The 47,484-nt window shown below is 66.3% G+C and carries 41 protein-coding genes, 2 pseudogenes and 1 riboswitch (1 of these 44 running past the window's edge); of the genes and pseudogenes, 25 read left to right on the top strand and 18 right to left on the bottom strand.

The genetic code is table 11. The annotated features are described in order from the left end of the window. Positions 1–94 precede the first annotated feature (94 nt). Entirely contained in the window at positions 95–1,624 is a 1,530-nt protein-coding gene (locus BN972_RS19890; RefSeq protein WP_080697120.1) for an SMP-30/gluconolactonase/LRE family protein, read from the bottom strand. A gap of 192 nt (positions 1,625–1,816) precedes the next feature. Between BN972_RS19890 and BN972_RS19885 the strand changes: the two genes are divergently transcribed. From BN972_RS19885 to BN972_RS19860, 6 genes are read left to right on the top strand one after another with little or no spacing between them, the layout of a single operon-like run. Then, a complete protein-coding gene (locus BN972_RS19885; protein ID WP_036361624.1) occupies positions 1,817–2,701 on the top strand; it encodes an SDR family NAD(P)-dependent oxidoreductase in 885 nt (294 codons plus the stop codon). Beyond that, on the top strand, positions 2,694–4,067 hold the full coding sequence (locus tag BN972_RS19880; RefSeq protein ID WP_036361622.1) for an aromatic ring-hydroxylating oxygenase subunit alpha: 1,374 nt from the start codon (positions 2,694–2,696) through the stop codon (positions 4,065–4,067). The genes BN972_RS19885 and BN972_RS19880 overlap by 8 nt, the downstream gene beginning before the upstream one ends. Then, complete coding sequence (locus BN972_RS19875) at positions 4,064–5,242, top strand: LLM class flavin-dependent oxidoreductase (RefSeq protein ID WP_036361620.1); 1,179 nt, start codon at positions 4,064–4,066, stop codon at positions 5,240–5,242. Before BN972_RS19880 ends, BN972_RS19875 begins: the two co-directional genes overlap by 4 nt. Then, entirely contained in the window at positions 5,239–7,080 is a 1,842-nt protein-coding gene (locus tag BN972_RS19870) for a flavin-containing monooxygenase (protein ID WP_036361619.1), read from the top strand. The genes BN972_RS19875 and BN972_RS19870 overlap by 4 nt, the downstream gene beginning before the upstream one ends. Beyond that, a complete protein-coding gene (locus BN972_RS19865; protein ID WP_036361618.1) occupies positions 7,077–8,012 on the top strand; it encodes an SDR family NAD(P)-dependent oxidoreductase in 936 nt (311 codons plus the stop codon). The genes BN972_RS19870 and BN972_RS19865 overlap by 4 nt, the downstream gene beginning before the upstream one ends. Continuing rightward, positions 8,005–9,168, top strand: coding sequence for a CaiB/BaiF CoA transferase family protein (locus tag BN972_RS19860; RefSeq protein ID WP_036361617.1), 1,164 nt, complete (start codon positions 8,005–8,007; stop codon positions 9,166–9,168). Before BN972_RS19865 ends, BN972_RS19860 begins: the two co-directional genes overlap by 8 nt. 1 nt (position 9,169) lies before the next feature. On the opposite strand, the gene BN972_RS19855 is transcribed toward BN972_RS19860, so the two are convergent. After that, positions 9,170–9,673: a hypothetical protein gene (locus BN972_RS19855; RefSeq protein ID WP_235192524.1), complete on the bottom strand. Its 504-nt coding sequence runs from the start codon at positions 9,671–9,673 to the stop codon at positions 9,170–9,172. 130 nt (positions 9,674–9,803) lie between these two features. On the opposite strand from BN972_RS19855, the gene BN972_RS19850 reads away from it, so the two are divergent. Further along, positions 9,804–10,577, top strand: coding sequence for an enoyl-CoA hydratase (locus BN972_RS19850; protein WP_036361615.1), 774 nt, complete (start codon positions 9,804–9,806; stop codon positions 10,575–10,577). A gap of 276 nt (positions 10,578–10,853) precedes the next feature. Beyond that, positions 10,854–12,857 (top strand): acyltransferase family protein, encoded by a 2,004-nt coding sequence (locus BN972_RS19845; RefSeq protein ID WP_036363459.1) that lies wholly within the window; start codon positions 10,854–10,856, stop codon positions 12,855–12,857. A 10-nt stretch (positions 12,858–12,867) separates the two neighbouring features. On the opposite strand, the gene BN972_RS19840 is transcribed toward BN972_RS19845, so the two are convergent. Then, positions 12,868–13,527, bottom strand: coding sequence for an O-methyltransferase (locus BN972_RS19840; protein WP_036363456.1), 660 nt, complete (start codon positions 13,525–13,527; stop codon positions 12,868–12,870). A 73-nt stretch (positions 13,528–13,600) separates the two neighbouring features. Continuing rightward, positions 13,601–13,774: riboswitch (M-box (ykoK) riboswitch) on the top strand. Between the two features lie 250 nt (positions 13,775–14,024). Here BN972_RS19840 and BN972_RS29300 point away from each other — a divergent pair. Next, a complete protein-coding gene (locus tag BN972_RS29300) occupies positions 14,025–14,210 on the top strand; it encodes a hypothetical protein (RefSeq protein WP_142277113.1) in 186 nt (61 codons plus the stop codon). Positions 14,211–14,214: 4 nt separating this feature from the next. Further along, the gene (locus tag BN972_RS19835) at positions 14,215–15,885 is read left to right on the top strand and encodes an NRAMP family divalent metal transporter (RefSeq protein WP_036361614.1); all 1,671 of its coding nucleotides are present in this window, start codon (positions 14,215–14,217) and stop codon (positions 15,883–15,885) included. A 15-nt stretch (positions 15,886–15,900) separates the two neighbouring features. On the opposite strand, the gene car is transcribed toward BN972_RS19835, so the two are convergent. Together car and BN972_RS19825 are read right to left on the bottom strand one after the other, a co-directional pair. Beyond that, positions 15,901–19,416, bottom strand: a complete 3,516-nt coding sequence (gene car / locus BN972_RS19830) for a carboxylic acid reductase (RefSeq protein WP_036361613.1) — start codon at positions 19,414–19,416, stop codon at positions 15,901–15,903. A gap of 107 nt (positions 19,417–19,523) precedes the next feature. Beyond that, positions 19,524–20,280 (bottom strand): annotated as a pseudogene (locus BN972_RS19825) (L,D-transpeptidase). A gap of 136 nt (positions 20,281–20,416) precedes the next feature. Here BN972_RS19825 and BN972_RS19820 point away from each other — a divergent pair. After that, positions 20,417–21,349, top strand: a complete 933-nt coding sequence (locus tag BN972_RS19820; RefSeq protein ID WP_036361612.1) for a LysR family transcriptional regulator — start codon at positions 20,417–20,419, stop codon at positions 21,347–21,349. Here the strand turns inward: BN972_RS19820 and oxc are convergent. Next, positions 21,333–23,027, bottom strand: coding sequence for an oxalyl-CoA decarboxylase (gene oxc, locus BN972_RS19815; protein ID WP_036361610.1), 1,695 nt, complete (start codon positions 23,025–23,027; stop codon positions 21,333–21,335). The two genes, BN972_RS19820 and oxc, sit on opposite strands and share 17 nt — an antisense overlap. 172 nt (positions 23,028–23,199) lie before the next feature. Here oxc and BN972_RS19810 point away from each other — a divergent pair, with 172 nt between their 5' ends. Next, positions 23,200–24,792, top strand: a complete 1,593-nt coding sequence (locus tag BN972_RS19810) for a FadD7 family fatty acid--CoA ligase (RefSeq protein ID WP_036361608.1) — start codon at positions 23,200–23,202, stop codon at positions 24,790–24,792. Here the strand turns inward: BN972_RS19810 and BN972_RS19805 are convergent. The 3 genes from BN972_RS19805 to BN972_RS19795 all read right to left on the bottom strand — a co-directional run bounded on the left by BN972_RS19805 (position 24,773) and on the right by BN972_RS19795 (position 28,000). Next, positions 24,773–25,258: a DUF2231 domain-containing protein gene (locus BN972_RS19805; RefSeq protein WP_036361606.1), complete on the bottom strand. Its 486-nt coding sequence runs from the start codon at positions 25,256–25,258 to the stop codon at positions 24,773–24,775. The two genes, BN972_RS19810 and BN972_RS19805, sit on opposite strands and share 20 nt — an antisense overlap. A gap of 6 nt (positions 25,259–25,264) precedes the next feature. After that, positions 25,265–27,433: an elongation factor G-like protein EF-G2 gene (locus BN972_RS19800; RefSeq protein ID WP_036361604.1), complete on the bottom strand. Its 2,169-nt coding sequence runs from the start codon at positions 27,431–27,433 to the stop codon at positions 25,265–25,267. A gap of 132 nt (positions 27,434–27,565) precedes the next feature. Beyond that, positions 27,566–28,000 (bottom strand): TIGR03668 family PPOX class F420-dependent oxidoreductase, encoded by a 435-nt coding sequence (locus tag BN972_RS19795; RefSeq protein WP_036361602.1) that lies wholly within the window; start codon positions 27,998–28,000, stop codon positions 27,566–27,568. 261 nt (positions 28,001–28,261) lie between these two features. Here BN972_RS19795 and BN972_RS19790 point away from each other — a divergent pair, with 261 nt between their 5' ends. From BN972_RS19790 to BN972_RS19775, 4 genes are all read left to right on the top strand, one after another. Then, entirely contained in the window at positions 28,262–29,314 is a 1,053-nt protein-coding gene (locus BN972_RS19790; protein ID WP_036361601.1) for a S1C family serine protease, read from the top strand. 120 nt (positions 29,315–29,434) lie between these two features. Further along, complete coding sequence (gene treS, locus BN972_RS19785) at positions 29,435–31,234, top strand: maltose alpha-D-glucosyltransferase (protein ID WP_036363453.1); 1,800 nt, start codon at positions 29,435–29,437, stop codon at positions 31,232–31,234. Next, positions 31,231–32,610 (top strand): maltokinase N-terminal cap-like domain-containing protein, encoded by a 1,380-nt coding sequence (locus BN972_RS19780; protein ID WP_036361598.1) that lies wholly within the window; start codon positions 31,231–31,233, stop codon positions 32,608–32,610. The genes treS and BN972_RS19780 overlap by 4 nt, the downstream gene beginning before the upstream one ends. A gap of 39 nt (positions 32,611–32,649) precedes the next feature. Next, the gene (locus BN972_RS19775) at positions 32,650–33,330 is read left to right on the top strand and encodes a YoaK family protein (RefSeq protein ID WP_099051189.1); all 681 of its coding nucleotides are present in this window, start codon (positions 32,650–32,652) and stop codon (positions 33,328–33,330) included. A gap of 128 nt (positions 33,331–33,458) precedes the next feature. Here BN972_RS19775 and ag85C read toward each other — a convergent pair whose 3' ends face one another. From ag85C to BN972_RS19750, 5 genes are all read right to left on the bottom strand, one after another. Then, entirely contained in the window at positions 33,459–34,493 is a 1,035-nt protein-coding gene (gene ag85C / locus BN972_RS19770; protein ID WP_036363451.1) for a diacylglycerol acyltransferase/mycolyltransferase Ag85C, read from the bottom strand. A gap of 184 nt (positions 34,494–34,677) precedes the next feature. Then, positions 34,678–35,505, bottom strand: a complete 828-nt coding sequence (locus BN972_RS19765; RefSeq protein WP_036361594.1) for an ABC transporter permease — start codon at positions 35,503–35,505, stop codon at positions 34,678–34,680. After that, positions 35,505–36,296, bottom strand: a complete 792-nt coding sequence (locus BN972_RS19760; RefSeq protein ID WP_036361592.1) for an ATP-binding cassette domain-containing protein — start codon at positions 36,294–36,296, stop codon at positions 35,505–35,507. Before BN972_RS19760 ends, BN972_RS19765 begins: the two co-directional genes overlap by 1 nt. Next, the gene (locus tag BN972_RS19755; protein WP_036361590.1) at positions 36,293–36,754 is read right to left on the bottom strand and encodes a MarR family winged helix-turn-helix transcriptional regulator; all 462 of its coding nucleotides are present in this window, start codon (positions 36,752–36,754) and stop codon (positions 36,293–36,295) included. Before BN972_RS19755 ends, BN972_RS19760 begins: the two co-directional genes overlap by 4 nt. A gap of 22 nt (positions 36,755–36,776) precedes the next feature. Next, the gene (locus BN972_RS19750; RefSeq protein ID WP_036361589.1) at positions 36,777–37,718 is read right to left on the bottom strand and encodes a GlxA family transcriptional regulator; all 942 of its coding nucleotides are present in this window, start codon (positions 37,716–37,718) and stop codon (positions 36,777–36,779) included. A 59-nt stretch (positions 37,719–37,777) separates the two neighbouring features. Here BN972_RS19750 and BN972_RS19745 point away from each other — a divergent pair, with 59 nt between their 5' ends. Then, positions 37,778–38,887: a lipocalin-like domain-containing protein gene (locus BN972_RS19745; protein WP_051545681.1), complete on the top strand. Its 1,110-nt coding sequence runs from the start codon at positions 37,778–37,780 to the stop codon at positions 38,885–38,887. On the opposite strand, the gene BN972_RS19740 is transcribed toward BN972_RS19745, so the two are convergent. Beyond that, positions 38,868–39,371 (bottom strand): metallophosphoesterase family protein, encoded by a 504-nt coding sequence (locus BN972_RS19740; RefSeq protein WP_036361587.1) that lies wholly within the window; start codon positions 39,369–39,371, stop codon positions 38,868–38,870. The genes BN972_RS19745 and BN972_RS19740 overlap by 20 nt on opposite strands. A 34-nt stretch (positions 39,372–39,405) precedes the next feature. Here BN972_RS19740 and BN972_RS19735 point away from each other — a divergent pair, with 34 nt between their 5' ends. After that, on the top strand, positions 39,406–39,861 hold the full coding sequence (locus BN972_RS19735) for a MaoC family dehydratase (protein ID WP_036361585.1): 456 nt from the start codon (positions 39,406–39,408) through the stop codon (positions 39,859–39,861). A 62-nt stretch (positions 39,862–39,923) separates the two neighbouring features. Here BN972_RS19735 and BN972_RS19730 read toward each other — a convergent pair. Beyond that, a pseudogene (locus BN972_RS19730) lies at positions 39,924–41,217 on the bottom strand (acyl-CoA dehydrogenase family protein). Positions 41,218–41,339: 122 nt separating this feature from the next. Between BN972_RS19730 and BN972_RS19725 the strand changes: the two are divergent. Beyond that, positions 41,340–41,783, top strand: coding sequence for a hypothetical protein (locus BN972_RS19725; RefSeq protein WP_036363445.1), 444 nt, complete (start codon positions 41,340–41,342; stop codon positions 41,781–41,783). Here BN972_RS19725 and BN972_RS19720 read toward each other — a convergent pair. Next, positions 41,758–42,462, bottom strand: a complete 705-nt coding sequence (locus tag BN972_RS19720) for a GAF and ANTAR domain-containing protein (protein ID WP_235192523.1) — start codon at positions 42,460–42,462, stop codon at positions 41,758–41,760. The two genes, BN972_RS19725 and BN972_RS19720, sit on opposite strands and share 26 nt — an antisense overlap. 173 nt (positions 42,463–42,635) lie before the next feature. Here BN972_RS19720 and BN972_RS19715 point away from each other — a divergent pair, with 173 nt between their 5' ends. The 3 genes from BN972_RS19715 (at position 42,636) to BN972_RS19705 (ending at position 44,335) form a co-directional block, all read left to right on the top strand. After that, positions 42,636–43,241 (top strand): GNAT family N-acetyltransferase, encoded by a 606-nt coding sequence (locus tag BN972_RS19715; RefSeq protein WP_036361583.1) that lies wholly within the window; start codon positions 42,636–42,638, stop codon positions 43,239–43,241. A 21-nt stretch (positions 43,242–43,262) separates the two neighbouring features. Next, on the top strand, positions 43,263–43,868 hold the full coding sequence (locus tag BN972_RS19710; protein WP_036361581.1) for a GNAT family N-acetyltransferase: 606 nt from the start codon (positions 43,263–43,265) through the stop codon (positions 43,866–43,868). Between the two features lie 110 nt (positions 43,869–43,978). Further along, positions 43,979–44,335, top strand: coding sequence for a hypothetical protein (locus BN972_RS19705; protein ID WP_036363439.1), 357 nt, complete (start codon positions 43,979–43,981; stop codon positions 44,333–44,335). On the opposite strand, the gene BN972_RS19700 is transcribed toward BN972_RS19705, so the two are convergent. Further along, entirely contained in the window at positions 44,336–45,034 is a 699-nt protein-coding gene (locus BN972_RS19700) for a TetR family transcriptional regulator (RefSeq protein ID WP_036361580.1), read from the bottom strand. Between the two features lie 69 nt (positions 45,035–45,103). Between BN972_RS19700 and BN972_RS19695 the strand changes: the two genes are divergently transcribed. The 3 genes from BN972_RS19695 to BN972_RS19685 form a co-directional block, all read left to right on the top strand. Continuing rightward, a complete protein-coding gene (locus BN972_RS19695; RefSeq protein ID WP_036361579.1) occupies positions 45,104–46,189 on the top strand; it encodes a flavin reductase family protein in 1,086 nt (361 codons plus the stop codon). Positions 46,190–46,227: 38 nt separating this feature from the next. Further along, the gene (locus tag BN972_RS19690; RefSeq protein WP_036361578.1) at positions 46,228–47,334 is read left to right on the top strand and encodes a fatty acid desaturase family protein; all 1,107 of its coding nucleotides are present in this window, start codon (positions 46,228–46,230) and stop codon (positions 47,332–47,334) included. Between the two features lie 111 nt (positions 47,335–47,445). After that, on the top strand, positions 47,446–47,484 hold the start of the coding sequence (locus tag BN972_RS19685; RefSeq protein ID WP_036363436.1) for an SRPBCC family protein. It continues 477 nt past the right edge of the window; only the first 39 of its 516 coding nucleotides appear in the window; it begins with the start codon at positions 47,446–47,448; its stop codon lies off the right edge, out of view.

Here is a 47,484-nt window from a genome sequence, read left to right as displayed (position 1 = left end):
CTACTATTACGTACGTAAGTTACTACGATAACGTGCGCGCCACCTGCAGGTAGCGGTGGTCGGCGACTTTGGTATCGGACAACGCGGTGGCCCTTCAGGATTCCCGGCGCAGGGCCAGGATGCTGCCGTCGGCATCGGCCGAGACGTACAGGGTGCCGTCGGGTCCGGCGGCGATACCCGCGAACGGTCCCTGCGGCCCGGAGAATGGGGGCATGCCCAGTAGCGGCTTGGGGTTGACGCCGGGCGGGGCGCCGACCGGCAGGTCCGTTGCGATGGTGCGCCGCGCTCCGCCGGCCAAGTCGACGGAGACGAGTTCCTTTGTGCCCGCGTCGACTACGTAGACCCGGCCGTCGAGCACGAGCAAACCCTGCGGCCGCTGCAGACCGTCGATCAGCGGGGCGTTCTCGCCCACCCGCACCACCCGTCCGGCACCGGCCTCGGAGACCAGGATCGACCCGTCCGGCGCGACCGCCACACCGACCGGCTCGATCAATCCCGTCGCCAGCACCTCCACACCCCCGGGGCCGATGCCCAGCACCCGCCCGACGCCCAGTTCGGCCACCACGAAGCGGTCCGGGCCGGCCACCGCAACACCATACAATTGGTCGAAACCTGTTGCCAGGAAATCGCTTTCGTTTGCCTCCGGCCGGTAGCGGGCCACCTCGCCGTTGGAGGTGGTGACGACGAATTCGTCCGGCCCGGTGCTGGCCACCCCGCGCAGGAAGCCGGGGTAGCCGGGACTGAACAGCATGCCGGCAGGACGCAGGGTGCCATCGGGGCCCAGCACATAGAAGTAGGTGCCATCCGCGACGTAGAGATTGCCGTCGGGTGCCACGGTCAGGTCCAGCGGCCAGTTCAGGCCGCCCGGCAGCACCGGCCGGGTGCTGCCGTCACCGAGGATCTCGGTGATCTCGCCGGTGAAGTTGGACACGAACAGCCGCTCCCCGACGAAGGTCAGATTGTCCAGCCCCGGGTTCAGATTGGCCAGCACGCTGCGCGCGCCGCTGCGCGGATCGATGCGCAGTACCTGACCGCTGTGCACCTGCGTCGAGACGATCTGGCCCGCGGCGTCGAACTTCACCGCGTCGGGGACCCCGAGATCAGCGGCGACGCACTCCGGTTCGCCGCCCTCGGGGTCGATACGCCAGATCTCGTTGGCGCCCATCACCGGGAAGTACAGCAGCCCGTCGGGACCCACCTCCATCGCGTTGGGCGACGGGACCTCGTCCAACAGAATCCGGGGTGCGGCGCCATTGCGATCCAGCTCGAGCAGCCGACCGCCCGCGCGGCATTCTCCGATGAACAACCGGCCCCGGTGCACCGTGATGCCGTTGGCCGAGGGGACGTCGTCACGCAGCACGCGGGTGCGGCCGCCCGGCTCGCGCACGCTGACCCGCCCGTCCATCACCTCGGTCGCATAGAGGTTGCCCGCCGCGTCGAACGCCACGTCGTCGGGGGCGATGATCTCGCCGCCCTTGGCGCTGACCGTGTCGAGCTGTCCCGTCTCGGGATCCAGCGCACTGATCTGGCTGCCGGTCACCTGTGCGATGTACACGCGCCCGTCCGGGCCGGTACGCAGACCGTTCGCCCCGAACAAGCGACTGGGCTCGGTGAGGCGGGTCATGGTCCAGCCTTCGGCGACGCCCGGTGGCCGTGCGGCGCGATAGCGAGCAGCCTTCACCGCTCGGACGATAGCAATCAAACTTTGTCCAGACAATAGCCAGCTAGAAACCGCGGACGGCCTTGACGTGCAGGCAACCGGTGGAGAATCATGCTCTCTAATGAATGCACGTCATTATCTTGTCCGGACAATTAAGTGACGCACGATTTCTTGGGACTGGCCGGGCGGGTCGTGGTGGTCGCCGGGGCCGCCGGGGGCGGAATCGGCACCACCGTCACGCGGACGGTTGCCCAGGCTGGGGCGACCGTCGTCGCGGTGAGCCGTGGCAAGGACAATCTCGAGGAGCACATGGGCCCGCTGATCGCCGAGGGACTGCCGGTGGTGCCGGTGGCGGCTGACGTGTCGACCGACGATGGCGTGAGCGCTGCGCTCGAGGTGGCATGCCGCGCCGACGGCGAGTTGTACGGTCTGGTCAACGTCGCGGGCGGGGCGGACCCGTCGACGTGGATGCCTTCGACCCGGGTGACGCGCAGCGACTGGCGCGACCTGTTCAGCCGCAACCTCGAAACGATGTTCTTCATGAGCCAGGCGGTGGCGGCGGAATTGAAGCGTCGCAAACGGCCCGGCTCGATCGTGTCGATCTCGTCGATCAGCGGGATGAACACCGCGCCGTTTCACATCGCCTACGGCACCGCCAAGGCCGCGATCGTGGCGGTAACCCGCACCATGGCCGCCGAGTTGGCGTGCGATGAGGGGGGTGCCATCCGGGTGAATGCCGTGGCTCCCGGCGTCACCGAGACGCCGGCGTCGCGCACCTATACCGACGACGATCCCGAGCGTGACCGTCGTGCCATCGCGATGGGACGGCGCGGACGACCCGACGAGGTGGCCGGTGCGATCCTGTTCCTGCTGTCGGACCTGTCGACTTACATCACCGGACAGACGTTGCTGGTCGACGGCGGTCTGAATCTGAAGTGGGGGCACCTGAGTGCCGACAACACATCGTTGTTCTTAAAGGATGAGTCCTTCCGCGCCGCGATACAGCGTTGGGAGCAGCAGGAGGAAGAAAGCGGTGACTGACGATTTGACCGCCCCGGTGACGATCGGGGTCGAGGCCTACATCTCCGAGGAATATGCCCGCGCCGAACGGGACAGGTTGTGGCGCAAGGTGTGGCAACAGGTCGGGCGCGTCGAAGACTTGCCCAAGGTGGGCAGCTACCTCACCTATGAAATTCTCGACGACTCGATCCTGGTGGTGCGCACCGGTTCCGACACCTTCGCGGCGCACCACAACGTCTGTGTGCACCGCGGCCGGCGTCTGGTGGACACCCCCGCGGGCGCCAAAAGCGCCTGTGGACACAAGAAGTCGTTCGTCTGCGGGTTTCACGGATGGACCTACGACCATGACGGGAATTGCATCCACATTCCCGAACGTGAGGACTGGCAGGGCGCACTGACTCCGGAGAACACCCACCTGACCAGCGTGCAGGTGGACACCTGGGGCGGCTGGATCTGGATCAACATGGACCCCGCCGCGGAGCCGTTGCGCGATTACCTGGAACCCGCCGCCACCATGCTCGACCCGTTCAACCTGGCGGACATGCGGTGCAAGTGGCGCAAATGGCTCCATTTCCAGTGCAATTGGAAGGTCGCGATGGAGGCCTTCAACGAGACATACCACGTCGCCACCACGCATCCGCAGTTCAACAAGTTCGGCAACTTCCGGGGCTGGGCCGCCGCCCACGGCAGGCACAGCAACATTGGCTACGACGCACCCAAGGACCTCGCCGAAACCAAGTCGAAGATCCGGCTCGGCACCGGGGCCGATGCGCGGGTGTCGACTGCCGAGATGCAGCTCTACACCTTGGAGGAAACCAACGCCACCACCACCCGGACGCTGGTGGATGCCGCGCTGCGGTTAGTCGACGAACTGCCCGAGGACGCGCCCGCGGACCAGGTACTCAGTCACTGGCTCAGCTCGGCGCGCCGGGATGATGAAGCGCGCGGGGTGATCTGGCCAACCATCGACCCCGAGCACCTGGCCAACAGCGGGACCGCCTGGCAGATCTTCCCGAACTTCCAGATCGGGCAGGGCCTGACCACCGCGCTGTGTTACAGCGCCCGCCCGCACGGCTACAACCCGGACCAATGCATCTTCGAAGCGTCGTGCTACGAGCTGTACCCGAAAGGTGAGGAACCGCGCACGGAGTGGGTGTACGCACCGCCCGATGACCCGAACTGGCGCAGTGTGCTGCCCCAGGACTTCTCCAATATGGCCGCGGTTCAGCAGGGCATGAAGTCACTGGGCTTCCGCGGCCCAAAGCCCAACCCCTACATGGAACGCAGCACCGCGAACCTGCACCGCAATCTGGCCGAGTACATGGGGACGGGAGCCCCGCGACAACTGGCTTCCGAATTGGAAAGAGAGACGGAGACACAACAATGAAGGTCAATCTCGGATTCGGAGCACACAACTCCAAGGACTGGGATCGGGTGCTCGCCGAAGACTTCAGCCGCCCGCCCGCGACACCGGACTGGGAATGCGTGCAGGGTACGCTGGCGATCGCTGACCTGGCCGAACCGCTCGGGTTCGACGGGGTCTGGATGCCCGAGCACTGCGGTACGCCATATGGCATGACGCCCAACCCGATTCAGGCGCTGAGCTACTTCGCCGGACGCACCGAACGGATCAGCCTAGGTACTTTTGTGGTGGTCGCACCCTGGTGGCACCCGGTCCGGCTGGCGCACCAGATCGCTTATCTTGACATCCTTTCCAACGGCCGCTACGACACCATCGGGATCGGCCGGGGTGTGTCGAAAGGTGAATTCGACGCCGTCGGCGTCCCCCGCGAAGAGAGCCGGCAACGGTTCAACGAGACCCTGGACATTCTGCAGCTGGCGTTCTCCGGCGAGCGGTTCTCCTACGATGGGGAGATCTTCAAGGTGCCGGAGATGTCCCTGCGTCCCGAACCCCGCAGCAGCGACCTGTTCTCCCGTATCTACAGCTCGTCCTCCACGGCAGAGTCGCTGGAGATCCTGTCCCGCCGCGGCATGGTGCCGCTGTTCGTGGGCAACAAGCCCATCGAGGACGCCGGACGAGAAGTGCAGAAGGTCAACACCTTCCGCCAGGAGGAAGGCCTACCGCCGTGCCAGCCGAAGAACGTGATGTTCATGTACTGCACGGCCGATCCCGAGGACGCGGCCAGGTCCGAAGAGTGGATCTGGACGGCCAACCGGGACGTCACGGTCCACTACGGCTTTGCGGACGCCTCGAACTTCAAAGGCGTCAAGGGATATGAGGCTTATGCGGCCCGGGAGGCAACGGCGACCGCGGTATTGGCGTCGTCGGTATCGGGAGAGACGAAAGGTCCGTCGAAAACACCGGGTTACCACGCCTCCAATCTGCTGATCGGCACACCGGAGGAAATCTTCACCCGCATCAAAGCGGCGCAGGAGGCCTGCTCGTTCTGTGAGCTGACGATCGTCCCCCAGTTCGGCACCATGCCCTACGAGGACGCGATGGCGAGCACGCGACTGTTCGCCGACGAGGTGTTGCCGGCCGTGCAGAAGATGGACGCGCCGCTGCATCCGGCGGCTCTCCCGGAGAACGCCCTGGCATGACCGGGATTTCCGACTGCCCACCGACGACGACGCCGGACGATATCGACATCGAGGCGCTGCGGGAGAAGTACCGCCTCGAACGCGAGAAGCGGCTGCGCCCAGAGGGTTCCAAACAGTACATTGAGCTGTCTGACGATTTCGCGGACTACTACGAGACGGACCCGCACTCACCGCCGTTGGTCCGTGATCCGATTTCGGCGGACATCGACGTCGCGGTTCTCGGCGGTGGCTTCGGCGGTCTGCTGTGTGCGGCCTACCTGAAGAAGGCCGGCGTCGAAGATGTCCGGATCATCGAGCTGGGCGGTGACTTCGGCGGTGTGTGGTACTGGAACCGCTATCCCGGGCTGCAGTGTGACAACGAATCATATTGCTATATACCGCTTCTGGAGGAGCTCAACTACATTCCGAGCAAGAAGTTCGCCGACGGGACCGAGATCTACGAGCACTGCCGGCGGATCGGGAAGCATTACGGTCTCTACGATTCGGCCATCTTCTCAACCCAGGTGCGGGCCCTGCACTGGAACGACGAGACCAAGCGGTGGCGGGTCAGCACCAACCGGGACGACGACATCCGGGCCCGGTTCGTGGTGATGGCATCCGGCCCGTTCCACCGGCCCAAGCTGCCGGGTATTCCGGGCATCAAGAATTTCCGCGGGCACAGCTTCCACTCGTCGCGCTGGGACTACGCCTACACCGGAGGCGACAGCAGCGGTGGCATGCACAAGCTGGCCGACAAGCGGGTCGCGGTGGTGGGCACCGGGGCGACGGCCGTGCAGATCGTCCCGTTCCTCGGGCGGGATGCCAAGCACCTTTACGTCTTTCAGCGCACGCCGTCCTCGGTGGGGGCGCGCAACAACAGGCCGACGGACCCCGAGTGGGTGAAGTCGCTCAAGCCGGGCTGGCAGAAGGAACGACAACGCAACTTCCACTCCTGGACGTTCGAGGGCATGGCACCCGGCCAGCCCGACTACGTGTGTGACTTCTGGACGGAACTCGGCCGAAACACCGCGGCCCGGGTTCTCGAGCTTGACGATCCCGCCTCGATGACCCCCGAGCAGTTCATGGCCATCAACGAAGAAGAGGACTACAAGCTGATGGAGCGGCTGCGGCGCCGCATCGAAAGCATCGTCGATGACCCGGTGACTGCCGAGGGGCTCAAGCCCTATTACCGATTCCTGTGCAAGCGCCCGTGCACCAACGACGACTATCTGCCCACCTTCAACCGGCCGAACGTCACGCTGGTCGACGTGTCCTCGACCAAGGGCATCGAGCGGGCGACCGAAAAGGGTCTGATCGCCAACGGCATTGAGTACGAACTCGATTGCATCATTTACGCCAGTGGCTTTGAGATCTCGACCGAGATCAGCCGCAGGTACTCTATTGACGCGATCGAGGGCCGCGGTGGCCGTTCGCTTTTCGACCACTGGCACGACGGGTACAAGACCCTGCACGGGATGACTAGCCGGGGCTTCCCCAACCAGTTCTACACGGGGTTCACCCAGGTCGGAATCTCCGCGAACATCGCCGCCAACTACGAGCTGCAGGGCGAGCACATCGCCTACGTCATCGCTGAAGCGCTGCGGCGCGGGGCGGTCACCGTCGAGCCGTCGCAAGAGGCGCAGGACCAGTGGTGTAAAACCATCCGCGACACGGCGATCGACAACACCGCGTTCATCGGGGAATGCACGCCGGGTTACTACAACAACGAGGGTGGCGGCGGAGGCGAAGGCATCCGGTTCTACCTGGGCGAGCCCTACGGGCCGGGCTTCTACGCCTTTGGTGACCTGCTCGCCGAATGGCGGACCAAGGGCGATCTGGACGGGCTCGAATTGGAATGACCGATTTTAGATTCGACGACCGGGTGGCCGTGGTGACCGGCGCCGGCCGCGGGCTGGGCCGCGCCTACGCGCTGATGCTGGCAGCTCGGGGTGCCAGCGTGGTGGTCAACGACACCGGCAGCACGCTGACGGGAGATGGTTCGGATCCGGGTCCGGCACACGCAGTGGCCGCCGAAATAGCAGCGGCCGGAGGCGAAGCCGTCGCCTGTGCCGAGTCGGTGACCACCGCGGCCGGGGGTCGCGCGATCATCCAGTCCGCCCTCGACCATTTCGGGCGCCTCGACATTTTGATCCACAACGCCGGCACGGTGCGGCGGGCGTCATTGAAAGAAATGAGCTACGCCGACTTCGACGCCGTGCTCGACGTGCACCTGCGCGGCGCCTTCCATGTCGTGCGACCGGCCTTTCCGATCATGTGCGAGGCCGGCTATGGCCGGATCGTCCTGACCTCGTCGATCGGTGGGCTGTACGGCAATCATGCGGTCGCCAACTACGCCGCGGCGAAGGCCGGGCTGGTGGGCCTGGCCAACGTGGTCGCCCTCGAGGGTGCCGCCGAAGGTGTGTTGTGCAATGTCATCGTGCCGTCGGCGGTGACCAGAATGGCCGACGGATTGGACATTTCCGCGTATCCGCCAATGGGCACCGACCTGGTAGCGCCGGTGGTGGGCATGCTGGCGCATGAGTCCTGCCCGATCAACGGCGAGATGTTGATCGCCATTGCGGGCCGGGTCGCCAGGGCCGTCGTCGCCGAAAGCCCAGGGGTGCAGCGGTTGTCGTGGACGATCGAGGACGTCGCCGAACAGCTGTATGCCATCCGGGATCTGACGGCGCCGCTGATCTTTCCGCCTGTCCCGAGCGGGCATGCCGACCACATCCGCTACAGCTTCGAGTCGGCGCAATGGGCCGGCCGGGACAGCGCATCTCATGTCTAGCGGCGGGCCACTGGCGGGCGTGCGCGTCGTCGACCTCACCGCGATGGTGATGGGGCCCTACTGCACCCAGATCATGGCCGACATGGGCGCCGACGTGGTCAAAATCGAGCCGCCGCAAGGCGATGACACGAGGTACATCTCCGTCGGCCCGGCCCCCGGAATGAGCGGGGTGTTCGTCAACGTCAACCGGGGTAAGCGTGGCATCGCCATCGACCTCAAGTCCGATGCCGGCCGGACCGCGCTGCGCGCGCTGATCGAACGGGCCGACGTGTTCATCCACTCGATGCGCGCCAAGGCGATCGCCCGGCTCGGATTCAGCTACACCGACGTCGCCGCCATCAATCCGGCGATCGTCTACACCAACTGCTACGGGTACGGCCGCCGAGGGCCCAACCGGGACCTGCCCGCCTACGACGACACGATCCAGGCCGCGTGTGGACTGCCTTCGGTGCAGGAGCAGCTGACCGGCGAGGCCAACTTCGTCGGAACCATTTTGGCTGACAAGGTCGCCGGCCTCACCGCGCTGTACGCGACGATGATGGCCTTGTTCCATCGCGAGCGCACCGGCGAGGGGCAGGAAGTGGAGATTGGCATGTTCGAGGCGATGGCGTCGTTCATGCTCGTCGAGCACGCCAACGGCGCAATGTTCGACCCACCCCTGGGGCCGGCGGTGTACCCGCGCACGGTGGCGCCCAATCGGCGGCCGTACCGCACCAGCGACGGCTACATCGCGGCGCTGATCTATAACGACAAGCATTGGGCCGCATTCATCGACGCCGTCCGGCCGCCGTGGACCAGTGACCTGTACGCCACGCTTGAGGGCAGGGCGCGCCAGATCGACACCGTCTATTCGCTACTGGCCGAGACCTTCGCCCAGCGCACCACCGATGAATGGCTGAAGCTGCTGCGCGAGCTGGAAATTCCAGCTTCGCCGATTTCCAGTCCGGCCGCGCTGTTCGACGATGAGCAGCTCGAAGCCGTCGGATTCTTCGAGACGGTGGACAGCCCGCACGGCCCGGTCCGGTTCCCGGGCGTGCCGACCTGGTTCTCCCGCACCCCGGGCCGCGTCGCGGGGCCGGCTCCCGAACTCGGCGCGCACACCGACGAGGTGCTCGACGAGCTGGGATTGCGTTCCGCCGAAGCAAATCCCGCCTGAGCTATCCGGCGGCGTACACCCGGTAGAAGTAGGGCAGGTTGTCGGGCTCGCCGTAGTCGACACGCTTGAAGGCTTTGCTGATCGGGTTGGCATGGGCGCCGGTGCCGGGGTGGTAGACCGTCAGGGTGCCCAAGTGCTGGGCCAGGTGATCAGGTGTGTCGACCCACACGTAACCGGCGTTGCGGACCAGCACCTCACCGATATAGCAGCCGAACAGAAAAATCGACTCGGCCATGACGTCCGAGCCGGGTTCGCGAAACACTTCCAGCATGGCATCTACGTACTCGAGCGAGTCCGGGCTGTAGTCGAGTTCGACGCCGGAGACCTCCCGCGCGGCATCGGCGGCGCGTCCGGCCAATTCGGCGGCCGCGGCGGGTGTCGGCAAGACCGGGAGACGCAGAGCCCGCCCGACCCACGGCGGCCCGGCGTCTGTCTTCGGCGCAATGTAGTCGCGGGTGGCCCGGGTCGGGGAAACAGCCTTTTCCCGGCGGGAGAACCAGCCCATGTCGTTGCCTTCTGCTCGTCGTGCGCGTTCGCGTCCACGATACGGGGAACACCATCAACTACGTTGATAAATCTAATACATTAATGTATGTTCTGGCTGCCAACGACGTCCGCGTGAAAGGAGGCGTGCAGTGGACGGACTCTCGGCCACCGTTGCGGCCGGCGTGCTCTCGGTGACCATCAACCGACCCGAGCATCTGAATGCGCTGACGGTTCCCGTCCTGGCCGCACTCGCGGACGTGCTCGAGGCGGCGGCGAGCGATCCGCAGGTGAAGGTGGTGCGCCTGGGCGGTGCGGGCCGGGCCTTCAGCGCAGGCGCCAGCATGAACGTCGACGACTGGCACGGGGTCGGCGCGGCGATCGACGTCACCGTGCAGGCTAATCGTGCGGTGCTTGCGATCACCACGATGCCCCAGCCGGTGGTCGCGGTGGTCCAGGGCCCAGTCGCCGGCAACGGCGTCTCGCTGGCACTCGCCTGCGACCTGGTAGTCGCCTCCGACCGAGCGTTCTTCACGATGGGCGCAACAAAAGTCGGGCTGATGCCCGACGCCGGGGCCTCAGCGTTGCTGGCCGCCACGGTCGGCCGGGCTCGGGCCATGCAGATGGTGCTGCTCAACGAACGCCTGACGGCAGCTCAAGTGCTGGCCTGGGGTCTGATCGCCGCCGTTTGTCCCCAGCAGGACCTGGAGGCCGAGGCGAGCCGCATCATCGCGCTGTTGCTGTCCGGGCCGGCTCCGGTGTTCGCCAAAACCAAGCGGGCGATCAACGCTGTGGCACTGGCCGACCTGGAGCCGGCTTTCGAGCGGGAGCTGACGGGTCAGGCCGAACTGCTGGGGACGAACGATTTTGTCGAGGGCGCCACGGCCTTCCTGCAGCGCCGCCCCGCCGTTTTCACCGGGACTTGAGAACCCGAGCGGTTCGGGCAAATCCGTTGCGCGTCTTCGGTTATCCCGCGTGTCGGCACGGGTCTGCGAGCGCCTCGCCGCTAAACTTCCTCGGATCAAGAGGAGGGGCAGCGACGTATCGGCATCAAATACGGCGCCGGACGGCAAGGCGGTCAGGGCGCGCTGAGGGCGAGCACTGAGCCGGGCGGAAACAACCCCGCACCGGCACTTTCTGCATCAAAACCTGCATCAAAACGTGCATCCAAGCGTGCGGCGAAACCCCGCTGGGTGGCCCCGGTGCGCCGGGTCGGCCGACTCGCGGCATGGGATCGTCCGGAGCGGCAAAGCGGCATTCCCGCCCTGGACGGGCTGCGCGCGATCGCCGTCGCGCTGGTTCTGGTCGGGCACGGCGGCATCCCGGGTGTCGGCGGCGGATTCATCGGTGTCGACGTCTTCTTCGTCCTGTCCGGGTTCCTGATCACCTCCCTGTTGCTCGACGAGCTGGGACGCTCCGGGCGCATCGACCTCACCGGGTTCTGGATCCGCCGCGCCCGCCGGTTGCTTCCGGCGTTGCTGCTGATGGTGCTCACCGTGGGGGTGGCCCGCGAATTCCTGCCCTACCAGTCGCAAAACGGATTGCGCGGTGACGCGATCGCAGCGTTCCTGTGGGTCGCCAACTGGCGGTTCGTGGCCCAGCAGACCGACTACTTCACCCAGGGCGCCCCGCCCTCGCCACTGCAACACACTTGGTCCCTGGGCGTGGAGGAGCAGTATTACTTCGTCTGGCCGCTGCTGCTCATCGGTGTCACGCTGCTGCTGGCCGCGCGTGCCAAGCGCTACTTCGCCAAGATCACCGTGGGACACGTGCGGTTAGCCGCCTTCGTCATCGCCACCCTGGGCGCCCTGGCCTCCGCGGCCGCCGCGATCGTGTTCACCTCCGACACCACCCGCGACCGGATTTACTTCGGCACCGACACCCGCGCGCAGGCGTTGCTGGTTGGTGCCGCCGCGTCGGCTCTACTGGTTCGGGACTGGCCGTCGCTGAACCGGGGCTGGTGTCTGATCCGTAGCCGATGGGGCCGGCGGATCGCCCGGGTGCTGCCGCTGGTGGGCCTGGCCGCGCTTGCCGCGATCACCCACTTCGCGACCGGCAGCGCCGGCGAGTTCCGCCACGGCCTATTGATCGCGGTGGCCATTGCCGCGGTCCTGGTGGTCGCTCCGGTCGCGCTAGAACAGCGCGGTGCGGTGGCCCGGGTGTTGGCCTGGCGCCCGCTGGTGTGGTTGGGCACCATCTCCTACGGTGTGTACCTCTGGCACTGGCCGATCTTCCTCGCGCTGAACGGCGAGCGCACCGGATGGTCGGGGCCGGGCCTGTTCGGCGCGCGCTGCGCCGCCACCGTCGTCGTGGCGACGGCGTCCTGGTGGGCGATCGAACAACCCATCCGGCGCTGGCGGCCGCAACGGGTGCCGCTGTTGCCGCTCGCCGCGGCCACCGTGGCCAGCGCCGCCGCGGCGACGATCATGGTGGTCCCGGTCGGCACGGGACTGCGCGAAGTCGGCCTGCCGCCGGGCGTATCGGCGGTGGCCGCGGTGTCCCCGTCACCGCCCGGCGCCGCCCTGGCGCCGCCACCCGGGCCGCGAGACCCCAACCAGCCGTTCACCGTTTCGGTGTTCGGCGATTCGATCGGGTGGACGATGATGCACTACCTGCCGCCGACGCCCGGCTTCAAGTTCCTCGACCACACCGTCATCGGCTGCAGCCTGGTGCGCGGCACGCCGTATCGCTACATCGGTCAGACCCTGGAGCAGCGACCGGAATGCGACGGCTGGCCCGGCCGCTGGTCGACGCAGATCAGCCAGGACCGCCCCGACGTCGCGCTGCTCGTCATCGGCCGCTGGGAGACCGTTGACCGGGTCAATGAAGGCAAGTGGACCCACATCGGCGACCCGACCTTCGATGCCTACCTCGAATTCGAGCTGAACCGCGCCCTGGACATCGTGGGCTCGACCGGCGTGCGCGTCATGGTCGCCACCGTGCCCTACAGCCGGGGCGGGGAGAAGCCGGACGGCCGGCTGTACCCCGAGGACCAGCCCGATCGGGTCAACCAGTGGAACACCATGCTGCGCAAGGCGATCGCGCAGCGCCCCAACGTCGGGATCGTGGATCTGAACAAAAAGCTTTGCCCGGACGGCGTTTACACCGCGAAGGTCGACGGCATCAAGGTGCGCAGCGACGGTGTGCACCTCACCCCGGAAGGCGTCAAATGGCTGTTGCCGTGGCTGGAGGAGTCGGTCCGCTGAACGGGTACGACTAGCCGCCTGTCCAGCAGCTGAGTTCCATGCTGTCACTGGCCCGGGCCGGGAAGTTGAAGCTCACGTAGCCGTTGTCCGGATTCCGGACATGGTCGAGATAGCTGCGGGTGTCCGCGGCCTCGGTGTTGTCCGCGATGACCAGCGCGCCGGATGACAGGGACGGTTCGAGCAACTGAATCACCTTCAGGTACAGGTCTTTCCAACCGTCCAACAACACGAAATCGACCGGTCCGCCCAACTCGGGCAGGGTGGCCAGTGCATCGCCTTCCAGAATCGTTATGACGTCGTCGAGCCCGGTGCCGGCGAAGGTCTGCTTTGCCGCGGCGATCTTGGTTTCGCTGAGTTCGGTTGTGACGACTCGACCGGTGCCGTTGTCGCGCACCCCGGCGGCCAGGTGGATCGCCGAAATGCCGAACGACATTCCGAACTCGACGATCGTGCCGGGACGGGTCGCGCGGACCAGTCCGTAGAGCAATCGGCCGGCATCGGGCGTCACCGGGATGTAGAACTCGCTCATCGCCTCGGTGCGTTCCTGCACGGTCATCGGCCGGCTGAACTCGCCCTGTCTGTCCCGCAGCAGCGCCATCTGGTCCTGTGCGGCGGTGTACATCCGGTCGAGCGTCGAGGCGACCTTGGGGTCCTGCAATGTGTTGGCCATGGTCACGACAGTAGGCCTGGGTGCGACGGCTGCGTTTGACGAGCCTGGATCCCGGTGCCAACATGGGAGGCTGCAAGCACCTCGGTAGGTGAGGCGTCTGCACGGATACAGGCCACTGACCCCGAACGTCGAGAGACGCCCCGGGTCAGGACAGCTCTTCCCGGCCTAAGGGTTGAGCCCAAGTGGCTTCCGGTCACCGGACCGGATACGCCGTGCAGTGCCAAAGCTCCGACGAGAGGGGTGCGTCCGCTTGGCGGCTGTCGCTGCCGAAGGTCGGCCCCTTTCGTTCAGGTGATAGTGGTGACACCCCCGTGTGTCCTGGCCGTGAGGAGGTGAGGGCGAGATGAGCGTGCCTTGTCCAGGCGATAGTCCCCATGCCATATCCATCGCGTCCCGATCCGGCTCCGGCGTTCCTGCTGCCTGAGTTCGTGCGTCCTACGCCTGCACTGTTGCGGGAATGACGCACGCCGGTCGGGCTTTCCGTCAGGAGCAGACCTATGACGACAGCGTCGACAGCAACACTGCAACTCGTTCCCGCACCCCGTCCCGCGCTGCGCGGCAACACAATTCGCCGCCTGTGTCGTCGCTTGGGTGAGGCCTGGACCGCGGCGCTCGACATGACGCCGCAGGACCGGGCCAACGCATACGTGGCCCGGACGCCGGTCGCGATGATCGCCGACTAGTTCCATGACAGCGATCTCGAGCGAGAGCCGGGTACTGCCAGCCCTCTCCGAGCCACCGGATTCAGCACACACGGGAGACATAATCGGGGCATTCGGCCGTATCGGCCCCGATGCCGCCGTCGCCGGTCGTTGGCGCCGCCTGCGCACGCTGATGGTCATCAGTGGTCCCGGCCTGATCGCGATGGTCGGTGACAATGATGCCGGTGGTGTCGCGACGTACGCCCAGGCGGGGCAGAACTATGGGATGGCCCTGCTGTGGACGCTGGCGCTGATGATTCCTGTGCTCTATGTCAACCAGGAGATGGTGTTACGGCTGGGCGCGGTCACGCGGGTCGGGCACGCGCGCCTGGTATTCGAACGGTTCGGCAGATTCTGGGGCGCCTTCAGCGTCCTCGATCTGCTGATCCTGAACGCGTTGACGATCGTCACCGAATTCATCGGCGTCGCATTGGCATTGGGATTTCTGGGCTGCCCGAAGATCGTGGCGATCCCCCTCGCTGCCGTCCTGTTGTTCGCCGTGGTGGCCGGTGGCTCGTTCCGCCGCTGGGAGGCACTGATGTTCGTGCTGATCGCGGTGAATGTGGTGATGCTCCCAATGATCCTGTTCGTGCATCCCAACTGGCACGAGACGGTGCACGGACTGGCCCCGCAGTTTCCCGGCGGGCTCAACTCCACGGTGCTATTACTGGTCGTGGCGATCGTCGGCACCACGGTGGCGCCCTGGCAGTTGTTCTTCCAGCAGTCCAATGTGGTGGACAAGCGCATCACCACCCGTTGGATTCCCTACGCGCGAGCCGATTTGGTGCTGGGCATCATCGTGGTGATGACGGGGGCGACAGCGCTGATGGCGGTGACCGCGTTCGGATTGGCCGGCCACGCCGAGGCGGGCGCCTTCACCGATGCCGGCGCCGTGGCATCCGGCCTGGCGCATCGGTTCGGCAGCACGGTGGGAGTCCTGTTCGCGATCATCCTGCTGGATGCATCCCTGATCGGTGCCAACGCTATTGGATTGGCCACCACCTACGCCGTGGGTGATGCGATGGGCAGGCGGCACTCGCTGCACTGGAAGATCGGCGAGGCACCGTTGTTCTATGGTGCCTACGCGCTGCTGCTGGCGGTGTCCGCGGCCATCGCGTTCAGCCCCGACCATGTGCTGGGTTTGGTGACCCAGGGTGTGCAGGCGCTCGCCGGTGTGTTGCTGCCGTCCGCAACGGTATTTCTGGTCCTCTTGTGCAACGACCGCGACGTGCTGGGGCCGTGGGTGAACACGTTGCGGCAGAACATCTTCGCCTGGCTGACCGTGTGGTGCCTGGTGCTGCTGTCACTGGCGTTGACAGCGGCCACCTTCTTCCCGAAGTTGTCCACGGCCACCATCGAGATCGGCTTCGCCGCCGGCGCGGCCGCCGGAGTTGTGGGCGGGGCGGTGGTGGTTTTTGCCGGCCGCCGCTATGACCGGCCAATCGACGGTGACGAGCTCAACATAACGCTGAGCCGCGCCGAGCGTCGCGCCATTCGCAGGCGAGAACTCGCCGACTGGCAAATGCCTGCGCTTGCGACGCTCCGCCGTCCGGCCATGTCGCCGGCGCGGCGGGCCGGACTGTTGACGCTGCGCGGCTATCTTGTCCTGGCCGTGGCGCTCGTCGTGGTCAAGGTGATCCAGACCGGGGTGACCTGAAGGTCACGGCTCCGGTCAGACGAGACCGAGCGACTTCAGATCGGCCACATACTTGTCGATCAGGGCCGCGGACAGGTGCGGAATGTCCTTGTCCGAACCGACTTTCGCGTCCTGGACCGCGGCGCGGAATACGTCGGTGGGCGCCGGCGCACCGGGCAAGGGTTGCTGGGGAATGCGGTAGGAATCCAGCAACGGCAGCAGTGAGTACTGGCGCTGGCCCTCGGGTAGCGCACGCAGCGCGGTCTCGAAGCGGGCCAGCCACTCGTCGTAGTCGGCAATTCGCCGGATTTCGTTGCCGCCCTTTATTAACCAGTCCACGAACACATCCAGCGAGATGCCGTCGTCGTGCGGGTTCATCACGTCGAACGAGTGGAAGGCGTCGGTCACTTGCGCACCGAGCGCGGTTACCGCCTCGGCAACGAAGTCGGCCGGCAACCCGTCGTAGTGGGCCCGCGGACGAGGCCCGCCGGGAACACTCCGGTAGAAACTTTCCGGTGCGATGCCGGTGACCAGCAAGCTGAAGATCAACCGCGTGAACGCGTCCGGGACGTTCAACTGCCCCGGGAAGTGACTGTGCGCCAGGATCATGTCCGAGCGGAACACCGCCGCCGGTAGACCGCACAGGTCGTGTGCTTCGCGCAGCAGTACCTCGCCGGCCCACTTGCTGTTCGCGTATCCGTTGGCGTAGCCGTCGTCGATGGTGCGCACCGGGCTGACGGTCCGGATGTCACCATCTTCGTCAAATGTGTCGACGGTCATGGCGACCGCCACGGTGGACAGGTAGGTGACCGGCTTGATTCGGCCGGTGATGGCCAACCGGATCACCTCGGCGGTGCCGACCACGTTCGGCCCGAACAACTGATCGTAGGGCAGGACGTGGTTCACCAGCGCAGCCGGATGCACGATCAGATCAACCGTATCGGCGAGTCGCTGCCAAATCACATCGGACAGGCCAAGATTGGGTTCGCCGATGTCACCGACGACGATCTCGAGGTGGTCGGCCGCCAGCGCGCGGAACCTCTCCAGCAGTTCGCCGTCCCCGCTACGGAACGCATCCTCGAGTCGTTGCCGGGCCGCCGCCTCGTCGGTGCCCCGCACGACACAGATGAGCCGTCCGCCGGTCTCGGCGAGCCGCTCCAGCCATTCCAGCGCCAGGAAACGCCCGAGGTATCCATTGGCTCCGGTCAGCAGCACCGTCTGCGGCGTCCCGTTGACGTGTGGCGCCGAGCCGGCAGCCGCCAGGGTCGCCGCATCGATGAACTTGTCCAGCGTCAAGTCGGCCGCCCGCACCTGTGCCGCCCCTCGCCCGTGCACATTGGCGAAAGTGGGCCGCTTCGATACGGATTCGCGTTCGGCCGCCACATAGCCGGCGATCTGGGCCAGATTGCTCGTCGGACCGATGATCAAACCCACCGGGACCTCGACGTCGAAGATGTCGCGCAGCAGGTTGGAGAACGTCAGCGCCGACAGGGAATCACCGCCGAGATCCGTGAAGTGCTCCTCCGGTCCGGGCGCTCCGCCGACCAGACCCAGCAGCGCCTCGGCTGCATGGGCCACGGTGTCGATGATCGGCCGGTCGGCCGCGCCTTCGCGCAGCGAACGCAACTCGGCCACCCGGGTGTCGGCCAGCTCGGCGTACCGCCGCTCGAGCCGTTCGCCGTAGTGCTCCTTGAGCTTTGGGCGCAGCAGCTTGCCTACCCCGGAGAGTAGCCCATTGTCGGAGCTGAACGGTTCGAGCTCGACCAGGAAATCCGCGGGCACCTCGTAGGATTGCAGCTCGGCGGATTTGGCTGTCTGGCGCAGGGATTCGCTCAACGCGGCCTTGAGACTAGCGTCATCGTCACCGAAGCGCTGCAATGCCTCGGTGGTGGGTACCACCACAGCCAGCAGATACGGGCGTTCGCTGTTGCCGTAGACGAATATCTGCCGGACCAGCGGCGCGCTGGCGAAGATCGCTTCCAGCCGGGCCACGGCGACGAACTCGCCCTGCGCCAACTTCAGAACATTGTTGCGCCGGTCGACATAGGCCAGTCGATCCGGTCCGATTTCGGCCATCACGTCACCGGTTCGGTAGTACCCGTCCGGGTCGAATGCGTTGGCGGTCACGTCGGGTCGCTTGTAATAGCCGGAGAAGGACGTCGCCGATTTCACCAGCAGCTCGCCGCGTGGGAATGGCTTGTCGGTAAGGAAATAACCCAGTTCGGGAACGTCGATCAGCTTGTAGTCGATCACCGGTGGCTTGGTCACCAGGCCGTCCTTGGCGACCATGCCGACTTCGGTCAAGCCGTAGCCGTCCAGCAGGTGCACGTCGAGGCAGGTCTCGATGAAGGTCCGCATCTCCGCCGCCAGCGGGGCGGTCCCGGTGAAGCTGGTAACTACCCGCCCGCCGAGCACCTGCTCACGCAACTCATCTCGGGCCGCCGCCTCGGCCGCATCGACCTCGGCCCCTTCGAAGACCCGCCGGTCCACAGCGCTCTGGTAGCTCTGATACAGCATCTCGGCGACCCGCGGCACCAGACCCATTTCGGTGGGACGCACCAGGTTCCAGTCCTCGAACAGCGTGGACAGGTCGCTCTCCGGGACGAAGTAGCTGGTGCCGCCGGCCTGGAACGCCGAGGACAGCGGGATGCGGCCACCCAGGTGATTCAGTGGCATGAAGTTCACATTGAAGACCGGAATGTGGTCGTATTTCGGCATCAACTCGTTGGTCCATACCTTGACCACCATCCGCTCGGAATACATTGCCCCCTTGGGCAACCCGGTGCTGCCGGAGGTGTACATGATCATGGCCAGCCGTTGGTCGGTGTCGCCGGTGTACATCTGCGCGGGCGGCACCGTCCGGCCGTGCGCGATCACGTCGGTCAGGATCTCGATGGTCACGGCCAGGCCGGCGTCGGCGAACCTGGCGCGGGCCCGCTCCAAACCTTCCCGGTGGTCGTCGATCTCGGGCCGGTAGTCGAAGACCACCAGGCGGCGCAGGGACCTGATCCCGGCGCCGGCTTCGGTGGCCAGGTCCAGGTAGTCGGCGCTGGCGGCCAAAGTCTGCGGTTCCACCTCGGCCAGAATGGGCTGCAATCGCGACGCGGTGGTGTTGTGCTGCAACGGCACGGCCACCAGACCCAGGTAGCCGCAGACCAGGTCGACGGTCAGGTATTCCACACTGGCGAACCCGACGGTGGCCACGAAATCGCCGGGAGCGCTGGGGTTGACCGGGTCGTGCTGCCAGGCGGCGGCGATCGCCTGCACGTTGGCCCACAGGTCGCGGTAGGTGATGGTGTCAAATCGGGGTAGCAGTCGCGCGATGGTGCGGCCGGTGGCGGGATCGGTAATGAGTTCCGATGCCCGCCAGCCCATCGCAGGACGGTCGGCGTAGCCGTCGACCAACGTCTGGATCACCTGCGGCAGCCGGAGCCCGGGTTGCCGCGCCGCGGTGCGGATCGCGGGATCGGGTTCGGCCCGCCGGAACTGCTCGTCCTCAGCGAAAAGCCGCTGAATGCGTTGGTTGAGTCGTCGTTCCTGCGGACCGGTCATGGTCAGCCTTTCGTTCGCTTCGCTATCTAGCGCAAACCGATCGACCGCAGTCCATCTTCCGGGTCACCGGTGTGACCGTCGCCACACCTGCGCTACGGCGAGCGAATTCAGGCCACCACGTTGATCGGGTCGCCGATCGTGACCATGTTGAAGTACCAAGCCGCGTTGTCCGGGCTCAGGTTGATGCAGCCGTGACTGACGTTGGCGTAGCCCTGCGAGTTCACCGACCACGGTGCCGAGTGGACGTACACCCCACTCCCGGTGACCCGCACCGCGTACTGGGCGGTGATCAGGTAGCCGTCCGAGGAATTCAGCGGGATGCCGATGGTGCGGGAATCCATGACGACCGAGCGTTCCTTCGACATCGCGTTGAAGTTGCCAATCGGCGTGGGCCGGCTCGGCTTGCCCATCGAGGCCGGCATGGTGCGCAGCACTTCGCCGTTGCGGCTGACGGTGAATGTGTGAGCGGAGATGCTGGCGACTCCCAGCAGGGCGTCACCCGTCTCAAAAGCCCTCGGTCAACTCCTGCACACCCACCGAGATCCGGGTGTGCGCGGGCCAGTACTGATCCGGAATCCATTGCACGACATTGCCATCCAGCCACTGGTAGTGGCCGGTGATGTTGGCCGGTGCGCCGACGTGGATGGCTCGTTCGGCCGCGCGGCGGTCGGTCACCGGCGCGGCGAACGTCACCTCGACCGGGGCGCCCACGCCCACCACGGCCCCATCGGACGGGAAGATCGATGCCACCGCGGGCAACGGATGTGGCACCGGGACGGCGCCCGTGGCCGGACTGCCGGACCCGGCCGCGGCCATCGTCGTGATTGCCACCACCACGAATAGATACCGAACCGCTCGACGCATGGCGTTCACCCTTCGGGTTGGTGCGACAAACACACCGAATATTCTAGTGGTTATCCGCTCGGGGCGGGCCATAGCAAACAATTTCGGCGTAGCGAAGGTAGGTTCGTCACCACCCCCACGGCCAAAGGAGGGACGGGTGCTCTTTCGCCAGTTGGAGTACTTCGTCGCCGTGGCCCAGGAGCGCCATTTCGCCCGCGCCGCCGAGAAGTGCTACGTGTCCCAGCCGGCGCTGTCCGCGGCTATCGCCAAGCTGGAACGCGAACTCAATGTCACGCTGATCAACCGAGGCCACAGCTTCGAGGGCCTGACGCCCGAGGGGGAGCGGTTGGTGGTGTGGGCCAAGCGGATTCTGGCCGAACACGATGCGTTCAAGGCCGAGGTGCACGCGGTGCAGTCAGGCGTCGCCGGAACCCTCCGCCTGGGCACTGTGCCGACGGCCTCGACGACCGCTTCTCTGGTGTTGTCGGCTTTTTGCTCGGCGCACCCCTTGGCAAAGGTGCAAATCAGTTCGCGGCTGGCCGCAACCGAGCTGTACCGCCGGTTGCACGAGTTCGAGCTGGACGCGGTGATCGTCCATCCGGCCCCGGAGGCGGGCCAGGATGTGGCGCTGGTGCCGCTGTACGAAGAGCACTACGTGCTGCTGGCCCGGGCGGACATGCTGCCGCCCGGGGCGTCCGGCATGCGGTGGCCGGAGGCGGCGCAACTACCGCTGGCGTTGCTTACGCCGGACATGCGGGACCGGCAGGTCATCGACGCGGCCTTCGCCGACCACGACATCACCGTCCGCCCCCAGGTCGAAACGGACTCGGTTGCTTCACTGTTCGCGCAGGTGGCCAACGGGAACTGGGCAACCATCGTCCCACACACCTGGTTGTGGATGACGCCGGCCCGCGGCGAGATCCGAGCGGTCGAACTGCTCGATCCGGCGCTGCGCGCCCCGATTGCGTTGGCCACCATTGCAACCGGGCCGGGCTCGCCCGTTGCCCGTGCGCTCGTCGCCTCGGCGCAACAGCTCGCCCTCGACGAGTTCTTCGACGCCCAGTCGCGTGGGCTCACGCAGGGGCGTTAGCCCGGGCCGGGTTGAGGCCGGCCAGATGTCCGCTCTCCACCCCCGCGGCGGGGTCGAGTTCGCAGTCGATGAGGGTCGGCTCCCGCGCGGCCAGTGCCTCGGTCAGCGCCGCCTCGAGTTCGGCCGGCTTGGTCACGTGATACCCCTTGCCGCCGAATGCTTCTGCCAGCAGCTCGTGCCGGGCGCCGGCGTTGAGCACGGTGGGGGCCGGGTCGGCCCCGGAGACAGCCTCGTCGCCCCGGTAAACGCCGCCGTTGTTGAGCACGACGACGATGATCGGCAGGCGGTAGCGGCAGATGGTCTCGATCTCCATGCCGCTGAAGCCGAACGCGCTGTCGCCCTCGATGGCCACCACGGGCCGCCCGGTCTCGACCGCCGCGGCGATCGCATAGCCCATCCCGATGCCCATCACACCCCAGGTCCCGGTGTCGAGCCGGTGCCGCGGCAACTCCATCTCGATGATGTTGCGCGCCAGGTCCAGCGCGTTGGCTCCCTCGTTGACCACATAGACATCCGGGTTGCGTTGCAGCACAGTCCGAATGGCCCCCAGCGCGTTGTAGAACCGCATCGGGTGCGGGTTCTCCGCCAGCCGCTCCCGCATCTTGGCGTCGTTGCGGGCTTTGCGATCGGCGAGCTCGTCGGTCCACGCCGCCGATGCCTTGACCGGCTGCGCACTCACGCCCTCGAGTAGCGCCGTCATGACCGAGCCGATGTCTCCGGTCAGCGGTGCGGCGATCGGCTGGTTGCTGTCGAACTCCGACGCGGCGATATCGATCTGGATGAACTCGGCGTCCTCCGACCATTGCGGCGACTCACCGTGCCCGAGAAGCCAATTCAACCGGGCCCCGACCAGCACCACCGCGTCGGCCCGGCTGATCGCCAGGGAGCGCGCGGCGGCAGCCGACTGCGGGTGCGAGTCCGGTAGCAGGCCCTTGGCCATCGACATCGGCAGGAAGGGGATCCCGGTGGTCTCGACGAACTTCCGAATCACGTTGTCCGCCTGAGCATATGCGGCGCCCTTGCCGAGCACGATCAGCGGCCGGGCGGCCCGGCCCAGGATGCCCAGCGCGCGCTCGACTGCCTCGGGTGCCGGCAGCTGGCGCGGAGCGGGATCCACAACCTGCCAGATTGACGCGGCGCCGGCCGATGCCGGCATGACCTGGCCCAGCACCTCGCCGGGGATGTCGAGGTAGACACCGCCCGGCCGGCCGGAGATCGCGGTGCGGATCGCCCGCGCGACACCACGACCGATGTCCTCGACCCGGCTGATCCGGTACGCCGCCTTGGCGAATGGGCGCGCGGCGTTGAGCTGGTCGAGGTCTTGGTACTCGCCGCGTTGGAGGTCCACCAGCGACCGGGCACTCGACCCGGAGATCTGGATCATCGGGAAACAGTTCGTGGTGGCGTTGGCCAGCGCGGGCAGACCGTTGAGAAACCCTGGCCCGGACGTCGTCAGGCACACGCCGGGCCGTTGGGTCAAGAACCCCGCCGCCGCGGCGGCGTTTCCGGCGGAACCCTCGTGGCGAAAGCCGATGTAGCGGATCCCCGCGGCCTGCGCGGTGCGCGCGAGGTCGGTGATCGGGATTCCGACGACTCCGTAGATGGTGTCGACGCCGTTGGCTTGCAGCGCGTCCACTACGAGCTGGAAGCCGTCGGTCAGGCTCGATTGCGTGGTCATGGTTCCTCACTGTTGTCGCGACACTCGACTATGTCCAAGACCGGATCCTTATTCGACGATTCACGCCGTCTATTGACCGTTAGCGGATGGGTATTGGACAGCCCCAGTGGGTCACCGGCAGGGTTTCGGTAGGACACCGGCACGACGCAGGTGCAGCCGGAAGGAGCCAGGGATGACATCCGAACAGATCACCAGCAACCAGGCGCTCGTTGAGCCGACCACCGGCATCGCCGAGCTGATCGCGAGTACGGCCGCACACCTGCCCGATGCACCTGCCATCGTCGTCACCGCCGAGCGCGTCCCGGTCAGCTACCGCGAGCTGATCCGGCTGGTGGACGACCTGGCCGGGCAGCTGACCGCGGCAGGCCTGGCCCAGGGCGACCGGGTGGCGCTGCGTGCGGCCAGCAACGCCGAGTTCGTCGTGACCCTCTTGGCGGCGCTGCGGGCGAAACTGGTCGTGGTCCCGCTCGACCCGGCGCTGCCAGTCGGTGACCAACGGGCGCGCAGCGCCGCGGCGGGCGCCCGGGCGGTGCTCGTCGACGCTGAGGGGCCGGGAGACAAGTCGGAATCCTCGATGCCGTGGTGGCCGATCGCGGTGACCGTCGGCCGCGACGCCGTCAAGCGCGAATTGTCCGTGCACCTCGACTCGGCCGCCCCCGCCAACCCGAGCAGCTCGTCTCCGGAGGGGTTGCGGGTGGACGACGCGATGATCATGTTCACCGGCGGGACCACCGGGCTGCCCAAGATGGTCCCGTGGACGCACGACAACATCGTCACGTCGGTGCAGGCGATCATCGCCGGATACGAGTTGGGACCGCAGGATGCGACGGTCGCAGTGATGCCGCTGTACCACGGCCACGGGTTGGTCGCCGCGCTGCTCTCGACGCTGGCGTCCGGCGGTGCCGTGTTGCTGCCGTCCCGCGGCCGGTTCTCGGCGCACACCTTTTGGGACGACATCGACGCCGTCAAGGCCACCTGGTACACCGCCGTCCCGACGATTCACCAGATTCTGCTGGAGCGGGCGACGGACGGCGGATCCGAAAACCGTAAGGCCGCTTTGCGTTTCATCCGCAGCTGCAGCGCGCCGTTGACGCCCGAGGTGGCCCAGGCACTGCAAGCTCAGTTCTCCGCGCCGGTGTTGTGCGCATTCGGCATGACCGAGGCCACTCACCAGGTGGCCACCACCGGCATCGGCCAGGAGGTGAACCCCGCCGCCGCAACGGGTTTGGTGGGCCGCTCCACCGGCCCCGAAATCCGCATCGCCGGCCCGGACGGACAGCCCGTTGCGCCGGGCGCCGTCGGGGAGGTGTGGCTGCGCGGTCGCACGGTGGTGCGCGGTTACCTCGGCGACCCGAAGATCACCGCGGCGAACTTCACCGACGGCTGGCTGCGCACCGGAGACCTGGGAACCCTGTCGCAGGAGGGGGATCTGAGTATCCGCGGCCGGATCAAGGAACTCATCAACCGCGGCGGTGAGAAGATCTCGCCCGAGCGTGTCGAGGGTGTGCTGGCCAGCCACCCGAACGTGCTGGAAGTCGGAGTGTTCGGCGTGCCGCACCCGATGTACGGGGAAGCGGTCGCCGCGGTGATCGTGCCCCGGGCCAGTGCCCCGAGCGCCGACGAGCTCATCGAGTTCTGTCGGGATCGGCTGGCGCCGTTCGAAATTCCAGCAACCTTCCAGGTGGCCGACGAGCTGCCGCATACCGCCAAAGGGTCGCTGGATCGGCGCGCGGTCTCGCAGCGCTTCAGCCCGGCGACCGACTGACGGACGCGGCCGCGACGCTGCCCCACGCGGCTCGCGCCCCCGAATCCCCGACCCGGTAGGTCTGTACCAGCGTGGCCGCCGCGGCGGTGACCACGAGTACGGCGATCACCGCGTGCGCAACGGGTTTCACGTTCCGGCCGCGGGCCAGGCGCAGATGCACGACGGCCAGCATGGTGACGGCGACGACCAGTGCCGAGGCGAAGTAGCTCAACGTCTCGCCCAGCGCCGCGTGCCGGGCCAGTTGGGGTGAATCACCGACCTTGCCGGCCAGCCAACCACCCGAGGACGTGGTCAACGGCGTCATGGCCAGGGTGACGGCCGCCAGCACCAGTGTCAGCCAGATGAACCGCCGGCGCGCCGCCGCCCATACCGCGCACAGGATCGCCAGGATCGCCGCCAGCGGACCGAGCACCACCACGAGGTGATTGAGCAGGATGTGCGCCGGCAGCCCGTTGACCGTCGACATCGGCGGTTACGCCGTGGCCTTCACCCGGGCCGCGGCGGATTCGGGCATCGGTTCGTAACGGGCGAACGAGCGGGTGAACGACGCCGCGCCGTGCGCGAGCGAACGCAGGTCGATGGCGTAGCGGGTCAGTTCCACCTGCGGCACTTCGGCATTGACCACGGTGCGCTCGTTTCCGGCCGTGTCGGTGCCCAACACCCGGCCCCGCCGACCGGACAGGTCACCCATCACCGCCCCGACGAAATCGTCGGGCACCAGCACCGAGATCTCGTCGATCGGCTCCAGCAGCACGACTCGCGTCGCCGCGGCGGCCTCGCGCAGTGCCAGCGCGCCGGCCATTTGAAACGCGAAGTCCGAGGAGTCCACGCTGTGCGCCTTGCCGTCGAGCAGTGTGACGCGGATGTCCACCACCGGATATCCGGCATGCACGCCCTTCTCCATCTGCGCGCGGACACCCTTCTCCACGCTGGGGATGAACTGGCGCGGCACGGCGCCGCCGACCACCTTGTCCAGGAATTCGAACCCTGAACCTTCCGGCAGCGGTTCCACCTCGATGTCGCAGACCGCGTACTGGCCGTGTCCGCCGGACTGTTTGACGTGCCGGCCATGGCCTTTCGCCTTGCCGCCGAACGTCTCCCGCAACGGCACGCGCAACTCGACGGTGTCGACGGTGACGCCGTAGCGGTTGGCCAGCGCATCGAGCACCACGCCGACGTGCGCCTCGCCCATGCACCAGAGCACCACCTGATGGGTCTCCGGGTTCTGCTCGATCCGCAGCGTCGGGTCTTCGGCCGCCAACCTGCCCAGCCCGACCGAGAGCTTGTCCTCGTCGGTCTTGGCGTGTGCGGCGATGGCGACGGGCAGCAGCGGTTCCGGCATCGTCCAGGGCCTGAGCACTAGCGGCTCGGACTTGTCCGACAGCGTGTCGCCGGTTTCGGCACGGCTCAGCTTGCCGATCGCGCAGATATCCCCGGCCACCACGGCCGGGGCGGGGCGTTGCTGCTTGCCCAGTGGGAACGACAGGACGCCGATGCGCTCATCCTCGTCGTGGTCGGGGTGGGAATGAGTGGCGCCGCCGTTGGTGTCACCGCCCCCGAAGAAGGACGAGAAGTGGCCTGACACATGGACGGTCGCGTCCGGCTTGATCATGCCGGAGAACACCCGTACCAGGCTGACCCGTCCGACGTATGGATCGGACGTCGTCTTGACCACTTCGGCCAGCAACGGCGAATTCACGTCGCAGGCCAACTCTTCATGGGCTGCACCCTGCGGGGTGAATACCTCGGGCAACGGGTGCTCCATCGGGGATGGGAAGCCGCGGGTGATCACCTCGAGCAGTTCCTGCGTGCCCACGCCCGTGCTGCTGCACACCGGGATCACCGGGAAGAACGAACCACGCGCGACGGCCTTCTCCAAATCCTGGATCAGCACGGACTCGTCGATCGACTCGCCGCCGAGGTAGCGCTCCATCAGTGACTCGTCCTCGGACTCCTCGATGATCCCTTCGATCAGGGTGCCGCGCGCTTCCTCGATCAGCTCGGCGTCGTCGGCCTCGGGTGACGACTCGGTGCGCTTGCCATCGGCATAGGTGTACTTGGTTTGCGAGAGCAAGCCGATCAGCCCGGCGCAGTCGGTCGCCGAGGTCGGCAGGTAGAGGGGTAATACCTTGTCGCCGAATGCATTCTGCGCCGCCGCCAGCGCCTCCTGGTAGTTTGCGCGGGCGTGGTCGAGCTTGGTGATGACCACCGCTCGCGGCATCCCGACCTGGCTGCACTCCTGCCAGAGCGACTTGGTCGGTTCGTCGACGCCTTCGTTCGCCGCGATGACGAACAGTGCGCAGTCGGCGGCCCGCAGGCCGGCCCGCAATTCGCCCACGAAGTCGGCGTATCCGGGCGTGTCGACGAGGTTGATCTTGATGCCACCGTGGGCCAGCGACGCCACCGCGACACCCACCGAGCGTTGTTGGCGGATCTCGGCGTCGTCGAAGTCGCAGACCGTGCTCCCGTCAACGACGGAGCCGGGCCGGGACAACACCCCGCCGGCCACGAGCAGCGCTTCGACGAGGGTGGTCTTGCCGCCACCGGACGGACCGACGAGCACGACGTTGCGGATGCCGTCCGGAGCGCTCGCGGTCGGGGCAGCGCCCGCGCCCTGGGAAGTGTTCACTCTGTCGGCCATGACGTTCCTCCAGTTCTCCCTGGGTGCGTGGCCGCCGACTCCCGTACGCGGCGTGATCCAGCCCACAGGACGCAGGTGCAACTTTTTCCCCCAACGGCCGTTCAGCACAAGGGGTCGGCTGCCGCCGGAAAGTCAGGCGTGCCAGCTGGACCAGCGGGTCACGGTGATCGCTATCACCGGACCGTCCAACGAAACAAATTGATACTGTTCGTATTTCGCTCGCAGTAATCGGTATCCCGTGGCCAGGACAGCACCCTCGCGCGCGATCGTTGCGGTGCCGTCGACGCGAACCCACCACAATTGAGCCCAGTCGTCTGCGTAGTGGTCCACCAGCAGACTTACCGCCGCATTTGCTTCGATGTTCTGCAGCCGGCGCAGCCGCTGGGTGCTCTTCGGCTTGGCGTCCACCGCGGTGTAGACGACATCGTTGTTGTGGTCGAACTGGTTGTCGTGGTCGAACTGCACGGCGAACACCACCGGCACCAGGTGCGGACGGCCGGATGCAGTGACCGTGGCCAGCCGCGCGACCGGCGACGCCGCGAACACCGACCGTGGTTCGAAGTCCACCGCACCAGCCTAAGGCGGGGCCTATTGAGTGTCCCTGCTCACACATTCGCCATTACGGAGCATTCCGGCGGCATTTCCGCGTTTTCCGAGGCAGGATTCTCAACGGTTTCCGGACGCTTTACGGGGGAGGATCTCGTGAATTCGGGGTCTGACCACCGCATTAATGGGTATCTGGATTACGGTGGGACAACAACGTCCGCACCATCCGGCGCTAACGGCCGGGACAATTTAATTCTTCACTCGACGTAGGAGGATTACCGGATGAGCAAATCGCGCCACCGCACGATCAGGTGGGCATGGTTGGTCGCCGTATTGACCCTGATCGGGTTGACCTCCGGCGTCGGTCCGGCGGCGCCGGCCCAGGCGACGCCACTGAAAGAGTTTCCCAAGGTTCCGCTCGACCCGGCCGCGGCCGTGGCGCAGGTGGGCCCGCAGGTGGTGAACATCAACACCAAGTTGGGTTACAACAACGCCGTGGGTGCCGGAACCGGCATCGTCATCGACCCCAACGGCGTCATCCTGACCAACAACCACGTCATCTCCGGCGCCACCGACATCAGCGCGTTCAGCGTCGGCGACGGCCGCACATACGGGGTGGACGTCGTCGGCTACGACCGCACGCAGGACGTGGCGGTGTTGCAGCTACGCGGCGCCGGTGGGCTGCCCACCGCGGCGATCGGCGGCCCGGTGAGTGTCGGTGAGCCGGTCGTCGCGCTGGGCAACACCGGCGGCCAGGGCGGTGCGCCCCGTGCAGTCCCGGGCCGGGTGATCGCGGTCAACCAGACCGTTCAGGCCTCCGACGCCCTGACCGGTGCCGAGGAGACCCTGAACGGGCTGATCCAGTTCGACGGCGCGATCCAGCCCGGCGATTCGGGCGGGCCGGTCGTCAACGCGGCCGGTCAGGTGGTCGGGATGAACACCGCGGCCACCGAGAACTTCCAGCTATCCGGCGGACAGGGCTTCGCCATCCCGGTCGGCACCGCGATCGGCATCGCGAACCAGATCCGCTCCGGCGGCGGGTCACCCACCGTGCACGTCGGGCCGACGGCCTTCCTCGGCCTCGGCGTCGTTGACAACAACGGTGCCGGTGCCCGGGTGCAACGTGTGGTGGGCACCGCTCCGGCCGCGTCGGTCGGAATTGCCGTCGGCGATGTGATCACCGCCATCGACGGTGTGCCGATCAACTCGGCGACCGCGTTGTCGGACGCGCTCACACCGCACCACCCAGGGGACTCGATCGCGATCAGCTTCACCTCCAAGTCCGGCGTCGCCCGCACCGAAAACGTCACGCTGGCCGAGGGGCCGCCGGCCTGATCCGACCGCGATGAATTTCCCGGCACGCGAAATGCAATGGTGTGAGCGGGAATTCAGGATCGGTACGCTTCGGGTGATTCTTTGACAGGCCTCTCGGGTACACGTGGCATCGTGGATTTGATGAATGACGCGACGCAGACCTCGAGGCAGGATCCCGCGCACCATCCTGCTGAGGGCAGCCACGTCGAAGGAGGTGTGGTCGAGCACCCGACCGCGCAGGACTTCGACAATGCCGCTGCCCTGCCCGCCGACCCCACCTGGTTCAAGCACGCGGTGTTCTACGAAGTGCTGGTGCGGGCATTCTTCGACTCGAATGCCGACGGTTCCGGCGATCTGCGCGGCCTGATCGACCGGCTGGACTTCATTCAGTGGCTCGGGGTCGACTGCATTTGGCTGCCGCCGTTCTACGATTCGCCGCTGCGCGACGGCGGCTACGACATCCGCGACTTCTACAAGGTGCTGCCCGAGTTCGGTACGGTCGAGGACTTCGTGGCGCTGATCGACGCCGCCCACCAGCGCGGGATTCGCGTCATCACCGATCTGGTGATGAACCACACGTCGGAGTCGCATCCGTGGTTCCAGGAATCGCGCAACGACCCGGATGGGCCATACGGCGACTTCTACGTGTGGAGCGATACCAGCGAGAAGTACACCGACGCGCGGATCATTTTCGTCGACACCGAGGAGTCGAACTGGACGTTCGACCCGGTACGGCGCCAGTTCTACTGGCACCGGTTCTTCTCCCACCAGCCGGACCTCAACTACGACAACCCCGCCGTGCAGGAAGCGATGATCGACGTCCTGCGATTCTGGCTCGGCCTCGGTATCGACGGGTTCCGGCTGGACGCGGTGCCCTACCTGTTCGAACGGGAGGGCACCAACTGCGAGAACCTGCCCGAGACGCACGCCTTTCTCAAGCGGGTCCGCAAGGTCGTCGACGACGAGTACCCGGGCCGGGTGCTGCTGGCGGAGGCCAATCAGTGGCCCGCCGACGTCGTCGAGTATTTCGGCGACCCGACCACCGGCGGTGACGAGTGCCACATGGCATTCCACTTTCCCCTCATGCCGCGGATCTTCATGGCGGTGCGGCGGGAGTCGCGGTTTCCGATCTCGGAGATTCTCGCCCAGACGCCGGGCATCCCGGACATGGCGCAATGGGGGATCTTCCTGCGCAACCACGACGAGTTGACGCTGGAAATGGTCACCGACGAAGAACGCGACTACATGTACGCCGAGTACGCCAAGGATCCACGGATGAAGGCCAACGTCGGCATCCGCCGGCGCCTTGCGCCGCTGCTGGAGAACGACTTCAACCAGATGCGGTTGTTCAACGCGTTGTTGCTGTCGCTGCCCGGGTCACCGGTGCTGTACTACGGCGACGAGATCGGCATGGGAGACGTCATCTGGTTGGGTGACCGCGACGGAGTGCGCACACCGATGCAGTGGACACCGGACCGCAACGGCGGATTCTCCGCCGCCAACCCCGGTCGCCTCTACCTGCCGGCTAGTCAGGATCCCGTTTACGGATACCAGGCGGTCAACGTCGAAGCGCAGCGGGACACGTCCACCTCGCTGCTCAACTGGACCCGGACCATGCTGGCGGTGCGTCGGCGGCACAATGCGTTCGCCGTCGGGACCTTCCAGGAACTGGGCGGGTCCAACCCGTCGGTGCTGGCTTATGTTCGGGAAGCGCCCGCCGAAGACGGGGAGGACGAGGGCGACGTGGTGCTGTGCGTGAACAACCTGTCGCGGTTCCCGCAGCCCATCGAATTGAACTTGCAACAGTGGAACAACTACACGCCGGTTGAACTGACCGGGCAGGTCGAGTTTCCCCGCATCGGTCACCTGCCGTACCTGCTGACCCTTCCCGGGCACGGGTTCTACTGGTTCCAGTTGTCCGCTTCTGAGGAGGAACGATGAACGCGCCAGCCTCGGCCACGCAGCCGGCCAAGCTGCCATGGGCGGAGTGGCTGCCGCAGCAACGCTGGTACGCCGGACGTAATCGGGAACTTCTCAGTGCCGACGTCGCGGTTGTGGTGCCGCTGCGCGAGGCACTGGACCTCGTGCTCGTCGACGTCGGCTACGCCGACGGCTTCAGCGAGCGCTACCAGGTGCTGGTCCGGTGGGACTCCGAGCCTGTCCCCGAATTCAGCACCCAGGCCACCATCGGCTCGGCCGACGATCACATCGGGTTTGACGCGCTGTACGACTCCAAGGCGCCTCGATTCCTGCTGTCGCTGATCGACGAGTCGGCGACACGTGCTGGATCCGGTACGTCGTCGGCCACGGAGCTGAAGTTCACCAAGGAGCCGGACGTCGAGCTGCCGCTGGACGCCTATCCACGCGTTTCCGACGCCGAGCAGAGCAACACCAGCGTGATCTTCGACCGCCCGCCGGCCGCCATCTTCAAGGTGTTCCGCCGGGTCAGCCAGGGCATCAACCCGGATATCGAGCTCAATCGGGTGCTCGGCCGGGCCGGCAACCCCCATGTGGCCCGGCTGCTGGGCGCCTACGAGGTGGCCGGTTCTGGCGAGGACGACGGGTCTCCGCTGGGTATGGTGACCGCTTTCGCTGCCAACGCGGCCGAAGGCTGGGCGATGGCCACCGCCAGTGTTCGTGACCTGTTCGCCGAGGGTGACCTGTACGCCTACGAAGTGGGTGGTGACTTCGCCGGGGAGTCGTACCGGCTCGGCGAGGCCGTCGCATCGGTGCACGCCACCCTGGCCGAGCAGCTCGGGACGCAGCAGGCGACGTTCCCGGTGGACACGGTTCTGGCCCGGTTGTCGTCGGCGGCGGCCACCGTGCCCGAGTTGAGCGACTACGTGATGACCATCGAAGAACGCTTCGGCAAGCTCGCCGACGAGCCGATCACCGTGCAACGGGTGCACGGCGACCTGCATCTGGGGCAGGTGCTGCGGACGCCGGAAAGCTGGGTGCTGATCGACTTCGAAGGGGAGCCGGGTCAGCCGTTGGAGGAGCGCCGGGCGCCGGATTCCCCGCTGCGTGATGTCGCCGGTGTGTTGCGGTCGTTCGAGTACGCGGCCTATGGGCCGCTGGTCGATCAGGGCGGGGACAAACAGCTCGCCGCCCGCGCCCGCGAATGGGTCGAGCGCAACCGCGCCGCGTTCTGTGACGGCTACGCGGCCGCCTCGGGAACCGACCCGCGGGACTCGGCGCTGGTGCTGGCCGCCTACGAACTCGACAAGGCGGTGTACGAAACGGGTTACGAATCCCGGCACCGGCCTACCTGGCTGCCCATCCCGCTGCGGTCGATCGCCCGCCTGACGACGGGCTGACCCGAGGGGCTGCGGTCGCGGGATGATGTGACGATGCCCTTGAAAAAGGAGATCTACGACGGCGAGGCCAGGCTCTCGTGGGTGCTGGCCGGCCTGGCCGGTGTACTGGGGGCCACCGCCTTCACCCACTCCGCCGGCTATTTCGTCACCTTCATGACCGGCAACGCCCAACGGGCCGTGCTGGGTTTCTTCCGCGACGACGTGACGCTCTCGGTGAGCGCGGGCGCGTTGCTGCTGTGCTTCGTGGCCGGTGTGGTCGTCTCGTCGGTGTGCCGACGACGCTTCTGGGCGGAGCATCCCCACGGCCCAACCGTGTTGACTACCTTCAGCTTGGTATTCGCCACCGGGTTGGACATCGTGCTGGGTGGCTGGGAGGAGTCCCTGCTCGACTTCGTGCCGATAATGTTCGTGGTCTTCGGAATCGGCGCGCTGAACACCTCTTTCGTCAAGAACGGTGAGGTGTCGGTGCCGCTGAGTTATGTCACCGGCACCTTGGTCAAGATGGGGCAGGGCATCGAACGCCACATCGCCGGCGGCAGGGTGGAGGACTGGCTTGGCTACTTCCTGTTGTTGGCCAGCTTCGTCTCGGGTGCCGCGATCGGCGGTGCCATCAGCACGACGGTCAGCGGTACCCAGATGCTCGGTGTGGCGGCCTTCGTGTGCGCGGTGACGACCTGCTACACCTACTTGCACGCCGACCGGCATGGGCTACTGAGCTGAGGCCTCCGAAACAAGGGAACATCGGCAGCAGCGCTGGCCGTCGCGCTGCTGCCTCCTGGAAGTGAACATCGGCAGCAGCGCTGGCCGTTGCGCTGCTGCCGATGTGGTCTATCGGTGACCCGGCTGGGTCAGGTGGCGGGCCCGGTGACCGGGGCCGGCGCGGCGGGCGCCGGTGCCGGTGCGTTAACCGCGTTGATCACCTGCAGCATGTCGGGCTTCATCGCCATCAGCTGCTGGTTCCAGTAGCTCCACGAGTGGGTGCCGTTGTTCGGGAACTGGAAGACGCCGTTGCGTCCACCCGAGGCGGCGTAGGTCTGCTGGAACTGCTGATTCGTGCGCAGTGTGAGGCCCTCCAGAAACTTGGCCGGCATGTTGTCGCCACCCAGGTCACTCGGGGTGCCGTTGCCGCAGTAGACCCAGATCCGGGTGTTGTTGGCGACCAGCCGCGGGATCTGCAGCATCGGGTCGTTGCGCTTCCACGCAGGGTCGGAGGACGGGCCCCACATGCTGTTGGCGTTGTAGCCGCCGGCGTCGTTCATCGCCAGCCCGATCAGCGTTGGCCACCAGCCTTCGGCCGGGTTCAAAAAGCCCGACAGCGACGCGGCGTACGGGAACATCTGCGGGTAGTAGGCGGCCAGGATCAGCGCGGAGCCACCGGACATCGACAACCCAACGGCCGCGTTGCCGGCGGGCGACACACCCTTCTGAGCCTGCAGGTAGGCGGGCATCTCCCGGGTCAGGAAGGTCTCCCACTTGTAGGTGTAGTTCTGCCCGTTGCCCGAGGAAGGCTGGTACCAGTCGCTGTAGAAACTGGATTGGCCGCCCACCGGCATGACGACCGACAGCCCGGACTGGTAGAACTCCTCGAAGGCCGGGGTGTTGATGTCCCAGCCGCTGTAGTCGTCCTGGGCGCGCAACCCGTCGAGCAGATAAACCGCGTGCGGTCCCCCGCTCTGGAATTCGACCTTGATGTTGCGTCCCATCGACGGCGACGGAATCTGCAGATATTCCACCGGAAGCCCCGGCCGGGAGAACGCCCCCGCGGTCGCCGATCCGCCGACGGCGCCGACGAGACCCGTCAGCAGGGCAGCCCCCATAGCAGCGATCGCCAGCCTGCGGGGCATGGTTGCCGCTGCGCCACGCAGCTTTTCAACGAACTTCATCGCCTGACCCATCCCAACTTTCATCTGCCGCTCCTGCGGAGGAATCTGTTCTGGGCGAGTGAAACACAAATGGAGGACGCCACCCGGCCGTCGCGGCCGACGGCGCATGTCGCGGTTGGCTAACGATTAGGCTTCGGGCCGGACTCCGCGGCGAGACGGTCGCAATCCGGTCACAATGCGATAACTAGGCGACCAGCCGCCGCAAAAAGGTTGAGGCCGTAATGATTCCGATCACCGGAGCCACCAGCAGCACCGCGATGTCCACCGCGTGGAACGGGGCGCCGATCAGCAGTGCCCGCAACACATCGACCTCGTAGCTCAGCGGGTTGATCTTGCTCAACGCGTGCAACCAGGCCGGCATCACGTCGACCGGGTACAGCGCGTTGGACGCGAAGAACAATGGCATGGTGATGGCCTGGCCGATGCCCATCAGGCGGTCACGGTTGCGCACCAGCCCGGCCAATGTCATTGACAGGCAGGCGAAGAATGCCGCACCCAGCATTACCGCGACCATCGCGGCCAGGATCCGCAGCGGGTTGACCGTCAGGCCGATCCCCATCACGTACGCCAGCGCGAGAACACCGACGACCTGCGCCACCGAGCGCACCCCCGCCGCGAACGACTTCCCGGTGATCAGTGCCGACGCCGGGGCGGGGGTCACGAGGAGTTTGGCCAGCACGCCCGCGTCGCGATCCCAAATGATCTGTATCCCATAGAAAATCGAGATGAACAACGCCGATTGGGCGATGATGCCCGGCGCCAGGAACGCCTGATACGACACCGGCCCGGTGTCGATGACATGCAGGTGGCTGAACGTGGTACCGAAGATCAGCAACCAGAGCGCGGGCTGCACCATCCGCATGACCAGCTCGGTGCGGTCGTGCCGCAACTTCTGCAGTTCCACGATCGCGAACGCGCCGACGCGGCCCAAAGTCGCTCCGACGCGGTCGATTCCGCGGGGCGCGCGGACCAGCCGCACCTCGACGGGCTGGCAGTCTCGATCAACCGACATTACGCTGGCGCCCTTCTGCTAGACCGGAGTGCGCGCATATCGGCCGACGGCGCGTCGAGATCCGATGCGGCGTAGTGGCGGAACACGTCTTCGAGGGAGGCGTCCGGCGACACCGTCTCCTTCAACTCATCCGGCGTGCCGACCGCTTGCAGCGCGCCCTTGTGCATCAGCGCGACCCGGTCGCACAGCGCGTCCGCCTCTTCCATGTAGTGAGTGGTGAGCAGCACGGTCATGCCGAACTGTTGCTGCATCTGCTGGACCTGGCGCCAGACGCCGTCACGCGCGATCGGGTCCAGGCCCACTGTCGGTTCGTCGAGCACCAGCAGCGAGGGCCGGTTGACCAGTGCCTGGGCCACCTCCAACCGGCGGACCATGCCACCGGAATAGCTCGATGCGAGCCGGTCGGCGACGTCGAGCAGATCCATCGCGGCCAGCGCCTGGTCGACACGTTCGGCGCGTTCGGCGCGCGGCACCCCGTACAGGCGGGCGAACCAGGCCACGTTCTGACGGCCGGTCAGCGCCGTCTCGATCGAAAGCTGTTGTGGTACATAGCCGATGTTGCTGCGGATGTCGACGGTCTGGCGACGCGCGTCCAGCCCGAAGATCCGCAGCTCGCCCTGCTGGACCGGTGCGAGCGTGGTCAGTACCCGCACCACCGTGGTCTTGCCCGCGCCGTTGGGGCCCAGCAGACCCATCGTCTCGCCCGGCCGGACCGAGAACGTCACGTCGTCGACGGCCGTGTGCGAGCCGTAGCGGTAGGTCAGCCGCCGGCAGTCGATCGCGTCAATCATGTGTATCGCTCCTGCAATTTCCTGGTGATCCCCTCGAGGACCTCCAACCCTTTCGCCAATACCCCGATCTGGTGGTCGTCAAGCTCATCGAGCAGGTCAATGAGCACGGCGCGCCGTGTCGCGGCGGTGGCGTCCATCACGTGCTGTGCCGATTCGGTGAGCCGCAACCGGCTGACGCGACGGTCGGCGGTGTCGGCGGTGCGTTCCAGCAAGCCCGCGCAGCACAGCTTGGACACCAGGGTGGAGGCGGTATTCGGTACCAGCCCGAGTTCGGCGGCCGCGACGCTCACCGAAACGCCCGGTCGACGCGAGACCAGGCGCAGCAACTCGGCCTGTGATTCGGACAGCTGACCGGGCGCGTAACCGGTGCCGGTGGCGCGGCGCAACTGCCGGCGGAACCGGCCCACCGTGCGCGGCAGTTCGGCGGCGAGATCGGTAGGGCTGGTCACTCCATCCATAATACCTCTGTAGCCGAGCTATCTATGTGAACTTGCCCATCGCGTGACGTAACGCGGATGCCGAGCCGTAGCCGACCATGCCCGCGATCTGGTCCAGCGTCAGCGGCGTGGTCTGCCGCAGATGCTTGGCCTGCTCGATGCGCAGACGCTGGACAAGCGCGTACGGGGTGATGCCCAGTTGCTGTCGCACCCGGCGTTCCAGGGTGCGGCGAGTGGTGTCCAAGTCCAGTGCGGCACGGGCGATGCTGACATCGGCATCGAGGTTGTTGCGAACCCACGCCTCGAAGGCGACGACCAGGCGGTCGGTGTTGGCCAGGTAACCGTGCGCGGCCCGCACGCTCGGCGCGGGCCGCTGGTCAAAGAGCAGAACGGCGCCCGTGGCGTCCGCCAACTGGGGGCTGATCCCCGCCACGATGTGCATTGCGAGGTCGATGTGCGCAAATGCGGCACCGGCCGTGGTGATATTGCCGTCCGCGATCACCATCCGTGACATGTCGAGGTTGACCCGCGGGAAGCACCGGGCGAATTCGGCGGCGAGCCACCAGCTGGTCGTGGCGTGCCGGTGATCGAGGACACCGGCGTCGGCGAGCACAAATGTCCCGGTACATGCGGCGGCCACCGGTCGGTCGGCACGGACCCAGTCGCGCACGGCGCCACGCGCGGTGCGGATCTCGTCGCGCAGCAGTGCGTCGATGACTCCGGTCGGGGTGTTCATGGTCAACGCCGGCACCACCAGCAGATCGAGCTCGTCCATCGCCGGGTCGTCGACAGTCACCTCGACCGGCACCGAAAGGCCACCCGCCGTGCGGACGGGCTCCGGATCGATACTCACGGTGCACACCTCGATCTCGGGGAGGGTGCCGGGCAGCGCAAGCCGCGCCGCGTTGGCGCCGCGCAGCACGTCGAGAATGGTCACCAGCCCGGAGTCCCAGCAGCCCGGCAGCGCCATCACTCCGACAAACATGTCGCAAATGCTATGCCCACTGTCGCAATCTCGGTGGTTTGCGGGCTTAGCGTCGCGCCATGACCTTCTCCGACAAGCACGCCCTCATCGGTACGCAAGCACGGCACTACGCCCGTCTCGGGCTAACTCCCAACCAGATTCAGACCTGGGAAGACGGTTGGCGGACCAGCACGGCCGATCAGATCCGCGGGACGTTCGAGTGGTGGTATTTCGACGCTCACCTCGACGACGGATCGACGGTGACTGTGGAAATGCACACCAAGCCGCCCTACGTCTCTCCGAAGACGGCGCTGACCCCCTTCGTCCTGATGACAATCACCTCGCCGGACGGGACCCGTACCGACCGCACGCTCATCGCCGAACCGGAGCTATTCACGGCGTCCACGGAGGACTGCGATGTCCGGATCGGTGCGAACTTCTTCCGCCGTACCCCCGACGGCTACCGGATCCACGTCGAAATAGAAGACACCACAGCAGATTTCACGCTTCACCCGGAAGTTCCGGCGTGGCGCCCGGCCACCGGCCATGTCTTCTTCGGCGCCGAGGAACAGCATTACATCGCCTGGCTGCCGATGGCCCCCCGTGGAACGGTGCAGGCGACCATCACTGTGGACGGTCGTACGCGCCGTCTCACGGGCGCGGGCTATCACGACCACAACTGGGGCAATGTCGCCCCACGTAAGGTGCTCGATCACTGGTATTGGGGCCGGGCCCGGGTCGGCGAGTACACGGTTGTCACGCTGATGTTCGTCAGCCACGCCGACTACGACAAAACGCCGCTGCCGGCGGTCATGGTGGCCACGGGTGACCGGATCGTCGCTTCAGCCGTCGGCGCCGAGGCGGTCGAGTTCAGCGGATCCGAGGTCGACACGCACGCTGACACCGGCATCCCGGTCGCACAGCGGCTGCAATATCGGGTCTCGGCCGGTGCTGACACCTTCACCGTGACCTTCCGCCAGCAGCGGGAGGTGTCCACCCTCGACTTCGGCTCGGCCGGCGCCTATCTGCGATTCTCCGGCGACGCCACGGTCGAGCACCGGCACGGCGGCGCGGTCGACGTCGCGAGCGACCGAACGCTGTGGGAGTTGCTCTATTTCGGCGCGCGGGTCGCGGCACCGGGGCGCGAGCCGGGCCCCGCTGACGGCATGCTCATCGGTCACCAGGCCTGAGTCGCTCGAGGGTGACGACCATAGTCGCATCCTGCAGCGTGACAGTCATGTAGGTGCAGAACGGTTGCCGCCGGCGGTCCGTCGGCGAGCCCGGGTTCAGCAACCGCAGGCCGCTCGGCGTCGTGGTGTCCCACGGGATGTGACTGTGGCCGAACACCAGCACGTCGGTATCGGGGTAGAGCCGCGACATCCGCGCCTCGCGCCCCGCTGCGGCACCCGTCTCGTGCACCACGGTGAAGCGCAGCCCGGCCAGTTGGGCGTCGGCGCGTTCGGGCAAGCGTGACCGCAGCTCGTCACCGTCGTTGTTGCCCCAGCAGGCGATCAGCCGCTTGGCCCTGGCTTCCAGCGAGTCGAGCAACTCGGGCACCACCCAGTCGCCGGCGTGGAGGACGACGTCGGCCGCCGCGACCTCGTCCCAGACCCGTGCGGGTAGGTCGCGGGCCCGTTTCGGGATGTGCGTGTCGGCGATCAGCAGGAGCCGCATAAGTTCTATGCATACCCCCAGCAGAGGAGAGACCATGCGCACTTTCGAGTCAGTCACTGACCTCGCCGCCGCCGCGGGCGAAACGATCGGGCAGAGCGACTGGGTGACGATCAGCCAGGAGGAGGTCAACCTGTTCGCCGACGCGACGGGTGATCACCAGTGGATCCACGTCGATCCCGAACGGGCCGCGAAGGGCCCATTCGGCACGACCATCGCCCACGGGTTCATGACGTTGTCGCTGCTGCCTCGGCTGCAGCACGACATGTACACCGTCAAGGGCATCAAGCTGGCAATCAACTACGGGCTGAACAAGGTTCGCTTCCCGGCGCCGGTGCCGGTGGGTTCGCGCGTGCGGGCGACCAGCTCGCTGGTCAGTGTCGACGACGTGGGCAACGGCGCTGTGCAGGCGGTGGTGTCGACCACGGTCGAGATCGACGGGTCGGCCAAGCCGGCGTGTGTGGCCGAAAGCATCGTGCGGTACATCACCTAGACCAGGGCAGCGCCAGGGCAGCGCGAGGCGCGAGAGTGGCGCTCGCGCAGGGTAAAGCGGCGTCAGAACTCGGCGATCGAGTGTTCCAGTCGCGCGGCCAGTCGCGCCTCGGCCTCGGCCTTGCGGGTCGGAATGTGCTGTGACGGGAAAGGCGTTGTGACGGGCTGATACTCGCGCAGCGTACGGCGCGCCACCGTCATCTTGTGCAACTCGGTGGCCCCGTCGGCGATGCCAAGAGACTCCGCGGCGATCAGCATCTTGACGAACGGCATCTCATCGGAGACGCCCAGGGCGCCGTGCAAATGCAGCGCCCGCTGGGCCACGTCGTGCAACACCTGCGGCATGGCCACCTTCACCGCCGCGATGTCACGACGCACCTTTTGGTAGTCGTGGTGCTTGTCGATCAGCCACGCGGTGCGCAGCACCAGCAGCCGGAACTGCTCGATCTGAATCCAGCTGTCGGCGATCTTCTCCTGGGTCATCTGGAAGTCGGACAGCCGCCCGTGCCGGGTCTGGCGCGACACCGCGCGCTCGCACATCATGTCAAATGCCCTGCGCGCCAACGCGATCGTTCGCATGGCGTGGTGAATCCGCCCGCCACCGAGCCGGGTCTGGGCGATCATGAACGCCTGGCCCTCGCCGCCGAGCACATGATCGACCGGCACCCGCACATCCTTGTAACGGACGTAACCGTGGCTGGCCCGCTTGGCGGATTCGGCTCCCACCCCGACGTTGCGCACGATCTCGATGCCCGGCGTCTCGGCCGGCACGATGAACAGCGACATCTTCTCGTAGGTACGGCCTCGGGTTGGTGACAGCCATGACGATGAAGAAGGACGCATGTTTGGCGTTGGTGGAGAACCATTTTTCGCCGTTGATGATCCAGTCGTCACCGTCCCGGGTGGCGGCCGTGACGAAAAGTCCTGGGTCCGAGCCGCCTTGCGGCTCGGTCATCGAATAGCAGGAGGTGATCTCACCGTCGAGCAACGGCTGCAGGTACCGCGCCTTTTGCTCGTCGGTGCCGAACAGCGCCAGGATTTCGGCATTGCCCGAATCCGGTGCCTGGCAGCCGAACACCGATGGCGCCCAACGCGATCGCCCCAGGATCTCGTTGAGCAAAGCCAGCTTCACCTGGCCGAAACCCTGGCCGCCGAGTTCGGGCCGCAGGTGCGCGGCCCACAAACCCTGGTCTTTGACTTGCTGCTGCAGCGGTCGCAGCACAGCCATCATCTCGGCGTTCTTCTTGTCGTACGGGTCAAGCGCGACCAAGTCGAGGGGCTCGAGCTCCTCGACCATGAATTTCTCCACCCAGTCCAGTTTCGCCTGGTATTCCGGGTCTGTCTCGAAGTCCCACATCGTCGGCACCGTTCCCCGGTGCACCGTCGCACCGGCATCGTTTCACCAGCGACACCATCGTAGGTGCCTTGTGTTCGACCGCTAGTAGTACTACGGTGGGTAGTAGTTAAGGGGTGTGGTTCATGACCAACCGAATTGCTGATTCCAGGTCCGGCCTGGAACTCAAGTTCTTCCGGGCGACAATGGTTTTCGCCGTTGCGCTGGCATTGCATGCCGCTGACCACTTTCGGCGGGGGATGGATGTAATTCCGCCGGCGGTGATGATGGCGGGCAACATTCAGATAGTTGCCGCCGCGGTCACCCTCGCGCTGGTGCTGCGGCGAAACCGATGGGCGCCGCACGCGGCTGTCACGCTCGGCCTAACCAGCGCGGTGGGCTTCGGTGCCGCGCATCTGCTGCCCCGGTGGGGACCGCTGAGCGACAGCTTCATCAATCCCGTTGCGGGCTCGGGAGTGACCTGGTTCTCCTGGGTGACGGCGGTCGGGGAAATAGGCTCCGCTCTGGCGATGGCCACCGCCGGGATCGCCTTCCTGCGTGCCGCTAGCCCTCGGCGATCCGTCGCCTGAGTTCGACCACCGCACGCGCGACATTGACCAGCGGCGTATTGGATTCCTGCGAGAGCCGCTTGAGCAGTTCGAAGGCGCGCACCGCGTCTATGTCGAACTGATGCATCAGCATCCCCTTGGCCTGACCGATGATGTCCCGACTGGCCAGCGCGCTCTGGAAGTTGCGTTCGCGCTGGACGCTGTCCCACACGAGCGCTGCGTGCGTGGCGAAGACAAACCCGATCTCCACGGCCTCCTTATCGAAGGCGTGGGGTACGTCGGCATACACGTTCAGCGCACCGAGGGTGTGGGTGCTGGTGAACAATTCGAACGACAGGATCGACCGAATCGGTGTTTCGGCGAGGGCGGAGCGGCGATACCGCGGCCAGCGTGTCTCGGCCGCCAGGTCATCGACCCGCACGGTGTGGTGCTCCCAGGCGGCAATCAGACACGGTCCCTCTTGATATCGCTGTTGGATCTCGTCAAGCCACCTCGGCCACCGGTGGGTGCTGGCCTGCGTTGAGATCTGACCGTGCCGACTGGCCACGGTAAGCCCCGCGTACTGGGCCCCGGGAATCGTATGTGCGGCCTCGGCGACCAATTGGTCGATGACGGCCTCGCTATCGGTGCCGGGGCGGTTGTGCAGATCGCGGGCCAAATCCGCGATCTGCTGATGTAGGAGGCCACTGTTCTGTTTCACGAGCCGTCCTTTCGGCGCACCCGACAGCGCGCCGTGTCCCATCTTACGGCCGATATAAGCCGCATATGAGCCGATATTGGCTCCTATTCGAGTGTCACCGTAACCTACTGTCGCGCAACTATTTTCGCGAGTTTTCCAAGACTATCCGAGCACGCCGTCTAGCCTCATGCCTCATGAACCCTCGGGTACGTCCGGCGCAGCAGGCGGATATCGGCGAATTGGCGCAAACCATGGCGGAGGCGTTCAATGACGACCCGATCATGGCCTGGATCCTTCCGGACCCAAAAGCGCGGCCGGCCAAATTGAATCGGTTGTTCGCGACCATGACGCGTCACCACCATCTGGCCGGCGGCGGCGTGCAAGTGGCGACCGATGGCGAGGTGATCGGTGCGGCGGCGCTTTGGGACCCGCCCCATCGCTGGCGGGAATCCCGCTGGACGCTGCTCGCGCAGGTCCCGGCATTCCTGCGGGTGTTCGGCTTTCGCAGCGGGCGGGGCAGGGCATTGCAGGAAGCAATGCACCGGGTGCACCCCGACGAACCGCATTGGTATCTGTCCGCCATCGGCAGCGATCCCGCATTGCGCGGCAGAGGTTTCGGACAGGCGCTGATGCGTTCGAGTCTCGCACGTTGCGACGGCGAATACTGCCCGGCCTACCTCGAATCGACCAAAGCCGAAAACCTGCCGTATTACCGTCGTTTCGGCTTCGCGGTCACCGGTGAAATCGTCCTTCCGGAGGGCGGTCCAACGCTGTGGCCGATGTGGCGGGATCCCCGCTGACCGGGCTACTAGCCTGTTGACATGACCCCGCAGGCGCGCGCGGCGCAGCAAGCAGATCTTCGTGAACTGGGACGCACCCTGGGTCGGGCATTCTTCGACGATCCGGTTTCGCTCTGGTTGCTGCCCGACGCCGCTAAGCGCCGCGCGCACCTGTCGCGGCTGTTCACCACCATGACACGCCATCACCACCTGGGTGCGGGCGGCGTGGAAGTGGCGTGCGACGGCCCCGGGATCGGCGCGGCCGCGCTCTGGGATCCGCCGAATCGATGGCAGGAATCGCGCCGCGCGCAGCTGGCGCAGACGCCGACATTTCTGCGCGTGTTCGGTTTCCGGACGGCTAAGGCGCGGGGCCTGCAGGAGCTGATGAAGAGCAAGCACCCGGAGGAACCGCACTGGTATCTCGCCGTCATCGGCAGCGATCCGGGCGTCCGCGGGCGCGGCTTCGGCCAGGTCCTGATGCGGTCTCGGCTGGACCGCTGCGATGCCGAATACTGTCCCGCGTACCTCGAGTCCAGCAAACCCGAAAATGTGCCGTATTACGAGCGTTTCGGTTTTCGGGTCACCGGAGAGATCGTCTTGCCCGACGGTGGTCCGACTTTGTGGCCGATGTGGCGGGACCCGCGGTAGGCGCTCCGAACGCGTCCTTCGTCACCCGCGAAACGCTGAAGGTCAGCGGAGGTTATCCGCTGTCGTTCTGGGCGGGTTTAGCGGCCATATCTTGCGGGCAACCGTGGCCAATGGCTACCGATGACGCAGGTTCTGTCGATGCCGCCGACTTCCCCGAAGAAGGCGGCCCCGGCGACACCCTGAACGCGGAAGAGTCCACCGACTCCGACGAGCTGCGCAACGACGACGGGGACGTCGTTGTCGACCCGCCCGAGGACTGGAGCGGTGCCGACAAATTCGGCATGACCGCGCGCGAGGAACGGGAGGGCGAATCGCTCGACGCGCGACTTGCCGCCGAACAACCCGATGTCACCGAGCTGGCGGCCACCGGCCCTGTCCCGGACGACGAAACAGGCCGGGCCCATCGGGGCCAGGTCGACGGCGCACCCGAAGACGGCGATTCGCTCTACCAGGTGGTCGACGAGTAGTCAGGGATTGCTTTTCCAGCCGGCCACCCCGATCGCGATCATGCGCAGCTGCTTGACCGCGATCCGGTGAATATCCTGTAGCGCTTCGCTGCTCTGCGCGTCCTCGATGGCCTCGGCGATCACGATCATCGAGTTCACGAAGAGGCTTGCCAGCACATTGAGGTCTTCGGTGCTCCATTCGTTTAGTCGCGGGAAGCGCGCCAGGTCGGTGGCCAGCTCGGAAGTGATCAGCCGGATCTCGGTCCGGATCGCATACCGCAGCACCGAGACCCCGGTGGAGCGTTCGCGGGCGATGAAGCGCCAGTGTTCGCGCTGTTCGGCGACGCTGCCGATCAGAATCTCCACCGACGATTCGATCACCCGATTTGGGTCCAGTTTGCCCGCGCGGGCGCCGCGCAGCGTGTCCCGCAGGCTGCGGAACGATTCGTCGATGAGCACCAGGCCGAGCGCCTCCATCGACTCGAAGTGCCGGTAGAACGCCGCAGGCACGATCCCGGCCTCCCGCGTCACCTCCCGCAGACTCAGCCCGCTGAAGCTGCGGTCGTTGAGCGCCTTGAGGGCCGCCGCGATGATCGCGCGCCTGGTGGCTTCCTTGCGTTCCTCCCGCGACGGGCTTTCCCGCCCGTTGGAATTGCGCGAATCACGGGCTCTGTCCTGGCCCGATCGCCGCGAATGTGAGCTAGGAGTACGACTGTTCACTATGTGAACCGTAACACAGAGCTGACGAAACCCTTGACCACCTGCGGGAAACGGTGCGACGGTGTACACATGTTCACTCAAACTTTCACTCGGACGATCGCCAAGCGGGTCCTGAGTTCCGACCTTATCGATCTGCTCACCGGGCCGCACGGCGTCGACCGGTACACCGAGCTTGTGGCGCCGACCTGGACGTCGGGGGAGGCCCGCGCCAAGGTGGTGGACGTAAGGCGCAGCACGCCGCGCAGCGTCACGCTGACGTTGGCACCGAACGCCGCGTTCACTGACCGCTACACCGTCAAGGCCGGACAGTTCGTCAACGTCACGGTTGAGATCGACGGCCGCAGGCACAGCCGCTGCTACTCCCCGGCCAACGTCGAAGGCAGCGCCCAGCTCGAGCTGACCGTCGGCGTGCACGACGGCGGCCTGGTCTCCTCCTACCTGTACGAACGGGCCCGTCGCGGCATGGTGGTCGGCCTCGACGGCGTCGGCGGCGACTTCGTGCTGCCGGTGCACCGGCCCAAGCGGATCCTGTTCGTGTCCGGCGGCAGCGGCATCACGCCCGTCATGGCGATGCTGCGCACCCTGGTCGCCGAGCGGCACCCGCAATTCCGCAAGGGCGAGATCGCGTTCGTGCACTACGCCCGCACCCCGCAAGAGGCGTGCTACCGCGAGGAGCTCGCCGAAATGCGCGGCGTACGGGTGCTGCACGGCTACACCCGGTCCGGTGACGGCGACCTGCAGGGCCGCTTCGGCGCCGAGCACCTGGCCGCCGCGATGGACTCGCCTGACGCGGTGTTCGTCTGCGGGCCAACCGCTTTGGTCGACGCCGTCAAGCAGCATTGTGAAAACGTGTTCACCGAAAGTTTCGTGCCACCGGTGATCGAAGCGCCGGCTGATCCCACCGGCGGGCGAGTCAGCTTTGCCGGCAGCAAGGTCGACGTCGTCGACGACGGTCGCCCCCTGCTGGAGCAGGCGGAAGCCGCCGGCCTTTCGCCGGAGAACGGATGCCGGATGGGCATCTGCCACACCTGCACGCGCCGCAAGACCTCGGGCACCGTACGCAATCTGGTTACCGGCGCCGTCTCCACCGGACCCGACGAGAAGGTCCAGATCTGCGTCACCGTCCCCGTTGGCGACGTCGAAATCGACCTCTGAGCACCCACCAAGAACCCAAAGACTTAGGAGGAAATGCCATGCCTCAGGACAAGATCACCCTGACCAAGGACCAGGCCGAGGCCTTCGGCCGCGAGCTCGACGCCATCAAGGAACGAGAGATGGCAGATCTCGGCGAGGAAGATGCCGAATACATCCGCCGCATGATCAAGATCCAGCGCGGGCTGGAAGTCGGTGGCCGAGCGCTGCTGTTCCTGCCGCCGGCCTGGCTGCTGGGCACCGGAATGCTGGGCATCGCGAAAATCATGGACAACATGGAAATCGGCCACAACGTCATGCACGGCCAGTACGACTGGATGCGTGACCCGGCGATCTCGGGCCGCGACTTCGAGTGGGACACCGCCTGCCCGGCCGACCAGTGGCGGCACTCGCACAACTACATGCACCACACCCACACCAACATCGTGGGGATGGACCGTGACATCGGCTACGGCATCCTGCGGATGAGCGAGGACCAACGCTGGACGCCGTACTTCCTGGGCAACCCGGTCTATGCGTTCCTGCTGATGGTGCTGTTCCAGTACGGCGTCGCCCTGCACGAACTGGAAACCGAGCGGATCCGCGCCGGTGAGATCAGCCTGCGGGATAAGCGCGACACCCTGAAGGAGATCTGGAAGAAGACGCGTCGCCAGTCGCTCAAGGACTACGTCGCCTTCCCGCTGCTGGCCGGCCCGTTTGCGCCGTTCGTATTCACCGGTAACCTGACGGCCAACCTGATGCGCAACGTGTGGTCGTACATGATCATCTTCTGCGGCCACTTCCCGGACGGCACCCAGGAATTCACCATCGAGGAGACCAAGGACGAGACCCGCGGCCAGTGGTACTTCCGCCAGGTGCTCGGTTCGGCGAACCTGACCGGGGGCAACCTCTTCCACGTGCTGTCGGGCAACCTGTCCCACCAGATCGAGCACCACCTGTTCCCGGACATGCCGGCCCGCCGGTACCCCAAGATCGCGCCCGAGGTGCAAGAGATCTGCGAGCGCTACGGCATCCCCTACAACAAGGGTCCGCTGCTCAAGCAGTTCGGCACCGTGGTCCGCAAGATCGTGCGGTTGTCACTGCCCGACTCGCTGCGGTTGCCCCGCAAGGCCGGCGCGCCCGCCGAATTGGAGCTGGTAGCCGCGTAATCACCGACGCGGCTCGGCCGATGGCGCCGAGACTGCGTCCAGGGTGTGTCACTTCGACATCGGGTCACCCTGGACGCAGCCTCGGCGCCACATTGGGTGGACAATGGCTTGGTGCAATGGACCGGCGCACGCTATTCGGACACCCCGACA

The organism is Mycobacterium asiaticum DSM 44297 (genome assembly GCF_000613245.1).
Classification (GTDB): Bacteria; Actinomycetota; Actinomycetes; order Mycobacteriales; family Mycobacteriaceae; genus Mycobacterium; species Mycobacterium asiaticum.
Note: the sequence above shows the minus strand (reverse complement) of the source record. Positions and strands in the feature narration are given on the sequence as shown.

Bases quoted from the DNA above. Each gene is read 5' to 3' on its own strand.
- BN972_RS19740 (WP_036361587.1), bottom strand. From the start codon at position 39,371: ATGCGGCTCCTGCTGATCGCCGACACGCACATCCCGAAACGGGCCCGC.
- BN972_RS19760 (WP_036361592.1), bottom strand. From the start codon at position 36,296: ATGATTGACGCGATCGACTGCCGGCGGCTGACCTACCGCTACGGCTCG.
- BN972_RS19790 (WP_036361601.1), top strand. From the start codon at position 28,262: ATGAGCAAATCGCGCCACCGCACGATCAGGTGGGCATGGTTGGTCGCC.
- ag85C (WP_036363451.1), bottom strand. From the start codon at position 34,493: ATGAAGTTCGTTGAAAAGCTGCGTGGCGCAGCGGCAACCATGCCCCGC.
- BN972_RS19695 (WP_036361579.1), top strand. From the start codon at position 45,104: ATGTTCACTCAAACTTTCACTCGGACGATCGCCAAGCGGGTCCTGAGT.
- BN972_RS19750 (WP_036361589.1), bottom strand. From the start codon at position 37,718: ATGTTTGTCGGAGTGATGGCGCTGCCGGGCTGCTGGGACTCCGGGCTG.
- BN972_RS19710 (WP_036361581.1), top strand. From the start codon at position 43,263: ATGACCCCGCAGGCGCGCGCGGCGCAGCAAGCAGATCTTCGTGAACTG.
- BN972_RS19735 (WP_036361585.1), top strand. From the start codon at position 39,406: ATGCGCACTTTCGAGTCAGTCACTGACCTCGCCGCCGCCGCGGGCGAA.
- oxc (WP_036361610.1), bottom strand. From the start codon at position 23,027: ATGACCACGCAATCGAGCCTGACCGACGGCTTCCAGCTCGTAGTGGAC.
- BN972_RS19690 (WP_036361578.1), top strand. From the start codon at position 46,228: ATGCCTCAGGACAAGATCACCCTGACCAAGGACCAGGCCGAGGCCTTC.
- BN972_RS19780 (WP_036361598.1), top strand. From the start codon at position 31,231: ATGAACGCGCCAGCCTCGGCCACGCAGCCGGCCAAGCTGCCATGGGCG.
- BN972_RS19835 (WP_036361614.1), top strand. From the start codon at position 14,215: ATGACAGCGATCTCGAGCGAGAGCCGGGTACTGCCAGCCCTCTCCGAG.
- BN972_RS19870 (WP_036361619.1), top strand. From the start codon at position 5,239: ATGACCGGGATTTCCGACTGCCCACCGACGACGACGCCGGACGATATC.
- car (WP_036361613.1), bottom strand. From the start codon at position 19,416: ATGACCGGTCCGCAGGAACGACGACTCAACCAACGCATTCAGCGGCTT.
- BN972_RS19765 (WP_036361594.1), bottom strand. From the start codon at position 35,505: ATGTCGGTTGATCGAGACTGCCAGCCCGTCGAGGTGCGGCTGGTCCGC.
- BN972_RS19800 (WP_036361604.1), bottom strand. From the start codon at position 27,433: ATGGCCGACAGAGTGAACACTTCCCAGGGCGCGGGCGCTGCCCCGACC.
- BN972_RS29300 (WP_142277113.1), top strand. From the start codon at position 14,025: ATGACGACAGCGTCGACAGCAACACTGCAACTCGTTCCCGCACCCCGT.
- BN972_RS19805 (WP_036361606.1), bottom strand. From the start codon at position 25,258: ATGTCGACGGTCAACGGGCTGCCGGCGCACATCCTGCTCAATCACCTC.
- BN972_RS19875 (WP_036361620.1), top strand. From the start codon at position 4,064: ATGAAGGTCAATCTCGGATTCGGAGCACACAACTCCAAGGACTGGGAT.
- BN972_RS19755 (WP_036361590.1), bottom strand. From the start codon at position 36,754: ATGGATGGAGTGACCAGCCCTACCGATCTCGCCGCCGAACTGCCGCGC.
- BN972_RS19745 (WP_051545681.1), top strand. From the start codon at position 37,778: ATGACCTTCTCCGACAAGCACGCCCTCATCGGTACGCAAGCACGGCAC.
- BN972_RS19725 (WP_036363445.1), top strand. From the start codon at position 41,340: ATGACCAACCGAATTGCTGATTCCAGGTCCGGCCTGGAACTCAAGTTC.
- BN972_RS19855 (WP_235192524.1), bottom strand. From the start codon at position 9,673: ATGGGCTGGTTCTCCCGCCGGGAAAAGGCTGTTTCCCCGACCCGGGCC.
- BN972_RS19890 (WP_080697120.1), bottom strand. From the start codon at position 1,624: ATGACCCGCCTCACCGAGCCCAGTCGCTTGTTCGGGGCGAACGGTCTG.
- BN972_RS19705 (WP_036363439.1), top strand. From the start codon at position 43,979: ATGGCTACCGATGACGCAGGTTCTGTCGATGCCGCCGACTTCCCCGAA.
- treS (WP_036363453.1), top strand. From the start codon at position 29,435: ATGAATGACGCGACGCAGACCTCGAGGCAGGATCCCGCGCACCATCCT.
- BN972_RS19715 (WP_036361583.1), top strand. From the start codon at position 42,636: ATGAACCCTCGGGTACGTCCGGCGCAGCAGGCGGATATCGGCGAATTG.
- BN972_RS19810 (WP_036361608.1), top strand. From the start codon at position 23,200: ATGACATCCGAACAGATCACCAGCAACCAGGCGCTCGTTGAGCCGACC.
- BN972_RS19865 (WP_036361618.1), top strand. From the start codon at position 7,077: ATGACCGATTTTAGATTCGACGACCGGGTGGCCGTGGTGACCGGCGCC.
- BN972_RS19860 (WP_036361617.1), top strand. From the start codon at position 8,005: ATGTCTAGCGGCGGGCCACTGGCGGGCGTGCGCGTCGTCGACCTCACC.
- BN972_RS19840 (WP_036363456.1), bottom strand. From the start codon at position 13,527: ATGGCCAACACATTGCAGGACCCCAAGGTCGCCTCGACGCTCGACCGG.